Source organism: Acidimicrobiia bacterium, from assembly GCA_040289475.1.
Classification (GTDB): domain Bacteria; phylum Actinomycetota; class Acidimicrobiia; order ATN3; family PSLF01; genus PSLF01.
On record PSLF01000001.1, the window covers coordinates 57,672 to 115,342 of the forward strand.

General features: G+C 55.8%; 54 protein-coding genes (2 of these 54 cut by a window edge). 23 read left to right on the forward strand and 31 right to left on the reverse strand.

All coding sequences use genetic code 11. From position 1 onward, the window contains the following. Positions 1–1,647 carry the 5' portion of a hypothetical protein gene (locus C4318_00260; GenBank protein ID MER3453580.1) on the reverse strand. Its footprint begins 141 nt before the window's first position, so 1,647 of the gene's 1,788 nt are visible here — the first part of the coding sequence; the start codon lies at positions 1,645–1,647; the stop codon falls past the left edge of the window. After that, entirely contained in the window at positions 1,644–2,267 is a 624-nt protein-coding gene (locus C4318_00265; GenBank protein ID MER3453581.1) for a hypothetical protein, read from the reverse strand. Before C4318_00265 ends, C4318_00260 begins: the two co-directional genes overlap by 4 nt. Before the next feature lie 294 nt (positions 2,268–2,561). Here C4318_00265 and C4318_00270 point away from each other — a divergent pair, with 294 nt between their 5' ends. From C4318_00270 to C4318_00300, 7 genes are read left to right on the forward strand one after another with little or no spacing between them, the layout of a single operon-like run. After that, positions 2,562–2,891: a hypothetical protein gene (locus tag C4318_00270; protein MER3453582.1), complete on the forward strand. Its 330-nt coding sequence runs from the start codon at positions 2,562–2,564 to the stop codon at positions 2,889–2,891. 13 nt (positions 2,892–2,904) lie between these two features. Next, on the forward strand, positions 2,905–3,312 hold the full coding sequence (locus C4318_00275) for a 4Fe-4S ferredoxin (GenBank protein MER3453583.1): 408 nt from the start codon (positions 2,905–2,907) through the stop codon (positions 3,310–3,312). A gap of 41 nt (positions 3,313–3,353) precedes the next feature. After that, on the forward strand, positions 3,354–4,142 hold the full coding sequence (locus C4318_00280) for a cytochrome B6 (GenBank protein MER3453584.1): 789 nt from the start codon (positions 3,354–3,356) through the stop codon (positions 4,140–4,142). A gap of 27 nt (positions 4,143–4,169) precedes the next feature. Continuing rightward, positions 4,170–4,991, forward strand: coding sequence for a menaquinol-cytochrome c reductase cytochrome b subunit (locus C4318_00285; protein ID MER3453585.1), 822 nt, complete (start codon positions 4,170–4,172; stop codon positions 4,989–4,991). Then, positions 4,988–5,971, forward strand: coding sequence for a hypothetical protein (locus C4318_00290; protein ID MER3453586.1), 984 nt, complete (start codon positions 4,988–4,990; stop codon positions 5,969–5,971). The genes C4318_00285 and C4318_00290 overlap by 4 nt, the downstream gene beginning before the upstream one ends. 15 nt (positions 5,972–5,986) lie before the next feature. Further along, positions 5,987–6,952, forward strand: a complete 966-nt coding sequence (locus C4318_00295; GenBank protein MER3453587.1) for a hypothetical protein — start codon at positions 5,987–5,989, stop codon at positions 6,950–6,952. A gap of 19 nt (positions 6,953–6,971) precedes the next feature. Continuing rightward, the gene (locus C4318_00300) at positions 6,972–7,478 is read left to right on the forward strand and encodes a hypothetical protein (GenBank protein ID MER3453588.1); all 507 of its coding nucleotides are present in this window, start codon (positions 6,972–6,974) and stop codon (positions 7,476–7,478) included. A 9-nt stretch (positions 7,479–7,487) separates the two neighbouring features. On the opposite strand, the gene hemL is transcribed toward C4318_00300, so the two are convergent. The 8 genes from hemL to C4318_00340 all read right to left on the reverse strand — a co-directional run bounded on the left by hemL (position 7,488) and on the right by C4318_00340 (position 16,510). Continuing rightward, a complete protein-coding gene (gene hemL / locus C4318_00305; protein ID MER3453589.1) occupies positions 7,488–8,876 on the reverse strand; it encodes a glutamate-1-semialdehyde-2,1-aminomutase in 1,389 nt (462 codons plus the stop codon). Continuing rightward, positions 8,804–9,781 carry a porphobilinogen synthase gene (locus C4318_00310; protein MER3453590.1) on the reverse strand — a complete coding sequence of 326 codons (978 nt, stop codon included), beginning with the start codon at positions 9,779–9,781 and terminating at the stop codon, positions 8,804–8,806. The genes hemL and C4318_00310 overlap by 73 nt, the downstream gene beginning before the upstream one ends. A 72-nt stretch (positions 9,782–9,853) precedes the next feature. After that, complete coding sequence (locus C4318_00315; protein ID MER3453591.1) at positions 9,854–11,269, reverse strand: hypothetical protein; 1,416 nt, start codon at positions 11,267–11,269, stop codon at positions 9,854–9,856. After that, the gene (gene cobA / locus C4318_00320) at positions 11,266–12,855 is read right to left on the reverse strand and encodes a uroporphyrinogen-III C-methyltransferase (GenBank protein ID MER3453592.1); all 1,590 of its coding nucleotides are present in this window, start codon (positions 12,853–12,855) and stop codon (positions 11,266–11,268) included. Before cobA ends, C4318_00315 begins: the two co-directional genes overlap by 4 nt. Further along, the gene (locus tag C4318_00325) at positions 12,825–13,928 is read right to left on the reverse strand and encodes a hydroxymethylbilane synthase (protein MER3453593.1); all 1,104 of its coding nucleotides are present in this window, start codon (positions 13,926–13,928) and stop codon (positions 12,825–12,827) included. Before C4318_00325 ends, cobA begins: the two co-directional genes overlap by 31 nt. Then, positions 13,849–15,126, reverse strand: a complete 1,278-nt coding sequence (locus C4318_00330) for a glutamyl-tRNA reductase (protein ID MER3453594.1) — start codon at positions 15,124–15,126, stop codon at positions 13,849–13,851. The genes C4318_00325 and C4318_00330 overlap by 80 nt, the downstream gene beginning before the upstream one ends. Then, positions 15,114–15,749 carry a siroheme synthase gene (locus C4318_00335; GenBank protein MER3453595.1) on the reverse strand — a complete coding sequence of 212 codons (636 nt, stop codon included), beginning with the start codon at positions 15,747–15,749 and terminating at the stop codon, positions 15,114–15,116. Before C4318_00335 ends, C4318_00330 begins: the two co-directional genes overlap by 13 nt. Further along, entirely contained in the window at positions 15,746–16,510 is a 765-nt protein-coding gene (locus C4318_00340; GenBank protein ID MER3453596.1) for a redox-sensing transcriptional repressor Rex, read from the reverse strand. Before C4318_00340 ends, C4318_00335 begins: the two co-directional genes overlap by 4 nt. A gap of 260 nt (positions 16,511–16,770) precedes the next feature. Between C4318_00340 and C4318_00345 the strand changes: the two genes are divergently transcribed. Both C4318_00345 and C4318_00350 read left to right on the forward strand, forming a co-directional pair. Next, complete coding sequence (locus tag C4318_00345) at positions 16,771–17,613, forward strand: hypothetical protein (protein MER3453597.1); 843 nt, start codon at positions 16,771–16,773, stop codon at positions 17,611–17,613. Positions 17,614–17,629: 16 nt separating this feature from the next. Next, on the forward strand, positions 17,630–18,058 hold the full coding sequence (locus C4318_00350) for a hypothetical protein (GenBank protein ID MER3453598.1): 429 nt from the start codon (positions 17,630–17,632) through the stop codon (positions 18,056–18,058). Positions 18,059–18,173: 115 nt separating this feature from the next. Here the strand turns inward: C4318_00350 and C4318_00355 are convergent, their stop codons facing one another. The 8 genes from C4318_00355 to C4318_00390 all read right to left on the reverse strand — a co-directional run bounded on the left by C4318_00355 (position 18,174) and on the right by C4318_00390 (position 27,486). After that, positions 18,174–19,802, reverse strand: a complete 1,629-nt coding sequence (locus C4318_00355) for a hypothetical protein (protein MER3453599.1) — start codon at positions 19,800–19,802, stop codon at positions 18,174–18,176. Between the two features lie 3 nt (positions 19,803–19,805). After that, positions 19,806–21,224, reverse strand: coding sequence for an FAD-dependent oxidoreductase (locus tag C4318_00360; GenBank protein ID MER3453600.1), 1,419 nt, complete (start codon positions 21,222–21,224; stop codon positions 19,806–19,808). 275 nt (positions 21,225–21,499) lie between these two features. Continuing rightward, positions 21,500–22,546 (reverse strand): LLM class F420-dependent oxidoreductase, encoded by a 1,047-nt coding sequence (locus tag C4318_00365; protein ID MER3453601.1) that lies wholly within the window; start codon positions 22,544–22,546, stop codon positions 21,500–21,502. 128 nt (positions 22,547–22,674) lie between these two features. After that, positions 22,675–23,415 (reverse strand): hypothetical protein, encoded by a 741-nt coding sequence (locus C4318_00370; protein ID MER3453602.1) that lies wholly within the window; start codon positions 23,413–23,415, stop codon positions 22,675–22,677. A 297-nt stretch (positions 23,416–23,712) separates the two neighbouring features. Next, positions 23,713–24,438 (reverse strand): glycerol acyltransferase, encoded by a 726-nt coding sequence (locus C4318_00375; GenBank protein ID MER3453603.1) that lies wholly within the window; start codon positions 24,436–24,438, stop codon positions 23,713–23,715. Between the two features lie 381 nt (positions 24,439–24,819). Beyond that, on the reverse strand, positions 24,820–25,869 hold the full coding sequence (locus C4318_00380; protein ID MER3453604.1) for a hypothetical protein: 1,050 nt from the start codon (positions 25,867–25,869) through the stop codon (positions 24,820–24,822). A gap of 7 nt (positions 25,870–25,876) precedes the next feature. After that, positions 25,877–26,866, reverse strand: coding sequence for a hypothetical protein (locus C4318_00385; protein MER3453605.1), 990 nt, complete (start codon positions 26,864–26,866; stop codon positions 25,877–25,879). After that, positions 26,782–27,486 carry a hypothetical protein gene (locus C4318_00390; GenBank protein MER3453606.1) on the reverse strand — a complete coding sequence of 235 codons (705 nt, stop codon included), beginning with the start codon at positions 27,484–27,486 and terminating at the stop codon, positions 26,782–26,784. The genes C4318_00385 and C4318_00390 overlap by 85 nt, the downstream gene beginning before the upstream one ends. Positions 27,487–27,611: 125 nt before the next feature. Between C4318_00390 and C4318_00395 the strand changes: the two genes are divergently transcribed. Beyond that, a complete protein-coding gene (locus C4318_00395) occupies positions 27,612–28,604 on the forward strand; it encodes a hypothetical protein (GenBank protein ID MER3453607.1) in 993 nt (330 codons plus the stop codon). Between the two features lie 63 nt (positions 28,605–28,667). Here the strand turns inward: C4318_00395 and C4318_00400 are convergent, their stop codons facing one another. Continuing rightward, on the reverse strand, positions 28,668–29,585 hold the full coding sequence (locus C4318_00400; protein MER3453608.1) for a pyrroline-5-carboxylate reductase: 918 nt from the start codon (positions 29,583–29,585) through the stop codon (positions 28,668–28,670). 311 nt (positions 29,586–29,896) lie between these two features. Between C4318_00400 and C4318_00405 the strand changes: the two genes are divergently transcribed. Then, complete coding sequence (locus C4318_00405; protein MER3453609.1) at positions 29,897–31,825, forward strand: hypothetical protein; 1,929 nt, start codon at positions 29,897–29,899, stop codon at positions 31,823–31,825. A 111-nt stretch (positions 31,826–31,936) separates the two neighbouring features. On the opposite strand, the gene C4318_00410 is transcribed toward C4318_00405, so the two are convergent. Together C4318_00410 and C4318_00415 are read right to left on the reverse strand one after the other, a co-directional pair. Beyond that, positions 31,937–33,007 carry a hypothetical protein gene (locus tag C4318_00410; GenBank protein MER3453610.1) on the reverse strand — a complete coding sequence of 357 codons (1,071 nt, stop codon included), beginning with the start codon at positions 33,005–33,007 and terminating at the stop codon, positions 31,937–31,939. A gap of 192 nt (positions 33,008–33,199) precedes the next feature. Further along, positions 33,200–33,877 carry a hypothetical protein gene (locus tag C4318_00415; protein ID MER3453611.1) on the reverse strand — a complete coding sequence of 226 codons (678 nt, stop codon included), beginning with the start codon at positions 33,875–33,877 and terminating at the stop codon, positions 33,200–33,202. A gap of 122 nt (positions 33,878–33,999) precedes the next feature. Here C4318_00415 and C4318_00420 point away from each other — a divergent pair, with 122 nt between their 5' ends. The 4 genes from C4318_00420 to C4318_00435 all read left to right on the forward strand — a co-directional run bounded on the left by C4318_00420 (position 34,000) and on the right by C4318_00435 (position 37,684). Next, on the forward strand, positions 34,000–35,073 hold the full coding sequence (locus C4318_00420; protein ID MER3453612.1) for a hypothetical protein: 1,074 nt from the start codon (positions 34,000–34,002) through the stop codon (positions 35,071–35,073). A 38-nt stretch (positions 35,074–35,111) separates the two neighbouring features. Continuing rightward, positions 35,112–36,056 carry a hypothetical protein gene (locus C4318_00425; protein ID MER3453613.1) on the forward strand — a complete coding sequence of 315 codons (945 nt, stop codon included), beginning with the start codon at positions 35,112–35,114 and terminating at the stop codon, positions 36,054–36,056. Beyond that, entirely contained in the window at positions 36,029–36,829 is an 801-nt protein-coding gene (locus C4318_00430) for a hypothetical protein (GenBank protein ID MER3453614.1), read from the forward strand. Before C4318_00425 ends, C4318_00430 begins: the two co-directional genes overlap by 28 nt. Before the next feature lie 69 nt (positions 36,830–36,898). Further along, entirely contained in the window at positions 36,899–37,684 is a 786-nt protein-coding gene (locus tag C4318_00435; protein MER3453615.1) for an ABC transporter, read from the forward strand. Positions 37,685–37,943: 259 nt separating this feature from the next. Here C4318_00435 and C4318_00440 read toward each other — a convergent pair whose 3' ends face one another. The 7 genes from C4318_00440 to C4318_00470 form a co-directional block, all read right to left on the reverse strand. Beyond that, entirely contained in the window at positions 37,944–38,456 is a 513-nt protein-coding gene (locus C4318_00440) for a hypothetical protein (GenBank protein MER3453616.1), read from the reverse strand. Positions 38,457–38,486: 30 nt separating this feature from the next. Then, entirely contained in the window at positions 38,487–39,074 is a 588-nt protein-coding gene (locus tag C4318_00445; GenBank protein ID MER3453617.1) for a hypothetical protein, read from the reverse strand. Beyond that, positions 39,071–40,363, reverse strand: a complete 1,293-nt coding sequence (locus C4318_00450) for a D-inositol-3-phosphate glycosyltransferase (protein ID MER3453618.1) — start codon at positions 40,361–40,363, stop codon at positions 39,071–39,073. The genes C4318_00445 and C4318_00450 overlap by 4 nt, the downstream gene beginning before the upstream one ends. Before the next feature lie 100 nt (positions 40,364–40,463). Then, the gene (locus C4318_00455) at positions 40,464–41,453 is read right to left on the reverse strand and encodes a hypothetical protein (GenBank protein ID MER3453619.1); all 990 of its coding nucleotides are present in this window, start codon (positions 41,451–41,453) and stop codon (positions 40,464–40,466) included. Positions 41,454–41,693: 240 nt separating this feature from the next. Then, positions 41,694–42,113, reverse strand: coding sequence for a hypothetical protein (locus C4318_00460; GenBank protein ID MER3453620.1), 420 nt, complete (start codon positions 42,111–42,113; stop codon positions 41,694–41,696). 35 nt (positions 42,114–42,148) lie between these two features. Beyond that, positions 42,149–42,715: a transcriptional regulator gene (locus C4318_00465; GenBank protein MER3453621.1), complete on the reverse strand. Its 567-nt coding sequence runs from the start codon at positions 42,713–42,715 to the stop codon at positions 42,149–42,151. 235 nt (positions 42,716–42,950) lie between these two features. Continuing rightward, entirely contained in the window at positions 42,951–43,541 is a 591-nt protein-coding gene (locus tag C4318_00470) for a hypothetical protein (protein MER3453622.1), read from the reverse strand. A 100-nt stretch (positions 43,542–43,641) separates the two neighbouring features. On the opposite strand from C4318_00470, the gene C4318_00475 reads away from it, so the two are divergent. From C4318_00475 to C4318_00505, 7 genes are all read left to right on the forward strand, one after another. After that, positions 43,642–46,434, forward strand: coding sequence for a hypothetical protein (locus C4318_00475; GenBank protein ID MER3453623.1), 2,793 nt, complete (start codon positions 43,642–43,644; stop codon positions 46,432–46,434). Continuing rightward, the gene (locus tag C4318_00480) at positions 46,377–47,129 is read left to right on the forward strand and encodes a hypothetical protein (protein MER3453624.1); all 753 of its coding nucleotides are present in this window, start codon (positions 46,377–46,379) and stop codon (positions 47,127–47,129) included. Before C4318_00475 ends, C4318_00480 begins: the two co-directional genes overlap by 58 nt. Beyond that, complete coding sequence (gene asnB / locus C4318_00485) at positions 47,130–49,127, forward strand: asparagine synthase (glutamine-hydrolyzing) (protein ID MER3453625.1); 1,998 nt, start codon at positions 47,130–47,132, stop codon at positions 49,125–49,127. Positions 49,128–49,132: 5 nt separating this feature from the next. After that, positions 49,133–49,813 carry a hypothetical protein gene (locus C4318_00490; protein MER3453626.1) on the forward strand — a complete coding sequence of 227 codons (681 nt, stop codon included), beginning with the start codon at positions 49,133–49,135 and terminating at the stop codon, positions 49,811–49,813. Beyond that, complete coding sequence (locus tag C4318_00495) at positions 49,798–50,901, forward strand: hypothetical protein (protein ID MER3453627.1); 1,104 nt, start codon at positions 49,798–49,800, stop codon at positions 50,899–50,901. Before C4318_00490 ends, C4318_00495 begins: the two co-directional genes overlap by 16 nt. Positions 50,902–50,989: 88 nt before the next feature. Then, entirely contained in the window at positions 50,990–51,952 is a 963-nt protein-coding gene (pseB, locus tag C4318_00500) for a UDP-N-acetylglucosamine 4,6-dehydratase (inverting) (GenBank protein ID MER3453628.1), read from the forward strand. A gap of 4 nt (positions 51,953–51,956) precedes the next feature. After that, positions 51,957–53,108 carry a UDP-4-amino-4,6-dideoxy-N-acetyl-beta-L-altrosamine transaminase gene (locus tag C4318_00505; protein MER3453629.1) on the forward strand — a complete coding sequence of 384 codons (1,152 nt, stop codon included), beginning with the start codon at positions 51,957–51,959 and terminating at the stop codon, positions 53,106–53,108. Positions 53,109–53,211: 103 nt separating this feature from the next. Here the strand turns inward: C4318_00505 and C4318_00510 are convergent, their stop codons facing one another. After that, entirely contained in the window at positions 53,212–54,735 is a 1,524-nt protein-coding gene (locus C4318_00510; protein ID MER3453630.1) for a hypothetical protein, read from the reverse strand. 167 nt (positions 54,736–54,902) lie between these two features. Continuing rightward, on the reverse strand, positions 54,903–55,502 hold the full coding sequence (locus C4318_00515) for a hypothetical protein (protein ID MER3453631.1): 600 nt from the start codon (positions 55,500–55,502) through the stop codon (positions 54,903–54,905). A gap of 46 nt (positions 55,503–55,548) precedes the next feature. Here C4318_00515 and C4318_00520 point away from each other — a divergent pair, with 46 nt between their 5' ends. Next, complete coding sequence (locus C4318_00520) at positions 55,549–56,997, forward strand: aspartate aminotransferase family protein (GenBank protein ID MER3453632.1); 1,449 nt, start codon at positions 55,549–55,551, stop codon at positions 56,995–56,997. Between the two features lie 34 nt (positions 56,998–57,031). On the opposite strand, the gene C4318_00525 is transcribed toward C4318_00520, so the two are convergent. Then, a protein-coding gene (locus C4318_00525; GenBank protein ID MER3453633.1) for a hypothetical protein crosses the window boundary here: on the reverse strand, positions 57,032–57,671 show its 3' portion. The gene runs 26 nt beyond the window's last position; the window shows 640 of its 666 coding nt (coding positions 27–666); the start codon falls outside the window, past its right edge — the gene reads right to left on this strand; the stop codon is at positions 57,032–57,034.

Here is a 57,671-nt window from a genome sequence, read left to right on the forward strand (position 1 = left end):
ATCTACAGGTTCTGAAGAGGTACTTGAGGGCCTGCGGGGGCTAACCTCTACCCAAATTCTTCTGCGCCACGAGTAGAGTGCAGGAAACAACGATATAAACACTGCGGCGCCGGCAACCGCAGCAACCGAGGCCCCCCAAGTGTCCGAGCGCACCTGGAAGACCGAGTATCGGCGGAGCGACAACAGCTGCAGCCGCAAACCTCCGCTAAGCTCGACAGAGTCGCCGATTTTGTCATTGGAGTGTCCTGGAAAAGTGGCAAAGGTTTGGTCGACCTCACTCAGTAGGCGCTTGTCGAGCCTGTAGACATTCTGAGGTCTGTCGAGACCTAAATCACCCCGGTACTCCGTGACAAGAACTAGGGGCCGGTTGGCCTCGTCTCCCACAGTGATGATGTCCAAGGCACCGCGCTGCGATGCTTCCGGGGCATCCGGATTCGTAGCTCTGTAAGGCACGAGCCTAAAGTCCGGAAAAAGACGCAACTCTATGCCGGCCTGCCCCCCCGACGCAGATGGAAGCTTAATTGCGCCCACGACGCCTGTCGGAGGGCTTGGCCCCGAACTCCTGTCCTCCGCAAAAAAGAGAACTGGCCCTTCAAACAGAACCTTGTCGCCCTCGGTAACCTTTGCGTCCGCAGCCCAGCCGTACGACGCCTGATAAATCTTTACGCCGCCATAGTTCAGTGGCTTGTTCACCCGGATATAGTCCTGGCGCTTTATCCCCGATCGCTCGTCTTCCAGGGTCACAGTCGAGGTGAAGTTTTCGGGGCTTCCGTCGGGCCGATAGCGAACATCGAAATCTTCCAGAGTCAAATAAAAGTTGCGATGCGGATTGACCAAGGATGCGAAGCGCCCTTGCGAGTAGTCATCGAAGGTCACCTGTCCCCCCTCGTACCACCTGTGTCCCTCCACGATAGCTACATATCCTTCGAACTTGGTCGCCACTGTTAAAGCTCCAGCCAAAAACACGCCGAAGAGAGCCCAATGGAAGGCTAGGCTTCCGGCCTCTCGCCACCATCCCTTCTCGGCGATCAATTGGAAGCGCCCGTTTTGAGGAGATACCCTCCAGCGCGCTCTAGAAAGCGCTGACCGCACTAGCGACAGCGCCTCCTCTGGATTCCTCGCGGTTTCGATCCGCCTCGAAAAGCTCAGGCTCGGGATTGAGCCTTCAGATGGGGGTTGTTTCAACGACCGGTGATAGTCGACCAGGGCGCGCGTGCGCGGCAGTAGACACAAAAACAACACGAAGAGCAGCATTCCGACAAGAAAAAGGAACCACCAAGACGTAAAAACCTCGAACAGCATGAGCCGGTCGAAGACCGTTCCCCAGAAGGGATGGTCCGCTACGAATTTCGACACCCTCGAGGCAGAGTTGTTCTTTTGCGGAACCAGGCTACCAACCACCGATGCGGCTGCTACCGCGAGCAGTAGCCAGATTGCGGTTCTCATCGACCGAAGCCGAGCCCATCCCGTGTAGCGGTGCAGAGCTCTGGGCGGCTCTGGGGGCACTGTCGAAAAATCCTGCATACCGCTCCCCTCGAGACGCTTTTCCGTCCGAGTTGCGGTGCGGACCTCAACTACGCGTGAAATCCCGAGCTGGTTGAGTTTTTCGTTTCCGTTTACGTCGGTCACGAAATCAGAAGTTGTCATGCCATACCTAGCATGCAGTCGAGGTCTTGACGGGTGAGTACCCCCACAAACCTTCCTACGAGCTGTCCATCCGGGGCCACTACAAAAGTTGCAGGAGGACTAGTAACGCCCCACGCGGCGGCTATCGTGGCTTCCTTGTCATATATATGGGGATAAGAAAGGTTGAACTCCTTGACGAACGCAAGTGCTTGAGCTCGCTCATCCCGTATGTCTATGCCGAGAAAGCTCACGGTGGCCGAAAGTTCACCCCAAGCTTTCGATAGGGTCCTAGATTCTTCGCGACAAGGAGCACACCACGATCCCCAAAAGTTCACTACGACTGCCCGGCCCCTCATGCTATCCACGTCCACCCTGACCTGAGATGACAGGTCCTCTCCCACAGCAGCTGGGGCTCTCTTCTGCTCGAGAAATACGCGGCCTTCGCATGCAGTGGCTGTGCGGGCAGTGCACGAGGCAGCCACGAGCAGCACAACTCCATACCTCGCAAACCACGACGCTGTGGTTTTCCAATAGCTACGAAACACAGCTTTTGCGACCGAGTTCGAATGCTTTGCGGTCCCCAAGCCCGGCGTACCGCTAGACCCTGTACAGATGAACGGAATCGATGAAAAACGTGGCATCTCCGGAAAAGCTCGGCGGGTCGCGCAATTATTCGGTCGCTATCATCGGCCGCTTATACCCAGTCGTGACCCCTTGCTGTCGCGAGATCCCATGACTTAATGTTCAGCGGCTTTGAAAACAGCGTTGCAGAAGAGTCTACAATGTGAGCAGTTTCACAAGCCAAGAGGCCAGGGGCAGCTTTGCCCCGTTCCCTCAAAGCAGCCCTGTCCCAGAGAAACTAGGGAATTCGTCGCAGTGGAAAGGCGGCGCTGGGAAGCGGGTACCATGCCCGAATTCGGAATCGAGGAGCGCAAGTGGTGGGCAGTGCAGATAAAAGTTGGTCATTCGCAATTCTGTCAGCATGGGTCGCTTTTGCAGTCTTGGTTCTCGCTTTCGGCGTGATACCGAGCGAGTTCATTGGGTGGTTTAACAAGCGGTGGAATGACCCGAACCTCCAGAGGTTTATTCGCGATCCGATCGTTGTGGGATATCACATTGTGGTTTTTGGGGCAATGATCGTGGGAGCTGTGAAATACCAGGAGTGGCGGGAACGTAAAGTAAAAGAAGAACCGGGAGCAAAAGAGCCGGAACGCAAGGGGCCGCGATCGTGGTTTGGACGACCGCTAGCGAGATCCAGAGGATAAGGACCGGAGTGAAATGCCGCAGAATGTGATCACGGGGTTGCCTGACCACTTCGGCGATTACAAGCTGAAGCTGGTCGAGCCCGACGAGGTCCAAAAGGCTGTCAGGCCCAAGCAATTTCTTCACATTGACCAAGAAGAGTGCATTTTGTGCGAGGGATGCGTCGATATCTGCCCGTGGCGCTGTATCCACATGTTGAGTACCTCTACAATCGAAGAGGCCGAGGGGGTCGAGAAACCCGGCGAGGATCCGGACGATCACGTTGTTTTTGTCGTGGACGAGGACGAGTGCACCAGATGCGCCCTTTGCGTTGACCGCTGTCCTACCGGCGTGATTATCTTGGGCAAGCTAGGGCCGGAGGCAAGAGGGGACTCGCACGAGCGAACACAAAGGCACGGATACGCCTACGGAGTTCGCTTCTAAATTTTCTCGTTACTATCGCTCACATAGCAGGAGGTACGAGCTTGGCAGGGCCCAACGGAAACGGCGGCGCCGCAGGAAAGCTAAAGGAGACGGTCACCACGCTCGTAGAGCGTGTCCAGGGAAGTCAAGTCTGGACCTCTATCTTTAGGCCCGGCTCTATCTTTGCCAAGGGTTACTCGGATACGCCGAGAAACCGCTCTTACGTGATAATGAACTCTCTCGTATACCATCTGCACCCCGTCAAGGTGAAGCGTCACGGAGTGAAGGTGTCTTACACTCTGTGTCTGGGTGGGCTGTCTTTCTTTCTTTTTATCGTTCTGACCGTGACCGGAATTTTCTTGATGTTTGTCTATCGGCCTACAGAAGCAAATGCGTACCCCGACATGCAAGCGATGATGACCTCTGTAGCATTCGGGACGCTGGTTCGCAATATGCACCGGTGGGGAGCACACCTCATGGTATTGAGCGTTTTCTTACACATGGCTAGGGTGTTCTACCATGGAGCCTACAAGCCTCCACGCGAGTTCAACTGGGTTGTAGGCGTCAACCTCTTAGTCCTCACCTTACTTTTGTCGTTCACTGGTTACTTACTGCCCTGGGATCAGCTGAGCTTATGGGCCGTGACCGTGGGGACCAACATGATGGGTTATACGCCAGTTTTTGGACGCGAAGTACGGTTTGTACTATTGGGATCTACAGAAGTGTCTGCAAACACACTTCTGCGCTGGTACGTGTTGCACGTGATCATGTTTCCGTTTGTGACCGCCATTTTTATGGGCATCCACTTCTGGCGAGTACGAAAGGATGGAGGAATCTCGGGACCCCTTTGATGATGGCTGATCCCGGAGACGAAACCGATGGTCGAAATTCCAGAGCATCTACTACAGCGCTCTAGGGAGGCGATGGCTAGGGCCAAGGCCAAAAAGGGTGAGGCCCAACCAGAATCTGGCCCGGAGCCGGCAGAGGCTAAAGCTGAAGCCACACCGCCCCAGCACTCGGAGGACGAGGCGGGTACGGTAGCTACACCCCAGAAACCTGCGACAGAGGCGGCTCCTGCTCCGGCTCCTGCTCCTGCTCCGGCTGCGGCTCCTGCTCCTGCTCCTGCTGCTACTGCCACAGCCGTAGCTACCCGCCCTACTCCCTCAAAGCCTAAAACTGCGTCAGAGGCGAAGCCGCCGCAGAAGACACATACTCACCGGCTGCTAACCGTAGTCAAGTCAGGGTCCATCCAGCAGACGAAACCGGAAGCCGTCGACAAAGTAAACGTGTGGCCACACCTCCTTGCGATCGAGTTTTTAGCAGCGTTAGCGTGTCTCGTATTTCTCGTGGTATTCAGCATCTTTGTAAATGCCCCGCTCTTGGCGGAGGCCAATTACAACCTAACGCCCAACCCCTCAAAGGCCCCGTGGTACTTCCTGGGCTTGCAGGAGCTGCTCGCATACTTCGACCCGATGGTTGCTGGGGTCACAATTCCGGGAATGGGCATTTTTTGGCTGATGGTCACACCATACATAGACAAGAATCCCAGTACCGACCCCAACCACCGGAAATTCGCGATAGCGCTATTCACGTATTTCCTAATGTTCTGGGCCGTCCTCGTGATCATCGGTTGCTTCTTTAGAGGTCCCGGGTACAACTTTGTCTTCCCCTGGACACAAGGACTGTTCTTCGAGCTATGACACCCCAACAAGTTCTCGTCATCGCTATACCCGTGATAGGGGCAGTATTCGTTCTTTTCGTAGTGCTCGTTGCTACTTCCCGACGACGCCGCGCGGATGAACGAGGGAGTGAAGATCTCACCGAGCGCTTTGCTGCCGCGCTTGATGCGGTACCCGGAGGATTTGTCGAGGAAGAGGATGCGGCGTCTCGCACATCTGTTCCCTCCTCAAGCTCGGAGACGCCACCAGGTCAGGGGCCAAAAGAAAAAGTGACACCAATGGCAACTGCTCTCCTGACAGAAGCACCTTCCCCTCCGCTTCAATTCGGAGAGAAGCCTTCTGGGGACGGACACAAGTCGACCGAAGTCGAAATCGTCGAGCCGAAGATCAAGCTAAGACCCATTCAGCCAGCTGCTGACGAAGAAGTCGAGGGCATGACGAGGCGGCAGGTACTCAACCGAGGTATTCTGCTAACCCTGGGTGCATCGCTCACATCGTTCGGTGGGGCAGTCATAGCCTTCTTGTGGCCCCGGCTATCCGGCGGCTTTGGATCCGTGATCGCTGCCGGCAACATGGACGAGATAAAAAGCACTATCAAGGCAAACCGGGAGCCCTTTTACAGTGCAGCCGGCCGCTTCTACCTGATGACGTATGAGACGAATCTTGACGACGCCACCGGAGAAAGTATCTATCCCAAAGCCTTTACTGATTACAAACAGGCTGGACTGATCGCCATGTACCAGAAGTGCCCGCACTTGGGGTGTAAGGTTCCGTGGTGTAAGTCGTCTCAGTGGTTCGAGTGTCCTTGCCATGGATCGAAGTACAACGCAGCAGGCGAGTGGCAAGGTGGGCCTGCTCCGAGAGGAATGTGGCACTTCCCTATAAAGGTTCAGGGCGGAACGGTAATGGTTGACACAGGCAAGCAGATCACCGGCGCCCCAAAGGGTACCAACACGCCGGTCGATCCGTTGCCCAAGGGTCCTCACTGTGTCGGGATCTAGAAAGGTCTGCATCTGGTGAGTTCTCCGCTACTCCTGATCGTCGCAGGCGCGCTGATACTGGCCGCAGCCATTCTGTTCTTCTTCTACACGGGCACGGAACCAGCGCGGCCTAAAAAAGAGATTCCGGCGAACAAGAAGCCTTACTACGACGACGAGACCCTTGAAGGCCCGGTCCTCAACAAAGTCCTCGGATGGTCTCTTGTATGCGCTTTTGTCATAGCCATGGCCCTACCCCTCTATTGGGTCACCGAGCCGCAGAGACAAGTGAGCTTTGCAAAGCGATACAACAAACAATCGATCGAGAGAGGTGCTGCATACTTCTCGGATCCGAAAGTAAATCCGCAAGGATATGGGTGCGCAGTGTGCCACGGAGGCGTACAGGGCGGGTCGGTCCGATATTTCCTCCAAACAGGACCGGATGCCGGGCGAGAGGTGGTGTGGCAAGCACCTTCATTGGATGACGTCTTCTACCGATTTTCGCGAGCCCAAGTGCATGACATCTTGGTGTATGGAAGGCCAAATACTCCTATGCCAGCGTGGGGGTTGGAAGGAGGAGGACCCCTCACATCTCAGATGTTGGAAGATGTGATCAACTACTTGGAGTCGGTACAAGTAAGCCCCCAGGAGGCTGCCCAAAAAGCCGGGAGTGGACTAGGTCTATCGGGTCAGGAGCTGTTCAACCGCAACTGCGCCCGGTGTCATACGCAAGGCTGGGGCTACCGGTACCCTGACCTAACAACCGACCGTCCAGTTACTATGGGGCCTCCAGGAGGCGGTGCCTTCGGGCCAGCGATAAACAACGGGAGAAGCATACGCCAGTTTCCCGACCCCGCGCTGCAGATCAAGTTCATCAGCGACGGCAGCGTGTACGGCAAGCCTTATGGATCCAATGGAATCGGTTCAGGGAGAATGCCGGGCTTCGGGAAGATCCTCACAGAGGAAGAAATCGCCCGCATAGTCGAGTACGAACGAAGCCTTTAGCTACCACAGGAGCTCCGGAATGATACCCACTCTTGCGATACTTCTCGCGACAGAAGCAGGACCGAAGCTCTCGAAAACGGCTATTTTCTTCAGAGGGGTAATCGCAGTCATCATCGGTCTGGTAGTTTTTGTCGGAAGTGTATGGCTGGTAGTCGGCACGAACATCGGGGCCCGCAAGGGACTTTTTGTCGTCCTTGCAGCGTTTGCAGGATTCGTGGTGATTCTGTCGCTGTTGTGGTTTCGATATCCCCAGCAAGCTCCAAAACCAGAAGGCCCAGTTTGCCTCGGAGGACGCGTCAACCCGGACTTTCTAGCGAACGGCGGCGCGCCCGACCAAGCCAAAGTCGACGTGGAAGTCAAGCAAGACGGCAAAGTTGTGCAGGTTTCTATTCCGGCCTGCACTAGTGGGATGGTTGTCACTAAATACTTCTATCCAACGATCTTCATGACGGGTGCCCTCCTGGTTATGCTCGTATCCCTGGGAATCATTCGAAGGATCGAGATCTCAGAAGGACTTGCCGAATAGGCAGAAGCCTCAGTTGGTTGAACTAGCGATCCTGGCAGCTGCGATAGCTGCGGAATGTGCGGAGTCGATCATCTTCTCGAGTTCGTCTCTTTCGTGCGCCACGCTCACGAACATGGACTCCATCGGGGAGGGTGGCAGAAGGACTCCCCTGTCAAGCATCTCAATGAAGAAGGTCTTGTACGCACAAGCATCGCATGCCTTTGCGGTACGGTAGTCAGAAGGGGGAGCGTCTTTGAAGAAAATTGACATCAGGGTTCCGCAAGTCTGTATCGCCACGGGAAGGCCCGCTTCTTCGAAGATCGGCTCGAGCTCATTCGCCAGAAGAGAAACCCGTCCTTCTAACATGGTGTAGACTGCTGGGTCGAGATTGTCCAGGACCGCTATCGCCGCTGCTACCGCGACAGGATTGCCAGCTAAGGTACCTGCCTGGTAAACGGGTCCTAACGGCGCCAGAGCATCCATGATCTCGGCTCGACCTCCCAGAGCCGCTATTGGGAAACCGCCACCCAAAACCTTTCCCAAGGTCGTCAAATCGGGCATGACATTGAACTTGTCCTGCGCTCCGCCTCTTCCCAGGCGAAATCCCGTTATCACCTCATCGAAAATGAGGAGTGCTCCGTGTTGCGACGTGACTCTTCGGAGCGTCTCCAAAAAGCCCTCAGCAGGCGGGATCAAACCCATATTTGCTGCTACCGGCTCGACTATCACAGCGGCAATCAGTTCTCCATCGCTCAAGAACAGTTGTTCCACTGCCTCTTCGTCGTTGTAGGGAAGTACGACTGTGTCGGCCACCGATCCCTTGGGGACTCCTGCAGAACCCGCTAAGCCAAGCGTGGCGACGCCCGAGCCGGCACTCGCAAGAAGCGCGTCGGAGTGACCGTGATAGCATCCCTCGAACTTCACTATGAGGTCTCGATTGGTAAAGCCCCGAGACAGACGCACAGCGGTCATTGTCGCTTCGGTTCCCGAGTTAACTAGTCGTACCTTTTCTACCGACGGCACCATCTCAACTATCCGCTCAGCAAGTTCTACCTCCCCCTCGGTCAATAGTCCGAAAGAGGTGCCGTTAGAAATCGCTCTGGTTGCGGCTTCGATGATAGGGGGGTAGGCGTGCCCAAAGATCAAAGCGCCCCATGATTGCACAAAGTCGATGTATTTCTTGCCGTTGACATCGAAGAGGTACGCGCCTCTGCCGTGAGCAGCAACCAAAGGATCCGACCCTACAGCTGCAAACGACCTCACCGGAGAGTTAACTCCTCCTGGCAGCGTCACAACAGCGCGCTGAATAAGGGGGTGTCGATTTAGACTCTGTTTCCCCGTATCACTCAACCCAGAGCCCTCGCTGCATCTACAGCGAAGTAAGTGAGGATAACGTCGGCTCCCGCCCGTTTTATACATAACAACGACTCGAGCATTGCGCTCGGCAAATCGAAACATCCTCGCTCTGCTGCAAATACCAACGAAGCGTACTCACCCGAAACTTGATAAGCCGCAACCGGAAGCGTTGTTGCTTGCTTTACCGACGCCACGATGTCGAGATAGAAACTGGCAGGTTTTACCATCAAGATGTCAGCTCCTTCCTCTTCATCCAGAAGAGATTCCCGCATTGCTTCTCGGGCGTTCGCAGGATCCAGCTGATATGAACTTCGGTCACCGAAACGGGGTGCACACTCTGCGGCATCTCTGAATGGTCCGTACAAAGTAGATGCGAACTTGGACGAGTAAGCCATGATCGCCACGTCGGAGTATCCAGCAGAGTCCAGGGCTTCTCGTACGGCAGAGACTTGCCCGTCCATCATCCCTGAGGGAGCTACAATGTCAGCCCCCGCCGCGGCTTGCGAGACCGCAATCTCCCGATATCGCTCCAGAGTGGCGTCGTTGTCGATGTTTCCGTCTGCCTTGATCACACCGCAGTGTCCGTGTTCGGTGTACTCGTCTAGACACAAGTCACAAATTACGACCAACTCCTCGCCGAAGGCGTCCTTCAGGCGGCTCACTGCCCGCTGAACTATGCCATTGGGGTTGGACGCCTCACTTCCAACAGCATCCTTCGATTCTGGAATTCCAAATAGGATTGCTGCACGAATCCCGCAGGAAAACGCTTCTTTGGCAGCCTCTTCGAGAGATGCCAAGGTATGCTGAAACACACCGGGCATTGTTGGAACAGCCTCAAAATCGGCGATACCTTCCTTGACGAAGAAAGGGACGACCAGCTCACGAGGGGAGAGATCAGTTTCGCGCACTAGATCCCGTAACGCCTTGGTCCGCCGCAGTCGTCTCGGGCGCTCGCTCGGAAAGGTCACCTTGGATTCCTTCCAGGCAAGTGTGCGATTGCAAACGAGATAGCTACCAAAAACTTCCTCACTTCCCGATGGTCACACTTCGGAAACAACGAACTCGCCACCAGTGGCAATGCCCACCAGACGAGAAGTGGCGGTCGCCACAGCGGCTAGCGCATCTCCTGCTTTCGATCTCAACGCCTCGGAACCAAGGTTAGAGGCCGCAACTGCTATCGCCGTCGCTGTTTTGAGCTCCGAGTCAACTACAGTCTGAAAAACTTGGGAAGGCGGAATCTCACCGCCCGGCGGTGCAGGAGCAAGCTGCTCTTGGCTCACCCCCGCCGCTGTAGGGCTAAGCTCTTCGGGCATCTTTGCCACGTCCAGAGGCGGAGAGGTGGCCACAACGGCACCCTGTGACTGATCCTGCATTGCGGCTTGCGCTGCCCAGAATCCAGCCCGCTGCTCGTGACCAGCTGCCATGGCCTCTAGCAGAGAAACAGTGGCGGAAACGAGCCCCTTGGCATCATCTCCGACGTCACCGCTACCATCCAAAATCGACACGGCGTCGGGAAGTTCAGCGGATGCCGGTCCCCTAATGCGCCCTTCGGCGTCCTTGGACAAAACGCAATATCCTACCGCCTCTAACTTTGTTGAAAGGGGTGTCGGTGCAGGTGTCACCTGACGGCTGACACCTGCACCTCGATGGATCAGAGCTTGGAGCGCGCCGTAAATTTTTTGAGCAGCGACTGCGCATACTTTTGCTGTCGTAGCCTCAAAGGATGCGAGGGCCTGTAGTACAGCCGACGGCGCAATCAAGATCCCCGCACCAGAAGGCGCAGCGGACACCCGTGGTGCACTCGGAGGCCGTCCGATCTGACCAGCTATATCTTCGAAGACAAAGGAGGGATCTGTGCAGCGGTCGAGAAGTCTGTCCACAGCGGCAACATGGGTTTTACAAGAGAAAAGCAACGAACTCAGACTCCGTGCTAACCGAACGGTCTGAAGGTCTCGTAGCCCCGCAGCGTACTTTGATACCAAGTTCGCCTCGTCCTCCAAAAGGACGGCTAGAGCCCTCCGCTCGTCGCCCAGTGGGGTAGGAAGTGTGTAGCGGTCCCGAGGTGGATCGGGGGTGGCTCCTGCATCTCTTACGACTCGCTCCAAAACAGCGATGTGGGCCCGGTGACTGTCGAAAATGCGGTCTACTACACCGGAAGTCTTGACCCCCAGACGCCGACCCACCCGCGTTTCGGAAGCGAGCGCGGCCGCTCTGTGCTCAAGCTGCAATAGCGTATTCACCAAATCGAAGTCGGGCGAGTTGACTGGAAGCTGAGGCACCGCACCTGGCGGCTGTCGGCCGTCGATACTTGGTGCTCCGCTCAAGGCACATGACGCCGCCTCGAGACCTCCCAAAGAAGCCAGGATTCCCAAAAGCGAGATGCGACATGTGTTCGCAAGAAACTCCCGTCTCGAGAGACCAATGTGTCGTCTGGCTCTCTCCTGCTCTTTTCTCACTTGATTCTTTCCTCGGCACTTCTAACCGCCTCCACGAGTGCCTCGACTAATCCAGCAACTGATTGCTCCGCTGCGATCGCCGAAGGTTCTATACCCGCCTTCGTGGCTGCATCTGCTGTGGTCGGGCCAATGCATACCACAATGGGAGGAGCTAGCTCCGCGCCGAATAACTCTGTGAAGTTTTCCACTTGAGAAGCAGAGGCGAAAACGACCGCAAATATTTTCCTCTCCGATAGAAGCTTGCGTGCCCGTTGAAGGCGCTCATCTCTTGCCTCCGGCTTTATCGTCTCGTATGCCTCTGCAACCTCGACATCGAACCCCCGCTCTCTGAGGACTTGGGAAAGCTCGGGTCTCCCCCCCCTAGCTTGTACTATCAGGAGCTGTTCTGCCCTGTAGCCAAGCGGCAGATCGCTTGCCAGTGCAGCAGCGGTAGAGCGGCGGGGGATGAAGTCTGGCCTTATACCTCTCTCGTTTAGAGCCGTCGCTGTGGCAGCTCCAACGCATGCCACTTTTGTGCCGGCCAACGAGCGCGCGTCCCCACCGCAAGACTGGAGAATGGTGAAGAATGCTTCCACGCCGGTTCTGCTGGCAAAGACAAGCCAAGAAAAGCCCCCTCCCACAGCCCTCTCCACTGCGTCTTTTAGCTCATCGCTGTGCTCAAGAATCTTGGTTTTTATAGACGGAGCCACAATCACGCCAGCCCCCATATCTCTGAGAGCGGATGCGATCTCCGAAGAGCGCTCGGCAGGGCGAGTGACCAAGATGGTCTTCCCGAATAGAGGACGGGTCCTTGCCCAATCGATCTTGTCTCGGAGACTAACTACCTCACCGACTATGAGCACGGACGGTGACTCGATTCCAGCTCGCTGGGCCTCGTCAGCAATGTGGCCCAAATCGGATGTGACGACACGCTGCGAACCCAAGGTGGCGTCTTGAATCATCGCGGCAGGAGTCGTGGCACTGAGTCCTGCCTCGATCAAGCGAGCGCTCACCACTTCCAGAGTTTCGACCGCCATGAGAAAGACGAGCGTGCCCTTGAAACGGGCTAAAGACACCCAGTCAATTTCATCTTGGGAGGGAGCCTCGCCCGAAGCGGCTTTCCCTGTGATCACAGCGAAAGCTCGAGACAGCTCCCGATGGGTCAGTGGAATTCCGGCATAAGCCGGGGCTGCCAAAGCCGAAGTAACTCCGGGCACAATCTCGAAAGGGATTCCCGCCTCTTGAAGTGCAAGGGATTCTTCTGCTCCTCGCCCGAACACAAGGGGATCTCCGCCCTTCAAGCGCACTACCCGCTTTCCCGCTAGTGCGTAATCGATGAGTAGCTCGATGATTCTACGCTGCTGCTCGGCGCCAGAACCTGGACGCTTTCCAACGTCCTCGAGCTGAGCTGCGGGAGAAGCCAGAGAGAGAATCTCTTGGTCGATAAGTCGATCATACAAAATAACGTCTGCTTCTCTCAGTCGCCGAGCTGCAAGCAATGTAATAAGCTCGGGATGGCCCGGACCCGCTCCGGCAATGGTCACAAAACCCACGGATGGCTGCGAGCTTCGCACGCTCACTCCGGCAGGCACGCATCGGTGGCCCAAATCTCGGAAGCCTCCGACGCCAACTCATCCCCGCCTTTTACGGCCTCCTCGACCGAGCCTAGACGGTACCGGACTTTCAGTGAACGATGACCGTCTCGGGAGCAAACCACTGATGTAATCGAAACGGTATTGTCCTCCAAAAGGTGCGCCGTTACCCCGACGGGGGCCGTGCAACCTGCACGCAAGCCTCTAAGAAAAAAGCGCTCGGCGGCTACTTCGACCGCCGTCATCTTGTCCGAAATACCGGCCCACAAATCAGCAAATGTGTCTCCGCGCAAAGACTCGACGGCGATTGCGCCCTGTCCTGCCGCTGGCACCACCACTTCCTCGTGTAAGCGAAGGATCTTCAGATGGGATCGACCTCCCTCGGAAATACCGAGCCTGTCTAGGGCGCAAGCTCCAGCAACGACACCGTCGCATTTGCGCAGCGATTCCAGCCTACGCTCCATGTTTCCTCGCAGATCCATAAACGTCAGATCTGGCCGAAGTTTCGACAATTGCGCGCGCCGCCTTACGCTTCCTGTCGCCACCAGCGCCCCTACAGAAAGTGCCGACTCCAAGAATCCGCCCTGCCCCTCCTCATATCCTTCCCATCTAGAATCCAGCGAACGGTGGCCTTTGCCATTGTCTTGGTCGCTTCGAATCACCAATGCGTCTCTACGATCACCTCTCCGAAGATAGGCGGCTATTTCGAAACGGTCTTCTAAGATTGTGGGGAGATCCTTCGCAGAGTGGACTGCCGCATCACCCGCGCCCTCGATTAGCGCCTCCTCTAGAGCTTTCGTAAACACCCCCGTGGTATCGAACTCCTCTATTCGCCTGTCGGGTGCCCTTTCGCCTGCGCTTGTAACCGTGACGATCTCGACCTGCACAGATGGATCAACATTGCGGATAGCCGCCTGCACTTCCCTCGCCTGAATAAGCGCAAGGTTGCTCTTCCGCGATAAAAGCCTTATAAGCGCCACCGGCCCAAGCTCCGATCGGACCGCAGACTCAGTCTCTCGGCTTCTCCGGGTCCAGTTCGAACAAGTAAGCCAAGGCTTCAGCCAGCGCCTCGGCTTTTCCGGAAACAGCTGCCTCCTTTAAGCGAGTCACCGGCCGATGCAAGATTTTTTTTGTCACGGCCCTAGATACCCTGCGTGCTAGCTCCACCGCTTCCGGGTTCACCCCAGCTCTGCGCGATACCTTCCCCAACTCGCTCTCTAGAATCTCTTCGAAGCTAAAAGTGAGCTCTGCAATGATCTGCCGATACTCATCCACCTGTAACTCGAAGAGAAACTTTTCAAGTTCTTCCTCGATTATTCGGGCGGCTTTCTCAGCTTCCACAGCCCGTTGCCGGCGCCCCTCTTCGGCAACGGCTTCTAGGTCTTCAATGTCTAGAATTTCAACTCCCTCGATCGACCCTACCGAAGGATCTACATCGCGGGGGACCGCTATATCGACGATGAGAAGAGGCGAGTGCGAGCGTGTCCTGGCGAACGACTCTACATCGTCGTACGTAATTACGACCTCTGATGCCCTCGTACAAGTGACGAGAATCTCGATGTCGGCGGCGATAGTAGGCAGTTGGCTAAAGGACACAGCCTCGCCTCCTATCCTCTCGGCAACAGCTTTCGCCGTACTCTGCCTTCTGTTTACTACGTAGATCTTGGCACAGCCCGCAGCCGCAAGCGCCCGGGCAGCGGACTGACCAGCCTCGCCTGCACCTACGACAGCGACCCTGCGCCCTGCAAGGCCCCCCAACTTTTGCGAGACGAGCTGAACTGCTGCAGAAGATATCGAGGCAGGGTTGGAAGAAATTCCGGTCTCGTTACGTACCCGCTTCCCGGTTTCTATTGCCCTTTGGAATGCACGGCCAAGGATTCGACCGGAGGCTCCAAGCTGGCGGGAGTTGTCGATAGCCTGGCGCACTTGTCCTAGGATCTCGGTCTCGCCCAAGACCATAGAATCAAGGCCTGAGGCGACTCTGAACAAGTGATGCAAAGCAGCCGCATCGAATAGCAAGTACGCCGAGTCCACTAGCTCCGCCTCTCTCACACCGCGAAAGTCCTCAATGAAATGCTTGATGTCTGCAACCCCGGAGTGAAACTGCGTCACCTTTGCGTAGATCTCGACTCGGTTGCAAGTTGAAAGTATGGCTCCCTCCAACACGCTAGACATTCCCACCAGAGATTGGAGTGCCTTGGGCATCTCCTCCCCCGAGATTGCCAGCCGCTCCAGTCGCTCCAGGGGAGCGCTTCGATAGCTCACTCCATAAACTACGAGAGACATCTGTCGATTGCTTTCCTGGCCTCGTCCAACTCACCCCTGCGTATCAATTCCAACACCTCCTCGGATATGGCAGCCTCCCACTTCTCCGACATTCCCTCCGTGGATCGTCCTGCAGCACGAATTGCATCTCGCGCCTTTCCCAAAAGTTCGGTAAGTACACCCCACTCGGGCCCGAACTCCTCTTCAAGGCGTTTTCGCATGTATGTAGCCATGGCTGGGCTTCGACCACCCGTGGAGACGGAAATCACGAGTTCCCCTCTAATTACCCTAGAAGGAAGGATGAAGCGACAGTTGTCCGGGTCATCAGCTGAATTGACAAGAACTCGGTCCCGTTCGCCATCGCAATAAACCTGTGCATTGGTCGATGGATCGTCTGTCGCCGTAATGGCCAAAAAAAAGCCGTCCAAATCTCCGGTAGCGTACTTTTTAGCAATCCAATCGATGACTCCGTCTCTATGTAGGCGCTGTAGTTCCTCGCACAGTTCGGGTGCTATAACCGTGACCCGACTAGTAGCATCTAATAAGCCCACGACCTTCTGATGTGCCACATGACCACCACCAATTACGACACAGGGCTTATCGTCTAAGCGAATGTTGATCGGATACCATCGCCTTGGCGTCATCGGCCCTCGCCCGCTCTAACAGAGTGATCCTCGTTCTCCAGTGCTACATTTGAGCGCTCACTCAGCTCCGAAATTGCTGTGCGTGTCAAATCCTCCCTGGTGTAAAAAGCCAGAATTTGGAGTTCCACCGCAACGTCTACCTTTCTAACTATGACATTGTTGGGCACACGCACCTCTACAGGAGCAAAGTTCAGGATCGACCTAACACCCGCAGAGACGAGCATCTCAGTGGCTTCTTGAGCGTGAGTTGCGGGAACCGCCACGATTCCTATCTCGACACCTTCCCGCTTACAGATCACTTCTAGGTCTTCGACTGGCAATACCACAAGGCCTCCGACAGAGGTTCCTACCTTTTGGGGATCGGCGTCGAACAGGGCGACTATCTTGAACCCCCGCTCCCTGAAACCTTTGTAGTTAGCAAGCGCAGAGCCAAGATTCCCTACCCCCACTATTGCTACGGTCCATTGTTTGTCTAGGCCTAGCTCCCTTCCTATCTGGTCAAGCAAGTACTGCACATCGTAGCCGACTCCGCGAGTTCCATAGGATCCTAGATAAGACAAGTCCTTGCGTACCTTGGCTGCGTTGACGCCAGACATCAAGGCGAGCTGGTCGGAACTTACAGTGGGCACTTCCATGTCCGAGAGTCCCAAAAGGGCACGATAGTAAAGAGGCAGCCTAGCGACCGTCGCCTCGGGAATTTTCATTGCCTTTTTTGGTGCTGTTGCCGAGAGGCGTTCGCCGTAAGATTGTTGTTTTGTCATGACTCGGTCCCCTGGGAGCGGATACAGCTCTGCAATGGCCCGCGGAAGGCACTAACTTTTCCAGCAGTCGTCAGAGAATGGCGTCTTTCCGCTCCGGAATTCCCTGCAGACCAGGAAATCGGATACTGCTTAGGGTGCTACCCGCTCTCTGATGAGCCGGATGTCCGCTGCCGGAAAAGTGTCCTGTATGATAAGAACCTTGTGACCAGATTCTCAAAGTCTAGAAGCTCCGTAATTCTAGTACCCAGTCAGCGAAGCGTATGTCTGTAGCTCTTTCCCTAGTCGCAACAGTTGTTGCCGGAGTCTTCGCGGTGTCTCTCGCCGGCCGCTTCTGGCGATCCAGAGGAAAACACAACCTATTTTGGGCTATCGCACTTGGAATGTTCTCGCTCGCGTCGGTAGCACTGGCCTACGGACTGGGGATCGGATGGAACGGATTTGCATTCGGTGTTTATTACTTATTCGGCGCCGTGCTCAACGTTCCGTTTTTAGGACTCGGCCAAATCTATCTGGTATGGCCGGATAGAATCGCCTATGCCGCCTCTGTCGCCGTTACGGCATTCGCTCTCGCTGCAACCGTCACCGTGCTTACGACGCCGATGACCATCACTCCTTCGGGGAAAGCACACATCCCTTCCGGCCGAGAGGTCTACGCCACTCACATTCCCGAGGAACGGCTGCCAAGTATTTGTAAGGAAAGGGCTACAGCCAACACCCCTGAGTGCAGGCGCGACGCCGATCCTCTAGCGATATGGCCAAGAATCTTTGCCGTTTTCGGCAATGTCATAGGGACCTTGTTGGTCGTAGCTGGAACCGTCACATCAGCAGCCAAGCTACTGCGAAAACGTAACAGGACAAGAGCGGCCACCCGTACCGCATTGGGCAACTTGGCTATCGCTGCCGGGGTCATCGTTGTAGCTAGCGGAGGCACTGGAGCGCGGTTTGGTACGACAGCGTTATTACCTTTCACGCTGGCATTAGGCGTTTCGATGATGTACACGGGCTTCGTCATTGCTGCTCCCAAAGTAGCTGGAGCCAAAGCGGGTGTTCCCAGCTCGTCCGATATGTCCCAAACGTTGGCCGCTCCACCGGAGCAGGCCTGAGAGGAGCGACCTGATCGTGCCAGAGATCGAGTTCTTAATCCTCGCAGACTCCGCTGAGGTTGTGAACAACAAGCTGTACATGATGGGCGGAGGGTGGAACAACATCCAGCGTCGTGCGGGGGCAGACGGGATGGCGCCGCCATCCGTGTTCAGCGTCGCAATCAGTGTCTTGGTCGGGTGGCACGAAACCAATGTAAAGCACAAATTGCACCTTAGGATCGAAGACGAAGACGCCACGCAGTGCTTGGCCGAGTTATACGCCGACTTCGAGGTCGGACGGCCCTCTGGGATCGCGCCGGGAAGCGATCAGAGGGCATTGTTGGCCATCACTGCCTCTGTTGCCTTTCCTTCTGCCGGAATATACAGAGTCCTCGCTGAGGTAGGTGACAGCTCGAGATCCGTCTCGTTCCAGGTTCACGATTTACCGCCGTCGGTAGCCCTATAAAGCAAGACTCAAAGCTTGGAATCGCAATCCCACCAGCTATCCAATCGCTCATAAGGGGTTGCAAAACCTTGGGCATGATGGCGTGTCCTCACACTCCATGCACTCCCCGAGAAGGCTAGCGCGGGCGCCTTTTCAATGAAGCTCTGGGTACCTTCGCCAACGCTGTTCTAGGAATCTCGTCGACGATCCGTATATCCTTGGGGATTTTGTATCGGGACACCTTTGTGGCTAGGTATTGTCGGATATCTTCTTTCAGGTTCGCAGACGAGGTATCTTCGGGCTCGGATGCAACTACGTAGGCCACGAGGCGCTCGTCGTCATGCACTTTCTCTCCGACTACAACCGCGTCTGAGATGGCCGGATGGCTTTTAATAACGCTTTCAATTTCAAAAGGATATACATTGAACCCCCCGACGATAACTACGTCTTTGAGCCTGTCCACTAAATAGAGCTCGCCTCTCTCACCCACCACGCCTACATCTCCAGTGCGAAGCCACCCCTCGACCAGTGCTTCGGCCGTCTCTTCCGGATGTCCCCAGTAGCCGGAGAAAACGTTGTCGCCGGCGATCCAGACTTCACCGTGGTCGTCCGCCTCGACCGGGTGCCCATCTTCGTCGCGAATTTCCAGGCGGATCCCCGGAAGTGGCAAACCCACGCATCCAGCAATGGGTTCGTCCATCAACCGGCTAGAGGTAATCACAGGCGAAGCCTCTGTCATTCCGTATCCTTCCCACAGAAACTGTCCGTATTTGGATCGGAACTCTTCGAACAGCTCCCGAGAGAGCGGAGCAGCCCCTGAAGTGCATATTCTTACCGAAGAAAACACTTGTGGAGGAGTATTCGCTTCGACGATGGCTCTCCACATGTTCGGAGATCCAGCCACGACGGTTACTCCGAGCTCGCGTATAGCTTCGGCCCACAACTCGGGACCGCCCTGAGTGCCAGCGGACTCCGAACCCCCCCAATCCTCTTCTCTAGTCTGCGGAAATGCCACTGCGCACCCTGAGAAGAGAGCAGAGCCTACTGCGACGTTGAGTCCGAATATGTGGTAGAGAGGCAGTACTCCAAAAGATACGTCTCCCGGAAGAGCTTTGGTTCCCGGATGGGAATCGAGCTGGTAGAGATTGGCTAGCATCGAGCGATGGGTGAGAATAGCTGCTCTCGGTTCACCCGACGTTCCCCCGGTCATTATTAGCACCGCCGGATCCTCGGATTTCGGCTCGTAGAAAAACGAAAGGGTCTGTTCTGCCTCCGTCGCGGGCGCATCCGCATCGGTCGAGAAGTCTTTTGTGGAGGCGCGGCATACATCGCCTCGGAGCTCGTCGTAGTAGAGCCACTCGACTTCCCCCAGCGCCGTCTCTCTTATCGTCGAGCTATCGAGAGCTCCATGAGGACCGAGTTTGGATCCACACACGAGGACATGGGTCTGAGTTTCACGGAGAATCTTTGCTACCTCGAATGCCGGACTGCGCAAGTTGAGTGGCACAGCTACAGCTCCCAGACACAGCACGGCAAGGTATGCCTCGACAAAATCGATCCCATCGAGGGCTATGCCAACATGATCTGAAGGCTGTAGCCCTGCACGCTCAAGCGAGCGTGACACCCTCGACACAATCGTAAGTAGATCTCCAAAGGTGAGCTTTTGGGAGAAATCGAGCAAAGCCGGACGGTCCGGTTCATAGACCGCCGTTGCCAACAAAGCGGCAGCAAGGTTTGAATACTTACTCCTTCTAGCGCGCACCATGGCTCAGAGTTCTACACCGGCAGCGCTGAGGGCATCCCTCAAATCCCTCACCGGCACCGAGCAAGCGTCGAGCCCTTCCTTTGCGGCTATAGCTGCGGCCGTTCCCGCTGCCTGACCGAGTGCCATGCACGGCGCCATCACACGAGTCGAGGCAAGAGCCTCATGTGTAGCCGAGATGCAACGTCCCGCTACCAAGAGGTTGGCAAATCCCTCTGGGAGAAGCGATCTAAACGGAAGATAGTAACGATGCCCAGGCGGGAAAAACTCGTAGGTTGTTTCCTTGCCCCTAACATGAAACTCGAGAGGCCATGCCCCCGTAGCGACACTGTCTTCGAAGGGGGTGCCCTCTAGGAGGTGGTGCTTGTCCAACACAAATCTTCCCTGAATCCGCCTGGACTCTCGAATTCCAAGTTGGGGCGGGGTGTCCTGCAGAAAAGAATTCTCGAAGCCGGGCACGTGTTTCTTTACAAACTCAAAAGTAAGCTCGGCTATGCGCCTTCCCTCGATCTCCCCGAAGGTCTGATCGTAGGGATCGGTAGCGTCGATTGGGTCTCCGTTTTTGGTCACTCGAGTCATCGCCCCCACGAACTCGCCGGGTCGGCCCGTAGGAATCAGGGCTCCAGAGTCGCGGGTGAGATGTTGGCCATGCTCTGCGATAATCTCCGGCAGGCGTTGTATCCACGGCAACGCTTTCTGGGAGTCGGCGTGTTCGATGAAAAATTGCATGGATGCGAACTGTCTATGGCCAGGCGGACCAATCTCCGTCGGTACTCCAGCATAAAACGCTATGTCAGCGTCGCCTGTAGCGTCTACGTATGCTTTTCCCCGAACCACCCACAATCCGCGCTTGGTGGACAAGACAACGCCGTCAACGCGAGAACCGTCATCACCGGTCTCCACAATTGCATCGGCTGCCCTGCAGTGCAGCAGGACCCTGAGACCTTCTGTCTCTGTAGCTAGCGCATCCCCCATGCGTTTGGCTGCCCAAGGGATATACAGCAAAACGGCCGTCTCCTTAAACGGAACCGGCCCCATCGCCGCACCGGCGCGTTGAAGGCGCTCGGAGACCTCACACGGGAATCCGCTAACAGCAAAGTCAAATCCAGAGCCCGTGTTGAAGTAAAGCCCACACAGAGTGCCAACGCTCGCTGCGGTGAAATTGCCGCCTAAAAATCCATATCGCTCCACAAGAAGCGTGGTGGCGCCCATGCGGGCGGAAGAAACAGCTGCAGCAAGTCCTGCGGGCCCTCCGCCGCATACGACGACATCTACATCTTCGACGACGTCTACCTCTCTGGAAAGCCGGAGCGTCTGTCTCACAAATCCGCCTAGGCTCGCTAACGAACTTCGCAAATATAATCTTTTAGCGCTTGCTTTCGCTGCCTCGCTAGAGATTCCACAAAAACCGCTAATATCACTTATGGTACGTGCCGATACGCAGAGTGAAGCTGCTGAAGAGGAGGCGTCTCGCCTGGCAGCTGTAGAGTTTGGGCACCGAGGCCCGGAACTGGGTGAACGCGGTTTCCTCGTATGGGTGTTTTCGTAACATCCCTCACCGAGAAGCCTCCCAGCCCGCCCACGTTGCGCTCGCCCGGATGAATCCGGGCTCTCGGTGCCTAAGTTCTTTGTCCGTAGGTCTGAGCCACATGGCTCGTTGGGCGAACTCCTTGGTCTAACGTTCGGACTTCATTCCTAGCCTACAGGGACTCTCCTATCCGAAGAACTGTCTCTATCTGAGACAGTCGTGCTGAAGTGTCCCCTGCAACTACGTTCAGTTGCAACGTGGTAACGCCAGCCTCGCTGTATTTGCTGAGGCGCTCGGCTACCCGCGAGTCGTTCCCCCACAGTCCCATTGAATCGACCAGCTCATCAGGGACAGCTTGCGCCGCCTCGGCACGCTTTCCCGCAAGAAACAGCTCCTGGATTTGCTCGGCTTCCTTGCTGTACCCATACCTTTTCAGCAAATCGTTATAGAAATTCGCCTCTTTAGCTCCCATCCCCCCGGCATAAAAGCTCAACATCGCTTTGGCTACACTGCGCGCCGCTTCAACGGAAAAGTCTCTGGCTACGCTCACGAACGCAGGTGCGACGATGTCAAGATCGGCAGGATTGCGGTTGCCTCGTTTGAACCCTTCCTCTAGATAAGGCTTGAATACATCCGCCCGATCGGGGCTGTAGAAAGCGGGCAACCAGCCGTCCGCAATCTCTGCTGTCAAAGCCACGTTTTTAGGGCCCATAGCTGCGATGTAGACGGGAATTCGGCGTGGGGGCTGAAACATAAGCTTGAGAGGCTTTCCCAACCCCATTCCGCCCCGCGTGGGTATAGAATACGCCTCACCCTCGAAGGTAAGACGTTCTTTGCGGTCCCAGATCTTTCGCAAAATCTCTACGTACTCGCGCGTTCGGAGCAATGGCTTTGTGAAAGGAGTGCCGTACCATCCTTCGGCTACCTGTGGACCAGAAACTCCGAGTCCGAGAACGAATCGTCCTCCGGACAGCAGATCCAATGTAGCAGCTGTCATGGCCGTCATCGTCGGAGTGCGTGCCGGAATCTGCATAATCCCCGAACCAAGTTCGATTCGCTCGGTCACGGCAGCGAGGTATCCCAGCTGTGTAGCTGCGTCCGTACCGTAGGCCTCTGGTACCCAAACTGTCCCAACCCCTAAGCTTTCCGCCCCTTTTATAAAATCCAAAGCGTCCTTCACTGACGTCCCAGCCGGAGGGATCCCAACAGCAAGCTTCATCTCAGCGATCCGAGACATCCAACCTGTACTTTGATCGTTTTCCATAGCGGATTAAAAGCTCCTAAATGTGTCTGTACAGACTTCTCCTCGACTCAAGTTTTCTCGTCTACTCGACACCGAACGCAGACTCACCCGGGTTTTCGGGCAACGACCACGTTTCGCGTACTCTGCGGAGAAAGGGGATTCATTTCGAGATCGGCGTAAATACCTTCCACTACAAAACCTGTTTCTTCTATCAACTCCTTTAGATGGGACGGCGTGTACAAGTACTCTTCGTGGAAGAAGCTGTGCCACTTCCCATCTCGCCACCACTTGATGCGGGCCCGGTTCCGTCCAGTAGCCAACTCGAAGGTAGACAATTCGCACACGGTCACTGCTCCCGACTCAGCCCAGGTGCTCGCCTCAGGCTGGCCATATTTGGGAATAGCGGAGGCCGCCTCGAGCAAGAACCTGCCTCCCGGTTTTAGGACCTCGAACGCCTCGTGCAACGTCCTTCGGTTTTCGGCCGGATCCTCGAAGTATCCAAAGCTGGTATAAAGAGAGACAACCGCATCGAAAGCCGCTTTGAATGGAAGTCGGTGCATAGAAGCCCGCACGTAATAGGGTGCTAACTCGGTCCCAGAAAGCTCCAAAGCCCTCTCCAACATGGCCCGGGAGTAGTCGACACCCACAGCAAAAAGGCGATTGCGGGCGAAGATCTTGGTGTGTCTGCCGAACCCGCACCCCATGTCCAGAACTCTGTCTTCCTCTTTCAAGCCAAGGATCTCGACACAGGCGCGAGCTTCGGCCTCGGTCCTCTCCGGATCCGTTATAGCTTCAAGCAATGCAGCGTAATCGGGACCGAATTCCTCGGCCCACCACTCGGGCATCGATACTCCTATTGGCCGATCGGTGATCCGCCGTGCGCTTAGGCGCCTCGATTCAGGTGCCTACTTTACGGCAATTACAAACTGATAAAAGGCGGCTACGGCGAGAGCGACGATAATTAGTAACAGAACTACCGCAGTAGCCGGGCGCATCTCAATCGCAATCTCATCTCTTTTGGGGCCGGTGCCGTGCGAGCTAGTCCCGCGCAGGGACGCACAGCCATGACCGAAAAAGGAAGCATTAACCGACCACCCGTTTTCTCTAATTCTGTACGCATTAGCGTATATGGGTCGGAGCTTTCAAGCTATCCAGCTTCCCCGTGCCATGAGGTTCCTATAAAGCATCTGCTGGATTGTGTCTCTTATTTGGTCTGAAAGCTCGAACAGGGTCATGGGGTCGTCTTTGGCCTCGGGTGGGTATGCATCAGTGGGAATCGGTTCACCGAATTCGATAATCCATTTGGAGGGGAGCGGTACCAAACCGAGCGGCCCCAAGAGGGGAAAGAACGGCGTGATAGGAAAGTATGGCAAGTTGAAAAGGCGGGCCAGGGGCTGGAAGTCGTAGATCATCGGGTAGATCTCCTCGGCTCCGACGATTGCGCAAGGGATGAGCGGAGCTCCGGTTGCGATAGCCACCTCGACAAAGCCCCCCCTTCCAAAACGCTGAAGGCGATACCTCTCCGAGAACGGCTTGCCGATTCCTTTGAACCCCTCTGGGAAAACCCCGACCAACTCTCCTCTCCTCAACAGGAACAAGGCATTCTCGTCGCAGGCTACCGTGTTTCCGATCTTCCGCGCCCAGTGACTCAAAAAGGGTACTGTCCAGAGTAAGTCAGCTCCGAGCAACCGGATGACAGGCTTAGCCGGGTGCTCTAGCTGCATGGCCGTTATTATCATGGCTCCGTCCCAGGGAAGCGTTCCGGAATGGTTGGCCACTACCATGGCTGGACCTCTGGCAGGAACGTTCTCTATCCCTCGAACCTCGACCCTCCACCATTTCTCATAGAGAAAGCGCAGAAGGGGCATGAAGACTAATTGCGTGAGCTCTTCGTCGTAGCCGTACTCGTCGACGTAGTAGTCACCCACAAGGCGCCGTCGAAGAAAAGAACGCAACTCCTCGGATCTACCCGCTTCTGCCGGTTGTGGAGCTGTGCCTGCAGGGTGCTGGGAATGAGCGAGGTCTCTCCCGACGGGAAAATGAATCCTGCAGAAGCTCGAACCCTCGATCGCTTGATTACGACAGCGTTGTCCTCTTGCTGTTATCGCCACGCACTTGCCTGCAGGAGTTCTACGGTCAATGGAAATTATCTGTGCGTCAGGCACCCCGGCTCCCTCAAGGACAAGAAGACGGTGTATATACCGGCATCCTCGATGCCCCGCCAACCTGTAAAACAGAAACGCGGTACCTCATGGCTCGGCCGGGCGAGGAGCCAGATCTTTTTGTTTTCGCATGACGAAGGCTCGCACGTCTTTTTCCCATCCTCTTATGTCTTGGTCTTTGACTAAGCGCTCTACTCTTTTCTTGTTTCGGAAGTCAGCCACCGCATCTAGACAAGTAAACCGGGGTTGGTACCCGAAATCCTTTTTCAACCTCGTGGTGTCGGAAACGTTTCCGTAGGCAATCTCGCGAAGGATCTGGGGAGGTACCATGACAAATGGAAGCCATCTCAGAGTCAGTGCAGCCATGGGCATCACCGGGGGAAGAATAGGTAGCTCCACACGGCCCGCTTTTCTTATGGCCTGAGAGAGGGGTATCGGCCCATCCGCACCGACATTGTAGATTCCGGGATGATCCTCAACAGTGGCCCTGTACAGGACCTCCAACACGTCGTCTTCGTGAACGAATTGTACTCGAGGATCGAATCCGAGAACTGTGGGCACCACCGGCTGGCCAAGATATCTGCTGAACGGATTGTTCACCTTAGGGCCGAGGATCGTAGCAAACCTGAGAATCGTCATCGCTACGTCCGGTCGACGGCGCCCGAAGTCTCGCGCGTAGGTCTCGATCTCTATGGCATCCCTGCAAAATGGAGTAGATGGGCTTCGCCTCGCTGCCATCTCTTCGGTGAAAAAAAGAGGGTCTTCAGGCTCCGAGCCGTACACAGCAGTCGTCGACTTCACCACTAGCTTTCGCAGTGTACGGCTCTTCTGGCACGCAGCAAAGAGCTGCATGGAGCCGATTACGTTCATCTCTTTCATCATCGTGCGCCCCCTCTCTGCCTCGGAGGGGATGATGTTCAGGTGCACGACCGTGTCCACCTCGGCTGCCTGGAGGACTTTTGAAAACAGCGGATTCCGGATGTCCGCCCGAACGAGCTCAACGCGCTCAAAGTCGTAGTCGGGAAGCTCCAGATCTACTCCGATGATTTCCTCTATGGAGTCGTCTGTTTCCAGTCTTGCAGCGAGACGCACTCCAAAGAAACGTCCAACCCCGGTAATGAGGACCCGCCTTCCCAAGCGCCGCTTACCTCCTCAGCGTTACTGCGACCCCCTCTTCCAAACCCAGCTTTCCAGCGGCGTTCCCCTCTGCTACGGCTATAGATAAAAGTCCGTAGTGATCTTCAAGTATTGCAACGGACCCAGCTTCGACATCTCCATATGCCTTGGCCCACACTGCTATCCACTCGGATCCCGCAACGCCTATCTTTACATCTTTACCAAGCTCGGCGCCTATGCTAGCGAGCTCTTCGGGGGACACGTTGACTTCGCAGTTTCCAAACCGATCGACCCAGAGAACCTCGCACTCAATTTTGTCCCTCTCTATACGGGGAAGCGGAACCACCATAGGGACCAGGGACTCCAACGGCACTTCAGGACCAAGGTCGTCTAGCGATGCTGATCGCGCCAGAGCTGCGGCTGCGGGAGCAAAGACGTCTCTTCCTGCAAAAGTGAGCCCTCCCCTCTGGGGCAGCCTGAATTGTTCGCTAACGATCTCCACAGCCCGCAGCGCGCCACCTAACATCTGAGCGGCCGGAGACAAAATTCCATTGTCTGGGCCGACAAAAACTGCATCTGCGGTTTCTACTGCTATTGCTCGCCGTGCTGTTCCCACACCTGGATCGACGATCGCTAGGTGGACAGCAGGGGGCATGTACTGGATCGCCCTAACCAGCATCAGAGCCGCCGACCTCACCGCATAGGGCGAAACCATATGGCAGATATCTATGATCCTGACGTGAGGAGCAATAGCATAGATAACGCCCCGACACACACCGACAAACTCATCCTCAAGTCCATAGTCAGTAAGAAACGTGATGTAATCAAAGCGGTTTCCGCTTCCCGCCGCCTCGACTGACCGCAAGCCGCTATCTTCGACCCCATGCCCCAGTAAAGAGCCCGTCCTGGTGTCGGGGTCGTTTCGGTCTTGGTTCACCGTCCCTCTCTTCGCAAGTAATCGACTAGCTTGGCGATTCCGCTTCCCTCTATCGATACAGCAGAGTTCGGATCGAACCAGTTCTCGTTCGCGGGGTAAACGTACAGCTCTTTGGGATTGGGCGCTAAGTTCATGAGTTCCTTTGTCCGTTCAATCAAAGAGTCGTCTCCCGAGGGAACCATGAACAGTTTTGGAAGAAACAGAGGGGGTAACACCTTCGATGCCTCGATAGTTCCATACGATGCCGGAAGCCCCGTGAGAACCAGTGTGCGAGGAGCGAGGTCCGGGCTGGTCGCCGCCTTTGCGACAATGAGGGCGCCCGTTCCAAACCCCACATAACTCACCTCTCGGACACCGAAGTTTCTGACCAGAGACAACCCGGCTCCCACAACGTCGCGATCCATTAGCGCAGGGTCGGGAACCCCCTCGCTCCCCTCGTATCCCCTGAAGTTAAAGGTCATGACCCTGAACCCGTGCTGCGACAGGTAGTAGGCAAGAGGAGCTAGAAAAGCCTTGTTCGACTTGTCGTCGTGAGCGAGAACGATGCCCTTGGGACCTTCTCCGTACACCGTCGCGCTCAGCTTGAATCCGTCCGGCGACAACAGAACGATCTCGCTTTGCTTGGACTTCGTGGCACAGCCTCCGACCAGCGTCGAGGTCAAAGCTACCGCAGCCACGACCACGGCGATCGAAGAGAACATGGGACACTCGTTGCGTTCCAAGACGTTGCCCTGCAACAGCTATCCGATCGGTATAAACTCTTGATGCTCAAAAGCGGACCGTAGCGAGCCGTAGGGCCGTGAATCAAGCCGACGGAGGTGGCGGCGTGAGATCGATGAAGTTCCAGAGCCGACTGAAGATGCAGCGCTCGATGATCGCGACGCTCGTATCGGTCGTGACAGCAGTATTCTCGTTAGCTCTGCCAAATGTCCCTGCAGCAGCACAGCAATCTACTCCTACCAAGCCATTCAGCGTCAATTTCGACGTTCAATTCTGCGACGGCGGACAGTTCAAAACCGGCGCGCCCTGCGAAGGAGAACCTCGTCCGGGAGAATCTTCCGACCTTCTTTTGCTCATAAATCAAGAAGAGGGATCTCCCCTTCTCGCAGGCGGATACATGCGCAGCGCAGGATTCAGAGTAACGCCCGGAACCGAGGGTGCCAACAACGACAAGGTTGGCGAGGGAAACGTCAAGATAGGAGTAGTGGGGATTGGCGCAGTAGGGCTTTTGGCATGTGTGGTCAACCAAAGTCCCCCCGACCCAGGAGATACCGCTACTCTCGTGGTCATACTAAACATCTCCTCTACGACCCCTTGCGATCCGGGACCCGCCATGGCCAAGGCCAAGCTACGCGTTAAGAGCATAGGAGAAGCGGAGTACGAGTACAGCCTTGACCTGCGTGCGGCAACAGCTTCGGCAAATGCCCCAGGCGGAACATCCCTGCAGCTTACAACTCCTCTCGAAATCTCATTGACTTTCTTTGGGACGTCCAAAGTCAACGAAGATGTGTCTCCACCGACACCTGGCGGTCTCCCCACTATTCGCTTTGTCGACCAGCCGGGTTCCTATGAATTGGTTGGGCACTTCGAGGGTCCCGGGGGAGTTGCCAGCGACAAGAAAATCAGCTACGAGGTCATAAACCCTCAGCCGCCCAAGAAGCAGACGAACTTCCTGCCGATAATCGTCGTCATTGCTGTCATTGTGATTATCGCCATACTAGGTTACGTTTTGTGGTCCCGCCGCCGGGAGGCTAAGTCCGTAGAAGAGTGGGAGTACTACGAGGAAGACGTCTACTACGAGGAAGATCAATACGTCTAAGCTAGCTCTAGGTAGGCAGAAAATCTGCCGCTTGCTAAAAGCTCCTCCTGGCCGGGGCGGACCTTAATTCTTCGCTTCGGAAGAGGCGAGGGGATCAAGGTGTGCTGCCCGTTTGGCAGCTGCTTCGATGGCTTCTTCTACCGCTTCTACGAAGTTTCGGTTCCGTAATACTTCGAGAGCCGCCTCTGTCGTTCCCCCTTTAGAAGTGACAGCCTCTCTCCATTCCCTGGCAGATCTGCCGCCAGGCGCCGAACTTCCCCGCTCTACCAGCAACAGTCCTGCTCCAAGGAGTGTGTGGGGAACTAGCACCGCTGTTTCCTCCCTTGAAAGCCCCAGTTTTTTTCCGGCGCTCTCCATTGCCTCAGCGAGAAGAAAAACATAAGCTGGGCCCGATCCAGACAGGGCAGTAACGGCGTCCAGTTTGTTTTCGGGCACATCAATCGTGGGCCCGATGGCCTCCAGGACCTGTCGGGCCTTCGCTTTTTCTTCCTCGGACACATGCTCGTCAACCGCATACGCTGAAACCCCCGCACCAACAGTCGCTCCGAGGTTCGGCATGGCGCGAACAATCTTGTAATCCTTTCCTAGGCGACGTTTGATCGACGAGATCGTCACCCCTGCAGCAATCGAAAGAATCACAACACTCGGAGGCACGCGCACCCGGGCACTATCTAGAATCTCGGGCAGGTCTGCCGGTTTCACCGCCACGAGAAGCAGATCGAAGTCTGCGCAAATCTTGCGCTCGGGAAGATTGTCTGCTGTCTGGATACCGGAGAAGGTACGGTTCAGGTAGGTTCGGCGCGCTGGGTCAACCTCCACTACCAAGACTGCCTCGGGCTCCACGGTCCGCGACCGCAAAAGTCCCGCTAAGAATGCCTCCCCCATCTTTCCTCCACCGGCGAGAATTAGTCGCATCTTGCGTCCCCCAGTTGTCATCAGGCTTCTACTCACAATTGCAGTGGTGCTCTGGCGGGCTGTCATTGCTATTGATAGACCGCCCGCAGGCTCCGGGCATAGCTGCCCTTATGAATTCAGTCAACTGTATATGTAGGTCATCTCTCCGCCCGGGCGCCAGCCTCGAAAACTTCGGCGTGGGCCCGCTTTAGAATCCAGCTGCTAACTCCGAAGTTATATACAGAAGAATTTTGCCAGTGAGCGGAGCGGGAAGTGTCTTCCTGGCATCGTGTGAAGCTTCGAACCCCGGGTGCTCCCGCTGCAAAGCAGGCTCCGCTCCGCCCCGATGAGTCGACATTCGTTATTCGGTGCCATTCGGCTACGGAGGACTCCGCCACATGCGTCGTTCGGTTCGCGCGCTGATAGCTGTAGGAACGGCAGTCTTGGTTGTCAGTGCGTCACTTTTGACAACCCAAGTGAGGACGGCCCACGCAGCCGACCCAGCCACCGACGAGATGCGACTTCTCGACTACACCAATAAGCAACGGCAGGCAGCAGGACTGGCGCCCCTAGCGATCTGGCCCCGTGCCGCGCAGGTGGCCCGGCAACACTCCCAGGACATGGCAGCCTCCGGATCTCCGTACCATGCACCGGACTGGAATCTCGTAGATCCTATCTGGTCCGGCGCGGCTCAAAACATAGGGACTGCAGCGGGCGTATTCGGAGATCCAGCTGTTCAGCTAATACAGTGCGGAGGTTTATCTGCTTGCAATCCCTTGCCCTCTCCGATTCCACCATGCCCGTGGCAGTCTCCTCCGCCGGGCAGCGAGGGGAAGGCATTTCTCACGAGCAAGCCACACTGCGAAAACATCATGAATCCGACCTTCAACTTTGTCGGGATTGGAATCGTCTACGGGTCAGATGGCACGGTCTGGTTCACAGTTGACTTTTATGCAATCCCTTCGCCTCCCCCAGAAATACTTTTCCCGCCTCCCGCTCCTCCCTCAGAAACACCTATAGTGCCTGCTCCCGCGCTAAGTGCAGCTTCCACTGACCGCTACTTTGCCGAAGGATTCACTGGAGCGGGGTTTGACACTCTCTACGAGATCTTCAACCCCACTGACGGAACTGCCACCGTAACACTCACCTTATTTACCCCGACCGGGCCCGTTGCCCGGACGTTTTCCGCTCCTCCTAAAGCCTCTAGAACCATCGACGCTGCAGCGATAGTGGGACGAGGTGTTGACGTCGGAGCACATGTAGCGTCCGACAGGCCAGTGGTTACTGAAAGACGAATGTTGTTCAACTACCGCCTGGCAGGAATCGATGGCAGCACGCAATCTACGGGTCTACAAGGCCCTAGGCTGTCGTACCTGTTTCCCGAGGGGTACACAGGGCCGGGCTTCGAAGAATGGCTTACGTTCGCAAACCCAAACTCTTCCGAGACCGATCTGGAGATTACCTTCATGCGACCAGATGGTTCTACTCAGGTTTACACGATGAGCGTACCTGCGAACACCAGAAGGACTCTCGAAATTCGGCCCCTCGTAGGTAGTACTGAGGTATCGACCAAAGTTCGGTCGACCAACGGCATACCTTTCTTGGCTGAGCGACCCATGTACTTCAGCTACGCATCGCTATTTGGATTGGGTGTCTTCACGGGAGGACACGTGGGCGCGGGCATCGATGCGCCGGGTACTCACTTTTATCTGGCCGAGGGGTACACAGGGCCGGGATTCGAAGAATGGATCACGGTTCAGAACCCTAGCCCCGCGACTCCCGCAAATGTGCGTATTCGTTATCTACTGGATACAGGGGCAGCGGTAGAACGTAGTGTCGTGATCGGGCCACACTCCCGCTTCACGAGATTTGCGAATGCAGATGTGCCTGGCCACAGCGTAGCCCTCGAGGTTTTCTCTGATATTCCCATTGCAGTAGAGCGTCCTATTTACTTCGATTACATCGGATGGAGAGACGGACACAACGCAGCAGGCATGGCTTCCACGTCCAAATACTGGGCGCTCCCCAACGTTGACACGCGTTTGTTTACGGAAACATGGATCACCATCGGAAATCCCAATCCTGACCCCGCCACGGTCACGTTTTACTTCTACGACTCGGGCGGAGGTACTCCTTTCGTAAGAAACTTCCGGATTCCTGCCAATGGACGAGGATCGTTCAAGGCTAACGCCGTTGCTCCCCAGGGAAAGAAAATGGGGCTGGTACTCGCCTCTAACAAGCCTATAGCAGTAGAGAAACCAATCTACCAGTGGCTGCCGGGCGCAGTAGGAGGAGATGTGGCGCCTGGTATACCACTCTCTTCATAACTAGCAATATTCAAAGCGGCCAACACAGCCGAATGCCTCGAACCCTCGAAAATGCCGTAGTTGTAAGCACCCGCTCCACAAGAGTCCCATAGGTAGACGGTGTTCGCGACATTACAAGTATGCTGCGGGATCTACCGGAGAGCCTCCATAGCGGATCTCGAAGTGCAAGTGTGGACCTGTCGAGTTTCCTGTCGTCCCTACAGCGCCAAGTACACTGCCCCTCGCAACACGCTGGCCTGAAGACACCGAGATAGCAGAGAGGTGAGCATAGAGCGTCGCGAATCCATCGCCGTGGTCGATTATTACCGTGAGACCGTACGCTCCTTGATCACCAGCAGCAACGACCGTTCCAGCTGCAGACGCTCCAACTGGGGTTCCAACCGGCGCGGATATGTCGATTCCATTGTGCATCCTGCATCCCGACGAGCCGCAGCGCTGGCCAAATCCAGAGGTCACAGGACCAGACACAGGCCACCCGAAACGCCCCTTTCCCTCCACGGGAACCGAGCCTACTGGCCCTTTTGTAGGAGATAGCATTGCCTGGATCTTGGCCTGCTCTTTCTGGAGAGAATCGACCTCGGCAATGAGTTCTTCTATCCGTCGCTCTTTCTCTGCTTTATTTGCCGCAATCCGAAGCTGTGTTTCCTCGAGATGCGCCTCTTCGGCTTCGATCTCTGCCTCTACCCTAGCCGCCTCCGCAGTGAGATCATCTAGAACCGTTTTGTCCTCAGCGAGGTCCTTGTTGAGAGACAAAAATTCCTCTATACGACCTCTGTCTGCCCTGGTAACTCTGACGACCAACCCCGAACGTCGCGCGGCTTCACCCACAGAATCTGCAAGCAAGACTGCTTGGGCCATCCCGCCATCGGGATGCTTGTAGACCTCCACAATTCTTGACTTGGCCACAAACGCCATCGACCTAGCCCGCTGCTCGGTCACAGCCATGCGGCGCGCTACTGCCTCGACCTGGTTAGCCAACTCTCGGTGGCGATTGGTGGCTTCGGCGAGTCTCGCTCGCGTAGCGGCCAGCTTGGAGTCAAGATCGGCAAGCGCAGCATCCAGCTCGGCCTCGCTCTTTTTTTCAGCTTCCAGCTCCGCTTGTTTTTCCATCTGCTGGCGATGGAGGTCGTCGAATCTGGAACCTCTCGACGTCTGAGCGATGGGCGCTACTGGTGGCCTCATAACAACAGCACTCGCTCCCTGGGGCGGCGCTATAAAAATGAGAAAAAGGGCCAAAACAGCACTTGGCCCAATGCAACGGCCAATTATGCAGCTGCTGGCTTTCTGAGTTGAACTGGTATGTGATTCCTTCACAAGTGGCCAGACTCTAGTCGCTGGGACAAAAGATGTCAAGACCGGTGCGCACTGTAGCTTTTAGCATTTTCCCCACAACCCCTTTCCTGCCTCCCGAGCTCTTCTTGCGGCTTCGACAAACTGGTCGGCATGACGAACGTTTGGGGGCACTGTATAAGGCAATGCATAACCTTCTTCCACGAGAAGAAGGTTGAAGAACGTGCCATCCGACAGGTAAACATAAGCAAGTGTCCTTCCATAGCGGTCCACCCGCTCTACGTCGAACTCGAGCCTGACTAGCTTTCCAACAAGTCGGGAAGTGAACTTGGCAGCCTCCTCCCCAAAGCACTCCACAGGCCGCCGAGGATCTTTTGTCTCCGGGGTATCTATGCCGATGAGGCGAACTCGGATAATTGCCCCTCCACCAGCCGCCCGCACGTCGATCGTATCTCCATCGATCGCCCGCACGACCACGTACTCGTCAGAAGCGGGCGACGTATTTGCGCCGCTCGAGTTCGTTTGCGGAGGCGCCGAAGACGACAAAGAACCTCCATCCGTGGTAGAAGGAGACGGCTTGGAGGACACCGAGGGCGCCTGAGAGCAACCAGCAATAACCAAAAATACGAGCACCCAGCTCGCAAACCGCCACAGGTAATAGGAGTGGACGCCTAGCCATAGCGCATTTGCTTGCAACGCCGAACGTTTGGCCTGTGCCCTCTTAGCAATCTTGCAGTCGTGGGCAATCCGGGTTACTAGCATTGACACTTCAGAATAGGCAAGGAACTCTTCCTTTCTACGGCGCGCGAGTAATCTGGGCTGCCGCGTGCAATCGGGTCTGTTTCGATCCTAGAACTTGCCAGCGACATAGACGAGAGGTGGTGTTGTCCGAAGAGCTCTCCTGGGTAACTATAAGTCGATACTTAGCCGAGCAAACGGCCAGGCAGCTTGCCGACAAATTCGAAGTGGCAGGAATCGACGTCCGACTCGATCCCGAAGGCGCGACCGAAGATAACCTTTACCGGTTGAGAGTTCCTCTCGATCAGGCAATAGCAGCGTTCGAAGCTTTGAAAGCGGAGGTGACCGAGGAATTTCGTTGGCCCCCTCCCCGACAGCAAAAAATGGGTGTCGCCGGAGCGTTGCGACGTCTGATTGAATCGGCCCGCAGGCCTTCGTCGTCCTTGGAAGAAGCAGAGATGTCAGTGGAGGCTGCTTTAGAGCTGGTGCGCCGGGACCCCACTTCTCCACGGCATCGGCTGCAGCTGGCCCGGGCACTCCTCTCGACCGACGACAGCGAGTTAGAGGAGGTTGCTACAGGAAAAGTTTTGGAATGGGCCCGCTGCGCCATAGACGAGGCTATCTTTCTGGGCGCGGGACCGGAGGCCGCATTCGAGTTAGCGGAGCTCTGCCTCGAGCAGGAACGCCCTAACGAAGCCGCTGCTTGGATTGAAGAGGCGGCGGATTCGGGCACCGATCCTTCAAGAGCAGCTTATCTTCTATGCGAACTCGAGTTCTTGAAAGGAAACCTCAAGGCTCTCAAGAATGCGGTCTCCCATTACCGCCGCATTGTCGACACTCCAGACCTAAACCTCCTTTACGCAGCTGGACTCCTTTACTCTGCGGGAGAAAAAGGAATGGCGGTGCGTTTGGCGGATACCGCCCTACGAGACGGTGAGTTCGCCTCCGAGGATGAGTGGGTAACGGCAGCAGCCTTGAAGATTGTGATGGAGGGTGCGGCGGCCGAGTCGGTCGCCGATCTCGCAAGCTTCTTGCCGGGACCAGAAGCGGCCGATCAGGCAATCACCGACGCCCGAGCGGAGCTTGACCGGCTCAGAAGTCGGTGGAAGCGAGCGCTGAATGCAGTAAAGAAAAGACAGCTAGAAAGCGGCACCCGCGAGGAAAGACAGCGACGAAGGCAGGCTGATGGTCGTGAGAGAACGGATCCGAGGAGGAAGTAGTGCAAATACGGAGGACCCCGGTGTTGTTGTTAGCCTGCATGCTTGGGATAGTTGGCTGCAGTAGGCAGGAAAAGCTGTCTGGGAGTGCGTCGACGAATTCGCAACTCACGGTTGCAGTGTCGGCCTTTCCAGTGGAATGGCTAGTACGCAACGTAGGTGGAGACCGTGTTCGCACAATCCAGCTACTCGCTCCATCCTCCGATATTCACGATGCCGAGCTAAATCCGGCGGCAGTAGCTCAACTCGGAGAAACCGACTTGGTGATTCTCGTTGGAAGCGGGGTGCAGCCAGCGGTAGAAGAGGCGCTAAGCGCTCGACAATTTCCTAACGAGCGAATACTGCGGATTGCTGACTTCTTGGCGGAGAGCCACGTCGTAGTCGGGAGTAGTGGGATGTCGCCTACCGAACCTCCAGGGAAAACGCGCCCGCCGATACTGCATAGCTCTCTTTCCGCTGGACAAGTCCACTTCTGGCTCGATCCGTTAGCTCAAGTGTCCGCCGCAGAGTACATCTCCAAATCTCTATCAGCAGCTTCGCCAGAAAATGCGGATTATTTCAAGGAACGGTTTGAAACGGCTAAATCTTCACTCGACTCGCTCAACACCGCTTTTTCTCTGACTCTTCACAGCTGTCGCTCTAGAAAGTTGGTCGTGTATCACTCTGCCTTTAAAGCGCTCGCCAATAGATACGGCTTGGAAGAGGTTCCGGTTACCGGCTCTGATCCAGAGGTCGAACCCAAGCCCTCACAGGTGAGCGCCGCCATAGAGGCGGCGAGAAACTCAGGTGCCAAGGCAGTTTTCTCGGACCCGGAGTCCGGACGAGCGATTATGGAGCAAGTGGCTAGGGAGTCTGGGACTGTCGTAGAGATACTCGATCCCATCGAGGTTCCGGACCCAGATCGCGACTACGATTCAAGGATGCGGTCGAATCTTCAGAAGATCGCAAACGCACTGGGATGCCAGGAATCAGCCAGGGTGAAATGAGTGACTCTCACCCAGACTCACTGGTCCTTGAGGTTTCCGGATTAGAAGTTGCTTACGGGCCACACGCCGTCCTAGAGGATATAAACCTCTGCGTGACAAAAGGTGAGTTGGTGGCGATCTCCGGCCCTAACGGCGGAGGAAAAACAACGTTTCTGAGAGCATGTCTGGGCCTTGTCAAACCACGCGCGGGCAAAATTCGGGTTTTGGGCATGGAAGCAGGAGACCCTAGGGGTCTTGTGCGCATTGGCTACGTACCCCAGAGACCCAAAATTGCGTATGACTTTCCGGGCACGGTGCGAGAGGTGGTTCTGAGCGGAGCGTGGCCAAAAGCTGGCCTGTGGCGAAAGCTCTCTAAGTACCTTCACGAGTCGGTGCACGCAACTATCGAGGCATGTGGGCTCGCAGAAGTCGAACGGCGACGAGTGGGCGAGCTGTCCGGCGGTATGCAGCAGCGCGTCTTTCTTGCGCGTGCACTAGCTTCCCATCCCGACTTGCTCTTTCTAGACGAACCAATTGCAGGCATCGACCTGCCCTCCCAGATGGAGTTCCGGCGTTTGTTAACGGATCTTTTGGGAAGCGGTGAAATGACCGTCGTTGTGGTCGTGCACGAGTACGGTCCATTCGAAGGACTAGTAGATAGGCTCGTGATTTTGGCTGAAAAAGTTCTATACGACGGAGCTCCACCCCAACACGAGGGAACCGACCATAAACACCACACGCTCCCCACTGAGTACCTCTCACTATTTAAGGAAATCCGAAGCGCCGAAACATGAAAAGTCTCGACCATAGAGCTGTCTGACAGACGTCACCGCTGCGGAGTTCAAAGCCAGGAGCGTAAAAATATGACTTTTAGCCAGAGAGCGGTACTTGCAGCGGTCATGGTAGGTGCCACAGCCCCCCTCGTCGGTACCTTTCTAGTAAGAAGAGGAATGGCACTGGTAGGCGACGGACTGGGGCACTTGGCCTTTGCGGGAGTGGCAATTGCTCCGCTCATTGGAGTTTCCCCCTTGCCAGTGGCACTCGTCGTGGCGCTCGCAGGCGCCGCTGTAGTCGAAATCGTGAGATGGAAGTCTGCTGGCCGCTCCGACTTGGCAATCGCTTTTGTGTTTTATTCCTCGATAGCTCTCGCAGTCGTGGTGTTAGCTGCTGGCAAGAGATATAACTCAAGGGTCCTTGGAGTCCTTTTTGGCTCACTTTTGACGGTCTCCAACTGGGAGCTTGTCACTATGGCACTCGTTCTTTTTGCGGCTACGCTCGTCACCGTTTTTTTCTATCGGCCCCTGGTAATGATTTCGATCGACGACGAGCTTGCCCAGGCCTCGGGTGTATCTCCCCGCCGCTATGGAATGTTGATTTCCCTTTCCACGGCAGCAGTGGTCGTAGCAGGAATGCCAGCTGTGGGGATCTTGCTAATCTCAGCTCTCCTCGTCCTACCGGCTGCAACCGCACAGAACGCCGTGTCAGGCTTTGCCAGAACCCTGGGAGCTGCCTCGCTGCTGGGCGCATCGACAGCTGCAGTAGGCACTCTGGGAGCGCTCAGAGTCGATGTACCCCCAGGAGCCGCCATCGTAGTCCTGGCTTCGGCGCTTTACCTCTCTAGTCTCGGAACTCGGAGAACTCGAAACTAGTGAGCTATACGCCGCGACATTAGAAGGATTTAGTGGTCAAGAACTAAAAAATAAATGCCCGGGCGTCCTGGAAGTGTCTCGGCGCATTTCCCCAAACACAGCCGCATCCCGCCCAGGCCGCCCGGGAACTTATTCCAAAGGGAAGGATCTACCACCACGCCCTTACCTATCGGAATTAACGCTGTCAATCGTATCGACAAGCTACACAACTCAAAAGAAATAAAATTCACTTATCCGGATACAAACGTGTGCAACCGAACTATTCTTGTCCCGTTTCGCCTTCCCGACCCCGATTTTTGCGCTTGAAATAAGAGGCAAAACCAGTGTGAAGGGCCGGCCTAAAGAAGGCTTCCGTGTAGTGGTATATCGAGCCCACGATCCTGTCGACTTCTTCTTCGGAAACTGCTTCAATGGGTATCTGCCCCGTAATGAAGACATCGTGATCCGAGGCGAGTGAAAACCGACATAGGTACATTTCGCTGTTCTTGAGTAGGAGGTAACGGTAAAGCGCCTCGTGGTTCTCCTGCGGGTCCGGCATAAAGTAGCACTCGTATGAGAGAGTCCGATCTCCGACCTCAAACCAGATAGTGAGAAAATCCTTGGTGCGTCCGGCAATGCGGATCATGTAGCGATCCGGCCCGTCCGACTCGACGGCTACTACTTCCTCCGAGTCTTCTAGGCGCGCCTTCAAATACTCGAAGACAACTTGGCGCGCCTTGTCTTTTAGCTCCGGTAAAAAAGTCTTGCGCACTGGACCCCTCTGCTGGTACAGCCCGAAATACCAGTCACCACAAGCGAACCACTATCGTGGTTGGTGCTCGTTGTGACCGACCGTCCAATAATCCGGCCTGGGAAGCTCTCGACTGGCTGGAAGCTCTTCAAACTCCTCTCTGGTTATCGACATCCACGTGTGATCCATCCATCGGTCATACTTCCAGGAACGCTCGCGCAGGCGACCCTCTTCACGAAAGCCAACCGCTTTATAGGTTCTAATTGCAGCATCGTTGTCCGAGAGGACCCATAAATCGACCATCCGCAGGCCCCGAAACCGAAAAGCGAAGTTCAGTAGCGCGAGCATCGAGTCGGCTCCTAGTCCCCTCCCTCGGTAACCCGGCTCTCCAATGAACATATATATCGCGGCGACCTGGTCGCGTTGCCTGAATCTGTTGAGACCGATCCTCCCGATGGGCTTGTCTTCAAAAACTATGGTAAATGGGAGTCCTTCTTCTCGTGCCTTGGCAATGTCCTCTTCTATGTCCCGCCTCGAGAAGGGGCGGTCGTAATCCATCCACCATGCAATCTCGGGGTCGTTCATCCAACAGTAGAAGAGGGGCAGGTCGGAGTCTTCGACTGGCCGCAACAGAACATACTTCCCGTGAACGAAGCTCACAGCAGACCGCCTGCCGAAGCGCTATCGCTGATCTCTAAATAGGTGTTCAAAAACGCCTCCGCCACTCTGTCCCATGTGAGATGTCCCACCGATCGGGCCGCTTCTCTCCCCATTTTCCGCAGCCTCTGGGGAGATGAAAGCAGTTCACCGAGAGCCCGTGCCAATGCTTCAGGCTCCCTAGAGGAAATCACAACTCCAGTCACTCCATTGTCGACAATTTCGCTTACTCCACCAGAGTCGGTGGCGACGACAGGTGTGCCACACGCCAGAGCCTCGAGAGCGATCATCCCGAATGACTCTGTTTTCGAGGTCACGAGCAGCGTATCGGCCCGGCGCAGAATGTCTGCCAGCTCTCTCCTTCCTACCGGACCAGCAAGCAGTGTTCGGGAAGGATCTCTAGTCGAAGAGATCGCCGCCTGGAGCCTCTGGAGTTCTTTGTCGCCATCTTCTCCAGAGGGCCCTCCGCATATCACAAATCCCGTGTTCGCGAGGTAGGGGTATAGCGACCGCATCCGATCTACGGCCTCGACTGCCAACTCGAAACCTTTGAGGGGTTGAATTCTGCCAGCCGCGACCACTAGCGGCGAGCTCGTATTCAACAAGCGGTCAAGGGCTGGAGATGTCATTGAAAAACTAGAACGCCGCCCACTGCCATGCGGATCGAACACTGCCGGGTCGTAGCCGGGCGGGAGTATCGCTATCTTAGCTTCCGAAGCTCCGTAAGCATCTTTCAGGATATCGGCTTCGTACCGGGTAGAAGCTGTCAGCAAGTCTGCACGGGTCACCAGCTCTGCCTCTAGTTTGCGTCTCTCCAACGCCAGGGCTGACCCGCTGGAGGCTCCCGCCATCTCCTTGGCAACTTGAAGAGTGTGAAAAGTGTGGAAGTGTGCTGCGCCGGAAGGCAAAGCCAGTCTCAGAGCCGCTGGGCCCGACATCCAGTAGTGGGAGTGGACCACGTCGTAGGGTAAAAAGCATCGCTCGGCGTACCTTGCCACTCCCTCGGCGAATTCCCACCGATAAGAAGCGAGCTCGATTTTGCTAAGGGATCTTGGGGGACCTGCTTCAACGTGAATGACTCTCACGCCCGGGCCCGCGATAACGACGTGAGCAGCTTCAGATACTGACTTTCGAGTGTAGATGTCCACCCTCGCCCCTCGCCTCGCCAAAGCCTGAGCCAGGCTGAGAACGAAGACGTTGAGCCCCCCTGAATCTCCCGTACCCGGGGGTTCTAGAGGGCAGGTGTGATAGCTTATCGCTGCCACTCTGAGCACTGGCTGGGCTTCGCTCACTCGGCACGCGCTCCTAATACCCAGAGATACCCCGAGAGGCAGGACATGGCTTCAAGCTGTCTTTTTTCACTGCACTAAACCCTAAAGGGCGCCAAAACAATCACTCCCACGAGAAGTCGAGTGTAGCGAGCATTCGAGCCTTCCCGCCGAGCTCTATCTTGTAGCGTTCTGCACCCTGCAGAAAATCAAACCTTCTGAGCCCTCTCTCGATTCCTTTTTGGATTAAAGATGCTATGTGCACGATTCCCGGGGATAGCTTCGTGGCGTCGGGGTCGTGCGCCGAGTTGTACAGAAAATAGCTGTCCGCCAGCTCAAACCCAAAACACGCCGAGTACCTCTTTGCGCCTGCTTTCAGAAACGTCAGACGCAGCCAGTTTTTCTCCATGGCAGTGCTGGCGATGTCGCGAAAAAAGGCCTCGTATCCGGAGTCCAAGAAGCCGCCTTTTGGTCCCCTCGAGTTTCTGTGCCAGTAAAAGAAGTCCTCCAAATCCTTTTCTAAGGAGTCTTGCGTAGCCACTTCCACGGAAGCTTTTCCCACCTCGGCCTCGAACCGGCGGATCTTCCGCCGGAGCTCGTGCCGGTGCTTGGATGTCAGACTTGCCAAGTATTCGGCGTAGCTGCCCGGAAGTTCTAATACAGGACACACCTCTTCGAAGTAGATCCTCACCTTGGCACCCATCGAAAGCAGCTCATCGGCTAGTGTGTCGGAAAACCCGAAATTGGCTGGGACCGCCTCGAGGTGTCCCTTTCGACAAGAAGTCCTCGATAAGTAGAGATACTCGGCAAGCTCTCGAGCGAAACGCTCTACGTCGTTTTTGCGAACCGCTGGAGCTGAATAGTCAGTTACCTCTCGGCCACCGAGCTGCTCGATCGTTCCATTATCGAACAGCTCGAGAGCCCATATCCCCCATGGCCTTCCTTCGAGGTTGTCCATAGCAGTCATTACCAATAATTCGGAGCTATCACCAAAGTGCCTGCGCCAAACTCGGGCCCACTCGGGGCGTACGAAGGGCCCGAGATCTACAGAAGCGAGCTCGTTCCATGCGTCTAACAGCAGCTGATCTTCCAAGCTTTTCTTCACCCGAAGCATGCACCTAGGCTAACGGGTCGACATATCGGTACAGAAACGGCAATTCACCCGCCAATCCATAACCGGAAAACAAAGCCGCCGCCCGAAAAAACACCCCGGCCGCTCACCACGGTCCGGGGTGTTCGGTAAGCCCTGAAGTGCTGCCGTTTGTCCCTATTCAACCGGCTCTGGAAGCACTAGGACGGTCAGATGAGAACGGAGCGCCGGGGCGAAACAGCAACCGCCAACAACGCTCTACTCCTAAGAAGCTGCTTTGCTGCTCGCCTCCGACGCTTTATTTGCAACTTTTTCCTCTTTCGCCTGCGACTTCGAGGATTTATCCGCCGACTGCGAGATCGCTCCGTTTTGAGATCCCAAACGACCCGCAACACCGAGCCTCTCTGCGATAGGCTCCAACGCTTCTCTCGCCTGACCAACGATCTTTTCGAGACGCTCTTGGGAGAGGCGGTTCTCTATCTCTTTGCGAATTTTCTGCCGCCTCTTTTCTACGTTCTTCTCTAGCGAGCTAAAGCGTTTCTTCCCTCGCTTGGCCAGCGTCTCGAGGCGCTTTTCTCGCTTGTCGGGATCGCTGATCAGCTCGGATGCAGTCTCTACCCAGCTGTCTCCTGCGCCTATGGCTGCGTAGACAATCTTCTCGAACCTTTCCCGTGCAGTACTCACCTCGCTCACCTCCTGTTGTCACGATCCAGCTTGCCTTAGACTGCCACCTCTCGGTCGCCTTGTGTAGGGGCCTCACCATCGGTAGCTATACCCTCGTCCAGGCCTTTTCGGGCGATGCTTTCGCCTCGCTCGCCCTCTACGGAGTAAAAGCCCGCAGACGGCTTATCGCCGGAAAGACCGTCATCGCTAATCGCCTGACTCTTTTCAGATTCTAGGTCGATTGCGTCTCTCGACCCCGCTCCCTCAAACCTTTCACGAAAAGAGCGGGAGTTAACAAGACGGAGAGAGTGATACACCTCAATGAGAGTCTGTTTTTGACCCTCGGTTATCGACTTGTCCCGGAGAATCGCAGAGACGACGTCCGAGTCAGAGGACTCGGCATCGAGAATCCCGGCTCGCACGTACAGCGTCTCGGCCGAGATACGCAGTGCTTTAGCTATCGCCTGTAGGATCTCCGCCGAAGGCTTTCGAAGCCCACGCTCTATCTGAGACAAGTACGGGTTGGAAATCCCCGCTTGTTCGGATAGTTTCCTGAGCGATAGCTGAGCCTGCCGCCTCTGCTCCCGTATAAACTCTCCAAGATCTCGCATTCTGTTTGTCATCCTCTCCGGCATAGTTAGCATGCTAGCACATCTGATAAACACTTGCAAGCGCTATGAAGTGATCTTTATCACAACATGCTTGCTAGAGGAGGTGAGATTGAAAAGTGTGCTACCGAGATCTCAATTCCGTAATCACTTTCAGAAGTTCGCTGATGTACCGACTCTCGTCTGGTATCTGGTAGCTGGAAGACTCGTACCTCAGGACCTTCCCGAGTAGAGGTAAATAGAAAAGCGTTTAGCGACCGTCACCTACGTAAGGCTCCAGCACCTCCTCGACCGATGCTTCGCCGGAGGCGTAACGCCGCACCAACTCGGCCTCCAGCGCGTCAATCTGTGCATGAACGCGGCTTCGAAGATCGGAGATGCGTCGTTCTTCGTCCTTGAGCCGCCCCGCAATCCAGGCGAGCTCGTCTTCGGAGGTCTGTTCCAGGAAGGTGAACACTGGATCGGCAGCGATCTGCTCGACGTGGCGGACCACCTCGGAGTCAGGCGGCTCTACAAAGGCTGGGAAACGCCCTCGGAACTCCCGGCGGCGCTTAGGCTCCAAAGCTTGGGCGATGTCGGAAACCGTGTCGGACAATTCATGGCTAGCTCCCCCTCGCCGACTGGCAAGTTCGGCCATCAACAAGTCAATCTTGCCTTGGAGAATGCGACGTGCGTACGAGAGGGCGGCTTCTTCTGCACTGGCCTCGGCCTTTCTCCTGCGAACCTCGTCTGTTGTGCAAGCCGAAAGATTTGAGATATAGCTTTCGTCAATGATTCTCTCAAGTTCAGGATCGGTCAACTCTTCACTCCCGGCCCTCGGCGTGTATGGGCTCTCGCCCAATGTTGAACTCTATTACTAATAAGCCAAATTACTAATAAGCCAATCGGAACGAGAATGCGCTTGATCGAGTAGAAATTCAATTATTCCGAGAATACTCCTATTGGCGTGGACAAGAAAGCGAACTGTAGTGAGAGAGCGATATACAACTAGTGCCGCTCAGGGCATTGAAAATGCCTCAGACTGGGCTGAACCGGAGAAAAAAAAAGGTACCCCAAATTCAGAACCGACCACGGCGTGGACACGGCAGCTGCCACGCCGAGATCCCATCGGCACTACACTGCTAGTAACCGCTGTGGCTATGGGGCTAGTAGCGGTTGGATCCTGGGGTCTAGTACCAGCTGCAGCAGCCGTAGGAATCGGGATTCTCCTGTTTAGGCTGGGGACCGGAGAGTACACGGCCTTTCGACTCTTTGGCTGTGCTCTCCTGGTTAGAAATGCCGGCCTTTTAGTCGTGTCGGTGCTCGCTGGAGGCCCGAGCTCTCCGATCTTTCCGGACGAAGCTCAGTACGCAAAGATTACACTCGAGGCGGCATCGCTTATCTTCGGCAAGCACTACCCCGCCCTGCCATCCCAAATCGCATCGATGGCTGGACCCGACGGGCTTCGCCGCTTCTCCGACGATGGTTTTGCCTACCTATTGTCGCCGTTAGCAGCTGTCACAGGTCCAAACGGTACCTTAGCCGCACTACGTGGCGCCACAGCACTCTGTGGAGCGCTGGCAATTGTCGCGCTTTGGTGGGCCGGCTCAAAGCTCGCGGGTCGCAGGGCAGGGCGCCGCGCTGGTATCGCATACGTCTTTTTCCCGACATCGATTTTCTGGTCCGCGACAGCTCTGAAAGAAGCCGCTGTATCAGCTTTGGTCCTTCTGAGTTTAGGTATGATCGCTCTGCTGTCCACAGAGCCTCGGCGTTTATGGCTGCGCTGGGTTCCCCTTTTGTGGGTGGCGTGGTTCGTTCTTCTTTCAATTAGAGAGCATCTAGCGTTCGTCGCAGCTGGTACCTCGCTTGTAGGAGCTTTCGCTCTCAGATGGCATTCGGATAAATCTTCTTTTACTGGTGGACTTTCAAAGCGTTTCGCATCATCCATTCCACGTGTGGCAACGGTCTTGGTAGTAGCTTCGACGGCTCTATGGGCCTCTGGTTATGGCTTTCTTGGAAAGGACGTCTTTCACAGTCTCGACCCCGCTTTTCTGGAACAACGGGTTCAGATGGAGACCAAAGGGGGTACGCAGATCTCCCCCGCTTCTCCAGAGCCGACAGCAACACAAGAACTGGGGAACAAAGATGTGCCGGATGCCAAGGCTAAACCCGGTTCTCCATCGGGGAAGTCTCGGGGTGAAGCCTCGTCGCCAAGAGAAAGTTCTACCTCACCTGAATCTCGACTACGTCGCTTACTCGCACGTTTACCTAAAGCCGCTCTTGCCGTAGTCCTTAGACCCTACCCATGGGAAACCCCCCAGGGAGCTCTCTCCCACTTTGCTGGAGCCTCGAGAGCGTTCGTCTTTCCCGCTCAACTTTTATGGTATGCGATGGTGGTACTTGGTCTGCTGGGAGCTTGGAGAATTGCTCGGCGCCACTTCGCCCACGCTCTCACGTTGTTGTCGTTTCCAACAGTCGTGCTTTTTTTCTACGGATTAACACAGGCTAACTTGGGCACCTCATTCAGGCTCAGAGAAGTCTTCGTGCCGCTCGTGCTCCTCGTCGCTGCAGTCCCGTTGCGCCCTCGCCTTCGGCATCGAGAAGGTTCGTTTTTTATGCTACTTCCGACTGCCGGCCCAGGTGGTACAGAGTCACACGTCATCGAGGTAGCAAGGTGTCTTCGCGAGCGGGGGCGCAGTGTGCGAGTGATCGTGCTTCGCGATCTTCCGTTGGAGTCGGCCAAGTACATTCCGTCATTGATTCGACAAGATGTGCTCTGGTCAGCAAGGCGCAAGTCTCGCTACGACATTACTTTGCCGATTCGCTTGGCTCGTAAGATGAAAAACCCGCAGTGTATATCCACCTACTTGTTCGCCGGTAATTTCTGGGGAGGGCTTGCAGCCCGCCTCAGCGGAGCACCCTTGGTCTCGAACGTGAGGACGACTCACCCTCGAAGCTTCCCCCAGAGGAAGACAGAGCCCTTGGTCGCCGGAGAGGTCGTGCTCTGTAACTCCAAAGCCACTGCCTCATCGGCGGCTAAGCGGGGAATGCCACCCGGCCGCATCAACATACTCCCCAACGGCGTGGATGCCAAAGCAGTGCGGGCCTCGGTCAGCAAGGATCGGTCCGAGGTTTTAAGTAGCCTCGGGATTCCGCCTTCCTCTTTTGTACTGTGTTGTCCAGCAAGGTTCGATCCCCTGAAAGATCAATTGACCGCCGTGGAAGGCTTCCGTCTCAGTTCTCTTTCGAATCGGGCCGATGCTTACCTCGTCCTCGCTGGCTCTGCCCAGCTTCCCACCGAGCGTAAGTATAAGGAAATCGTGGCTAAGGCCGCAGCGGACCTAGAACGCGTTCTTTTGATCGACTTTTACCATCCAGGGGCGGAGTTGTTGGCTGCCTCTGACGCGGTGATTCTTTCCTCGGTACATGAGGGAATGCCCAATGTTTTGCTGGAAGCCGGCGCCCTTGCAAAACCTGCAATAGCAACGACAGCAGGGGGCGCATCCGAGGTGATAGTGGACGGAGAAACCGGGATTCTCGTGGAACCGAAAAACCCGCACGCACTGGCAGCAGCTCTCGACAGTTTGGCTTCCGACAAGGAATCTCGCAAGAGAATGGGGCTCGCCGCGCAGCGCCGGATAGAAGAAGTGTTCAGCATAGAGGCGGAAATCGAGGGGTTGGAGAGGATCATTTCGAAATGCCTCCGAACTGCCGAGGAGTGGGACCAACCCGAAGCCGGAAGGTATCAAGCATGAGACCAGCAGACATCGAAGATTACGCCTTGGCCGAGTATGCTCTCGCAGAGTCAAGGAACTACCGGGCCGAGTTGTCAAGGATTCCTATGAAGCTCGTCGGCAAGTATGTCCTCGATCTTGCAGCAGGCCCAGGGACTTGGACGAGGCTGTTCGCAGAAGCAGGCGCAGCGAAGGTCGTCTGGACCGATCGGTCCAAAAGATTTTTGGACTTAGCCCGAAAATATGTCAGCGGTAATCCTCGCCAAAACAAGATCGCATTTGCCATCTCCGACTTAGTGGCGGCTCCATTCAAAGACGAGGTTTTCGACGTGGTCTACTGTCGACTGGGACTACACCACTCCACTGACGAAAGAAGGACTTTGGCTGAGATTGAACGGGTTCTTCGAAAAGGCGGCCTTATGGTGCTCGTAGCTCACAGGCGCGGGCTCATAACAGAGAAAGGTCCGAGGGGACCCAAAAGGCTGTTGCAGTACGTGAGTCCTTACCTAAAGCTGCTTATTCAAAAAAAAGGGGTTCCGGCTCGCTACCACATTGAGAGGGTGCTCTACTCGCGAATCCGACGCGCGGGATTGTTTATCGAGTTCGTGGACACGGCCAGCCCCACATCGCTTTATCTTCTCGCGAGAAAGCCAGTAAGGGAGTCTTTGAATTGTTTTGTGCCTAGGCCCAACGAGGCTCAGATAGGCAAACTCTAGATGTGTGGCATAGCAGGGTTTCTCACTTCTCGTCTACCTAGCAGCCCATCCCAGACCTTATCCAAGATGCTCAGGGTCATAGCTCATCGGGGTCCTGACGACGAAGGTCGCTACTCGACGAGGGGGCGTAGCACTCCAAAAATTGCCTTGGGAAACAGAAGGCTCGCCATCATCGATTTAGAAGGCGGCAAGCAGCCTGTTTTCTCTGAGAAACGAGATGTTGTCGCCGTATTCAATGGCGAGATCTACAACTACAAGGAGCTGAGGAAAGAGCTTGAGGGAAGAGGACACAGCTTCGCCTCGGACTCGGACTCGGAGGTCATTCCCCACCTCTACGAGGAGCACGGTACCAGTTTTGTTGAGAGACTCAGGGGGATGTTCGCGATCGCTATTTACGACGGCTCGCGGCTGGTGTTGGCAAGAGACCGTTTCGGCATAAAACCCCTCTATTACGCAGAGCTCGACTCGGGTGGAATTGCCTTTGCATCCGAGCCATCGGCACTGGCCCCATTCGTTTCTCTGAAGCCAGAGCCCGCACTCCTTCCCACTTATCTCTCGCTGGGGTATTTCCCAGCTCCTCTCACTCCTTACAAAGACGTAAAGAAACTTCCAGCTGCCACAGTGTTGGAGTGCGACGGAAAACGGCTTTTCACACGCCGATGGTGGGAACCCTCACTCTACTTCGAACCTAGAAGTGTCTCAGACAGCGATTTGCTCGATGCCGTAGAAGAGTCGGTTGCCGCGCACACCGTTGCCGATGTTCCGATAGGTGTCTTTGTCTCTGGCGGCCTCGACTCTTCGGTGATTGCAGCGCTCGCGGCGCGCCAATCGCAACAGGAAATTGTGGCGTTCACGCTCGGATTTGCAGGTAATTCGACCGGAGAGAAATACGACTTTGACGAACGGGATGCTGCGGCTGAAGTCGCGGAGTATCTCGGACTCGAGCACATAGCATTGGAAACTGGCCCTCCGACCGTCGATGATCTGTTAGATCTTGCGGCGAAGTACGGGGAGCCGATAGGTGACGAAGCAGCCATTCCCACCTACGCCATCGCGAAGCTGGCTCGCCAGTACGTGAAGGTTGTTCTTACTGGAGAGGGAGGTGACGAACTTTTCGGCGGGTATGAGAAATATCGCGCCTTTTTCTTTCTCCGCCCCCTAATGGCAGCACCTCTCCCCATCCAGGGAGTGATCCAGAAAACGATTCCTTACTTGATAGGGGAGCGCCGCGCATCGAAAATCTCGGCCATACTCGCAGAAGATCTCCTAGGGGCCAGCCGCGTATACGACGAGATATCGACATCGGTCGAGAGGCGCCGCTTGCTCTCTCCCGAGCTTGCATCTTGGCCCGTTGCCACGCCACAGATGTGGCCTTCACTTATGGAAAGAAGGAGGCGGGGTGATCTAGATCCTCAATGGGTCCGTGCTACCGGTGAAGACTTTCAGGAGAGATACTTGCTTTCCTGGGAGGAGCTGGCGGCACTGATGGCGGCGGATGTCTGCGGTTACCTTGCCGACGGCCTCCTCCACAAGGTGGACTCTGCTACGATGGCCCACGGCCTCGAGGCGCGGGTCCCTTATCTCGACCACTGCCTGTTCCAAACGGCGGCTGGTGCCGTAGCGGCCAGAAGAGGAATGAGCGCCTTAGCGGTGCTCAGAAATATTGTCTATGCCCGTTCGTCCAAACCCGCCTTGCGGGCTATCGCAACGCAGATTCTCCCGCGGAACACAGTCGCCAGAAAAAAGCAGGGATTTGGTGTTCCGTTGAGTACCTGGCTTGCACATTTCGCTCGCAGCGAATTGGGGCGCTACCTTGCCGATCCCAAGCGCCTCGATGACCAAGGGTATTGGAACACTCCAGAGGTATTGAAACTTGTGCAGCGTTTTCAACGCCTCCCAAAGACATCCTCCGAGCGTTCCTCCTCTCACCACATCGCAAAAACGGCGTGGGTCATCCTCGCTTACCAGTTGTGGATTGAGTCGATCTCTGAGAGCTAGAAAGGATGTACCGAATCCTCGCTTACCACAGAATCACAAATCAAGAAAGCTCTGCGCTGTGCGTCTCTCCCCGAGCCTTCAAACGACAAGTCCAGAACATGGTGCGCTGGGGTTTCACGCTGGTAAGCCTGAGAGAACTGGACGCACTCAAGGCTAGAGGAGTAAAGGGGCGGATCGCAGCGATAACCTTTGACGACGGCTTCGAAGACAACTACACCCAAGCATTTCCCGTGCTTACCGCCTATGAGGCATCCGCAACCTTTTTTGTTCCGTCGTCTCTGGTTGGGGAGCCAGGGCGAATGAACGAAGCCCAACTTCGAGACCTGACCGCTAGCGGCTTTGAAATAGGCTCACACTCCAAGACCCACCGAGAGCTTCCGCACCTAGATGACGAAGAGCTATACGAAGAGATTGCTGGGTCAAAAAAAGAATTGGAGGACATCGTGGGGTCTTCTGTAGAGAGCTTTGCCTATCCGAGGGGCAAGTACGACTTCCGGTGCCGAACGATAGTCGAATCGTCCGGGTATCTACGCGCTGTTGTCACCCCGCGTGGTCCCGGGCACTATGAAGGACCATACACCATGGAGCGCGTCGGCATTTACCGGCACACGGGATCTACCGCTTTTGCCCTCAAGCTGTTGGGGGTCTATAGCCAGCTGAAGCGGTACGGATGGACGCGCCGCTAATCCTCCACGTAACCACCGATACTGGAGTCGGCGGCACGGAGTCTCGGCTCGCGCTCTTCTTCGAGCACACAGACTCGAGTAAGCTTCGCCATGAACTCGTGACGCTAAAGCCAAAGGGAAAACTGGCCCACAGGATCGAGGCTTGCGGAATTCCGGTAACCTCCCTAGAGCTAAATGACACTTCGAGGGCTCTCCAGGCAGTAGGCCACCTCCGAAGGCTCATATCTCAGCGGCAACCTCGAGTCGTTCAAACCCACCTTTTCCATGCAAATGCAATGGCTCGTCCGATAGCCAGGGTATCGGGGGTAAGCTCAGTAATCTCGGGTTACGCCAGTGTCGATACTGAAATGCCCATTTGGCGAAGAATCGTAGATGCGGCAACTGCTCGCTTCGCTCACATCCACTTGGCGAACTGCAGAGCAGTAGCTGCGGCAGCTGCGCGCAGGATCCGGGTTTCCGAGAAGAACTTTCGGATTGTTTACCCCGGACGCCCCGACCCCCTAGCTAGAGAGCAACTGGCCTCTATAGAAGCCCGGAGGCAAAAGAGGAATCCTCCTCTCGTCGTTTCCGTAGGAAGGCTTCACAGGGCGAAGGGGCACCACGTCTTACTCGAAGCTCTCCAAGGAGTTGGGTGTCGATGGGAAGCCGTTATCGTGGGAGACGGCCCATGTAGGAGAGATCTGGAGCAAAAAGCCATCGAGCTCGGGATCTCTAATCGCGTTCGCTTTGCAGGGGAAGTAGAAGATCCGGCCGCTTACTATGCCGAGGCAGCCGTATTTGTACTCCCCTCTTTGTGGGAAGGAATGCCAGGGGCATTGATAGAGGCGATGTTTTGGGCTGTTCCTATCGTGGCCACAGCAGTGGGTGGAGTGCCCGAGGCCGTCAAGCATGCAAAGAGCGCGCTGCTAGCTAGTCCTGGAGACCCCGAGGCTCTGGGCGATCTCATAGAGGAAGCCATTGAGAACAAAGATCTTTCATCCAGGATTGCGGCGGAAGCTAGAAACCGAGCAAAGCAGTTATTCAGCGTAGAGAACATGGTTAGGGAATGGGAGGCCGTCTATTACGACGCTCTAGCATCCCAACATTGATAAGTAAATCCGTTACGCTTCTCTGCGCTCAGTGGTGACCGTCGGTTCTTTGAGGAAAGGATTCGATGTGACTCTGGATGGCAAAACAATGCTCGTCACCGGAGGAACTGGCTCTTTCGGACGGCGTTTCATCGCTCGAGTACTCGCTGAATACGAGGTCGAGGCGGTAAGGGTGTTCTCTCGCGACGAGTTGAAACAGTGGGAGTTACAGCAACAGTACCCCAACGAGAACCGCTTACGATTTCTCCTAGGTGACGTAAGGGATCTGGATCGACTGAGACGAGCCTTTCGCGGAGTGGACATAGTGGTTCACGCTGCCGCCCTAAAGCAGGTGCCTGCTTGTGAGTACAATCCGTTCGAAGCTGTGCAGACCAACGTAATCGGATCCGAGAATGTCATAAGGGCAGCTCTCGACACCGGGGTCGAACGCGTTCTGGCTATCTCGTCTGACAAAGCCGTCGCCCCTGCGAACCTTTATGGGGCCACAAAACTCTGCGCAGAAAAGCTTTTCTCGAGAGGAAACGCGTACTCCGGGAATCTACCCACCCGATTCGCGTGTGTACGCTACGGAAACGTCGCCGGAAGCTCCGGATCCGTTATCCCTCTTTTCAGAGGACAGGCCGAAGAGGGAACCCTGACAATCACGGATCCGAGGGCAACGCGCTTCTTTATCACCGTGGACCAGGCTGTCGACTTCGTGATCTCGTGCATCGAAGAAATGCGTGGGGGGGAGGTTTCGATCCCCAAGCTCCCGTCGGTAAAAGTGGTCGACGTTGCCGAGGCGATAGCTCCCGGGATCCCAACGCGAGTAATTGGCATGAGGCCCGGTGAAAAACTTCACGAAGTTCTCGTCGCCAAAGAAGAGGCGCGCCACGCCCTCGAACTCGAAGATCGCTACCTCATTCTTCCCGAGGAGCCATCCTGGTCCTTGCTTAGAGAGTGGCCCCCAGCTAAAAAAGTGCCGGAGGATTTCCAGTACTCCTCGGACACGAATACCGCATGGCTTAACGTGGAAGAGATTAGGCGCCTCGTCGAGTCGGTCCCGGGGTGATTCCATGCAAAGGCCGCCGCTTCCCTACAGCCGCCAGAAGATAGAAAAAGACGACATTGAAGTGGTATGTCGAACTCTCGAGCGCGATGTTATTACCCAGGGACCAGAGCTCCAGACCTTCGAAGAGGAGCTTGCCTCGAGGTGCGGCGCTCGTTATGCAATCTGCTTCAACTCGGGAACCGCAGCACTGTGGGCAGCCGTGGCCTCACTCGGTCTGGAAAAAGGTGTCGACGGAGTAGTTCCGGCAATTACCTTCGTAGCCTCGGCCACAGCGTTGATACAGGCGGGTGTTCGGCCCATAATAGCCGACGTCAATCCGGCAACCGGCAACCTGGACGCCGACACCCTTAGAGCCTCCATAACAGAGAAAACCTCTGTCATTGTAGTAGTTCACTATGGCGGCCTCCCTGCTCCCATGGAGGAGATCGCTAGAGTGGCGGCGAGCTACGGGGGCATCCCTATCATCGAGGACGCAGCGCATGCCCTTGGCGCCAGCTACAAAGGCGAGCCTGTTGGGTCATGCTCCCTGTCCAAAGCTACTGTCTTTAGTTTCCACCCCGTAAAAGCGATCACGACCGGAGAGGGAGGCGCTCTCGTTACCAACGATTCAGGCCTCGCTGAAAAGGCGCGACGCTACCGACATCATGGGATCACGCCCGTCCCGGAGCGAGGCCCTTGGTACTACGACGTGACCTCCCTGGGGATGAACGGGCGGATCACGGAGTTCCAGTGCGCTCTCGGACGCTCGCAACTAAAAAAGCTCGATTCTTATATTGTCGAGAGAAATGCGATCGCCTCTACGTACGACGACAGACTTGCAGCGACAGACGGTATCTCATCAGCTGCAAAAGCTCCCGAGGGATCGCTTCACGCATATCACCTCTATCCCGCTAGGCTGGATGATCCATCTGACCGCGGAGCTCTATTCGAGACTCTGATTTCTGCGGGAATCCGCCCACAGGTTCACTACATACCCCTTCACTATCACAGCCTGTTTCGCTCGCTGGGCGCTCCAGAGAAGGGGTCGCTAAAGGGAGCCGAGAACTTCTACGAGACCGAGATATCCCTCCCGATCTACCCAGGCCTGACTCGAGAGGATCAGGAGCGCGTCTTGAACGCTATCGCGGGCTTCTTCGCCGCAAAGCGGCTTACCTAGCAAGATCCCTCTTGAGCGCTTTGTTCGTCGATGTCTTTACGTCGCAGACCCGTATCGCCCGTAAAGACGAGAGCGTCAGTGGGGCGGGCCTTCGAAAGCTACGCTACGACAACGCCCCCAGCCGTTCCATTTCCTCGGTGTACTTGCCGACGAAGTAGTCGAAGAGCTTGGATACCTCTGCCCGAAGGTCGACACCGGGATTGAGAGCCTGCACAGCCTCCCCTAGATAAATAAGGTTTTTCAAAAAAAGCAACAGGTCTTTGGGAACGCGAGCCCCGTGGGAGGCGAATACCCTGATGACCTTCGCCAGTCCATCCGCGAAGTCGGATAGGCTCACAGAGGTAAGAGTAGCTCGGCGTTGTGCTAAGGTTTCCTCCACAGCAGCAATCAGTTCGCCGCGATCGACACCGCTGGGAAACGTGTCGAAAGCTATGAAACTATCGATGATCTTCTCTGTGTCATCCTTGGCCACAGCGATCATCAGATTGACAAGCGACCTTCGACGAGGCTCGTCCATTCTGGCGACTATACCGAAGTCCATTAGGCCGAACTTGCCGTCGGGAAGCAAAAACACGTTTCCAGAGTGTAAATCGCCGTGAAAAGTGCCAGCTATAGCTGCCCCCTCCAACACCGTGCGCATTGCCACATGTAGGAGATAAGCAGTGTCGAAATTTGCTCGCTCCAACGGCGTAAGATCCGAATAGCGCCGTCCGTAAAGGCGCTCCATAACGAGCACGCGTCGTCCCACGAGACCAGGAATCGGATGAGGAACTACGATGTCCTCGGCCCCCAGGGCTTCGAGGCCGGTGGCAATGTCGACCATGTTGTCGGCCTCCAATCGTAGATCGAGTTCTTCCACAACTGTCTCGCAGAACAGCGACAGCACGCCATATAAGTTAGCCTGCTCCAATTCAGGAATCAGACGGTTCAGAGCCATGATTACTCTAGAGAGGACTCGAACGTCTGCCTCTATGACCCTGTCTATCCCTGGCCTCAGAACCTTTATGACGACGTCGCGCCCGTCTCGCAGTCTGGCGGCATGAACCTGCGCCACCGACGCAGCGGCCAGAGCCTCTTGCTCGATGCCATCGAAGATCACCTCGGGATCTTTTCCCAGATCCTCTTCGATGATCTGCGGTAGTCGCGCTGCCTCAAAGGGCGGGACTTCGTCGCGGCAAGGCATAAAAGCCTCGACAACACCGTCAGGAAGGATGCCCCTCGCTGAGGCAATCACTTGGCCCAGCTTCACGAAAGTCGGACCGAGTCGGACAAAGGTTTCCCGAGCGTACAGCGCGCGGCTCTCCGCTGACTCCTCGGGATCGTCTGGCTCCAACCCGAGTGCCGACAACACACGCCGGGGAATTACATCGGTGATGGCCACCGCTAGCAAGGCCCTACCCGCTTCGAACCCAATACGTCCAAGGCGGCCCGCGTCTCCGATTGCGGGGATTCCCCGCAAGATGCTTCTTGCCCGACGCTTCAGGCGAGATCGCTCTGGCTCGGCGTGGCTCCGCCAGCCCAACGCAGCGTCAAAAAGTCCCTCTTCCTCGAGTACCCACGACGAGCGCGCAAGACGTTGCTCGAAGGAGGGAAAGGCGCGTTGGACTCCCAAGGGCTCCGACTCCATCTCCGACCACCTCCTGTTTACCGGATTCTGTCGACGCCGAAATATATCGTGATATATCGTATGGGTCAACCTTACAGCTCACATCGAATCGCATGCTGCTTTTCTGGCAGACTGGGGAGAGATCGGCATTGTGAACGACTCGTTAAACGACTCGTTATACGTCACGTTCAAGAAGTTTTATCTTCGCTAGAGCGAGAGAAGGTAGCGCTCCCCTCCTCTAACTGATCGATAGCCTCCATCACTTCCATACGAGCCCTCTCTAAAGCACGCCTGATGTGTCTCAAAGCTTCGAGGTCTAAGCCCAGATGCCTCGCCCTTCGAGCCACTGAGCGACTGAAATCGGCGAGATCTTCCTCGAGTTCCCCTACCAGTGCCCGGGAGCGTCGCTTCTCCGAAGGCGTAAGCTGACGCCGCTCCACCCGCTTGACAGCCTCTCTCACTCTTCTGCTCTTGTGCCTGAGGACCCCCTCTCCCGCTTTGGTTAAGTAGTAGACACGTCGCCCCTCGTCTTCTTCGGCTTTCACATATCCAGCCTCTTCCAAGGCTGCGAGGTTCGGATAAAGCATCCCTGGACTTGGGCGATAGGCGCCACCTGTCTTGCGCTCGATGTCTTTGAGGAGTTGATAGCCGTGGCGAGCACCTTCAGAGAGAAGGTATAAAAGGAACCACTTGATGTCACCCTTTTGAAGTGCAGATCCGCTGTCGGACTCCGGCTCGTCGCTACGCTCCGGCTCGTCTCCAATAGCTCTATCGCTAGCCGTGCCCACTTCACTCGACCTCGTCTCTTACTAGATATTACGCGTTCGGTGTGGCATGTATCTCCTTAGTGGTGGCTTGAGTGTTCCCCGAGCACCAGCTCAAGTAAATGAGGATAACCTAAGCTCAAGCGTCTCTTTTAGGAGGAAGAGTCAGGTGCTAACTTCAGATTCCTCGCTACAGAGTGCTACAGCCACGTTATTGAAAAGAGCTGTAGCGGTAACACCCCACGGATCCCAAACGCTTTCGAAGTCTTACCGCATGCAGGCAGCTGGCTCCCCGGAGATCCCGCTTTTTATCGAGAGAGCCGAAGGAGCTTGGGTAGTAGATGTCGAGGGGCGAAAATTCCTCGACTACCCGATGGCTTTGGGATCAGTGATCCTGGGACACAACCATCCCAGGGTGGTCGAGGCCATCGAAACGCAACTCTCAAAAGGAGTTCTCTTTAGCCTTCCATCACCAATCGAGATTGAAGCTGCCGAGGCAGTTCTAGCGGCTGTGCCATCTGCACACCTAGTCAAGTTCGTAAAGACAGGTTCCGAGGCGTGCTCTGCAGCAGTAAGAATTGCGAGAGCCTTCACTGGAAGGGACATGGTAGCAGTCGGAGGCTTTCACGGTTGGCACGACTTTTATGCGGCGACGACCACGCGCTCGCTTGGTGTTCCCGCCTCGGTCGGGGAACTTTCAGTTTCTTTTCGCTTCAACGAAATCCACTCTCTCGAGTCCGTGTTTGAAAGGCATGGTCCTCGTATCGCCGCTGTCCTGTTAGAGCCGGCCAGCGCCGAACCGCCCGACGAAGGTTTTTTGGAGACAGTGGCCCAGATGACATCTGCTAATGGCTCTCTCCTCGTTTTCGACGAAGTCATAACAGGATTCAGGTGGGAGAGGGGGGGAGCTCAAGAGCGATACAACGTTTACCCAGATCTCACAGTGTTGGGAAAGGCGATGGGGAACGGAATGCCAATAGCTGCGGTATGCGGCAGGCAAGACGTAATGGCGGTTTCTGAGGAAATCTTCGTATCCGGAACTTACGGGGGGGAATGTCTGTCGCTGGCAGCGGTGAAAGCAGTGCTAGGGGTGATCGAAAGCGAACCTGTCATCGACTACATTTGGGATCTAGGTCGTCTGCTCCGAGCCGGGCTCGAGGAAGCAATCCACATCACTGGTGTCGGCGATTGGGTGCGGCTAAGCGGCGAGCCCCCCTGGAACGTGTTGTCTTTCCCAAGCACGAAGACAAAACATGGCTCGGACGATGAACCGACGGGAACGGTCAGCGTACGCAAGCTAGCGGAGGACCCCGTTCTCAAAAGCATCTTTCAACAGGAGATGGCGAAGAGGGCGGTATTGTTCAACGGCTCATTTTTTGTGTCGTATGCACACACAACCCCAGACATCGAGCTAACCGTCACCGCAGCGAAAGAGAGTTTTGCCGTAGTTGCAGATGCAGCCTCCTCTGGGGATCCGACTAGATACCTAGTAGGGGATCCGATGGGCTCGGTTTTCTAGAAGATGTCGAAACTCGAGACTTTCTGATGTCGCTTCACAACTCCTCCGGTCCTCGTAGGTCTGATGACTTTTCGCCGTCTCCGTATGTCCAATCGGGAACAAGTACTTCTGGCGGGGTCCATACCCATTTGAGTACCGAGGGAATCACAGACATGACGAGCGATACCGCCGCCCAGCAAGCCACCGGGGTCGGCGAAGTCGTAGCGGTCCCCGAGGGAGAAAACCCAGACACAATTCCCCAGAGGTACTCCCCCAGGTGAAAAAGCGAGCTCAAAATACCTACAGTCCATCCTAGGCGTACGGCCGGCGATGCCTGAGTCGATCGAAGGGCAGAACTCATAACTATGGAGCGCACCAGATTGAACGCCAGAACGATCGTCAGATACGGCCAGAACCTATCCGCTATAGCTCCAGGCAACAGCAGCGGGAAGTCGGCCTCTCTCTCTGGTAACCGGTAGAAGCGGAGATATGCCGCGACAGCTCCTATCCCGAGATACGTAGTCGAGACACCGAGCCATGTCCACAGTACAAGGGAAAGTGAAAGTGGGCGGGGAACGAAAAGCTTGTAGCCCTTCTCGCTGCTGGCTGGGCGCTGCGCAGTGTGAAACGGTACTTCTAAGCGAATTCGTGTAGCAGCCGCCTCTGCCTCTTTTTCTCTGTCTCTCGAATTCTTG

Excerpts from the sequence above, each read along its gene's own strand:
- C4318_00275 (MER3453583.1), top strand. The coding sequence starts at position 2,905 with ATGCCGCAGAATGTGATCACGGGGTTGCCTGACCACTTCGGCGATTAC.
- C4318_00455 (MER3453619.1), bottom strand. The coding sequence starts at position 41,453 with ATGCTTCGGGTGAAGAAAAGCTTGGAAGATCAGCTGCTGTTAGACGCA.
- C4318_00480 (MER3453624.1), top strand. The coding sequence starts at position 46,377 with ATGCCTCCGAACTGCCGAGGAGTGGGACCAACCCGAAGCCGGAAGGTA.
- C4318_00370 (MER3453602.1), bottom strand. The coding sequence starts at position 23,415 with ATGCCCGAGTGGTGGGCCGAGGAATTCGGTCCCGATTACGCTGCATTG.
- C4318_00335 (MER3453595.1), bottom strand. The coding sequence starts at position 15,749 with ATGACGCCAAGGCGATGGTATCCGATCAACATTCGCTTAGACGATAAG.
- C4318_00465 (MER3453621.1), bottom strand. The coding sequence starts at position 42,715 with ATGACAAACAGAATGCGAGATCTTGGAGAGTTTATACGGGAGCAGAGG.
- C4318_00375 (MER3453603.1), bottom strand. The coding sequence starts at position 24,438 with ATGCCCCTTCTGCGCTTTCTCTATGAGAAATGGTGGAGGGTCGAGGTT.
- hemL (MER3453589.1), bottom strand. The coding sequence starts at position 8,876 with ATGTATAAAACGGGCGGGAGCCGACGTTATCCTCACTTACTTCGCTGT.
- C4318_00345 (MER3453597.1), top strand. The coding sequence starts at position 16,771 with ATGTCTGTAGCTCTTTCCCTAGTCGCAACAGTTGTTGCCGGAGTCTTC.
- C4318_00285 (MER3453585.1), top strand. The coding sequence starts at position 4,170 with ATGGTCGAAATTCCAGAGCATCTACTACAGCGCTCTAGGGAGGCGATG.
- C4318_00520 (MER3453632.1), top strand. The coding sequence starts at position 55,549 with ATGTATCTCCTTAGTGGTGGCTTGAGTGTTCCCCGAGCACCAGCTCAA.
- C4318_00340 (MER3453596.1), bottom strand. The coding sequence starts at position 16,510 with ATGACAAAACAACAATCTTACGGCGAACGCCTCTCGGCAACAGCACCA.
- C4318_00505 (MER3453629.1), top strand. The coding sequence starts at position 51,957 with ATGCAAAGGCCGCCGCTTCCCTACAGCCGCCAGAAGATAGAAAAAGAC.
- C4318_00415 (MER3453611.1), bottom strand. The coding sequence starts at position 33,877 with ATGCTAGTAACCCGGATTGCCCACGACTGCAAGATTGCTAAGAGGGCA.
- C4318_00355 (MER3453599.1), bottom strand. The coding sequence starts at position 19,802 with ATGGTGCGCGCTAGAAGGAGTAAGTATTCAAACCTTGCTGCCGCTTTG.
- C4318_00495 (MER3453627.1), top strand. The coding sequence starts at position 49,798 with ATGGACGCGCCGCTAATCCTCCACGTAACCACCGATACTGGAGTCGGC.
- C4318_00400 (MER3453608.1), bottom strand. The coding sequence starts at position 29,585 with ATGACAGCCCGCCAGAGCACCACTGCAATTGTGAGTAGAAGCCTGATG.
- C4318_00425 (MER3453613.1), top strand. The coding sequence starts at position 35,112 with ATGCTTGGGATAGTTGGCTGCAGTAGGCAGGAAAAGCTGTCTGGGAGT.
- asnB (MER3453625.1), top strand. The coding sequence starts at position 47,130 with ATGTGTGGCATAGCAGGGTTTCTCACTTCTCGTCTACCTAGCAGCCCA.
- C4318_00330 (MER3453594.1), bottom strand. The coding sequence starts at position 15,126 with ATGTCTCTCGTAGTTTATGGAGTGAGCTATCGAAGCGCTCCCCTGGAG.
- C4318_00490 (MER3453626.1), top strand. The coding sequence starts at position 49,133 with ATGTACCGAATCCTCGCTTACCACAGAATCACAAATCAAGAAAGCTCT.
- C4318_00390 (MER3453606.1), bottom strand. The coding sequence starts at position 27,486 with ATGTTCTCTTCGATCGCCGTGGTCGTGGCTGCGGTAGCTTTGACCTCG.
- pseB (MER3453628.1), top strand. The coding sequence starts at position 50,990 with ATGCTCGTCACCGGAGGAACTGGCTCTTTCGGACGGCGTTTCATCGCT.
- C4318_00510 (MER3453630.1), bottom strand. The coding sequence starts at position 54,735 with ATGGAGTCGGAGCCCTTGGGAGTCCAACGCGCCTTTCCCTCCTTCGAG.
- C4318_00265 (MER3453581.1), bottom strand. The coding sequence starts at position 2,267 with ATGCCACGTTTTTCATCGATTCCGTTCATCTGTACAGGGTCTAGCGGT.
- C4318_00290 (MER3453586.1), top strand. The coding sequence starts at position 4,988 with ATGACACCCCAACAAGTTCTCGTCATCGCTATACCCGTGATAGGGGCA.
- C4318_00365 (MER3453601.1), bottom strand. The coding sequence starts at position 22,546 with ATGAAGCTTGCTGTTGGGATCCCTCCGGCTGGGACGTCAGTGAAGGAC.
- C4318_00410 (MER3453610.1), bottom strand. The coding sequence starts at position 33,007 with ATGAGGCCACCAGTAGCGCCCATCGCTCAGACGTCGAGAGGTTCCAGA.
- C4318_00435 (MER3453615.1), top strand. The coding sequence starts at position 36,899 with ATGACTTTTAGCCAGAGAGCGGTACTTGCAGCGGTCATGGTAGGTGCC.
- C4318_00405 (MER3453609.1), top strand. The coding sequence starts at position 29,897 with ATGCGTCGTTCGGTTCGCGCGCTGATAGCTGTAGGAACGGCAGTCTTG.
- C4318_00430 (MER3453614.1), top strand. The coding sequence starts at position 36,029 with ATGCCAGGAATCAGCCAGGGTGAAATGAGTGACTCTCACCCAGACTCA.
- C4318_00300 (MER3453588.1), top strand. The coding sequence starts at position 6,972 with ATGATACCCACTCTTGCGATACTTCTCGCGACAGAAGCAGGACCGAAG.